This is a genomic window from Microbispora sp. NPDC046933 (assembly GCF_040644635.1).
GTDB lineage: Bacteria > Actinomycetota > Actinomycetes > Streptosporangiales > Streptosporangiaceae > Microbispora.
Genome location: NZ_JBEYWW010000009.1, coordinates 112,884 through 168,362, shown reverse-complemented (window position 1 = coordinate 168,362; position 55,479 = coordinate 112,884). Strand labels below are relative to the sequence as shown.

Annotated in this window: 54 protein-coding genes and 2 tRNA genes (2 of these 56 running past the window's edge); 28 read left to right on the top strand and 28 right to left on the bottom strand. The window is 71.8% G+C overall.

Features of this window, described 5'->3' with window-relative positions; translation table 11 throughout:
• On the top strand, window positions 1–383 hold the 3' portion of the coding sequence (locus ABZ857_RS14730; protein WP_357042967.1) for a DinB family protein. 142 nt of this gene lie to the left of the window's left edge; only the last 383 of its 525 coding nucleotides appear in the window; its start codon lies beyond the left edge, outside the window; its stop codon occupies window positions 381–383.
• A 275-nt stretch (window positions 384–658) separates the two neighbouring features.
• Here the strand turns inward: ABZ857_RS14730 and ABZ857_RS14725 are convergent, their stop codons facing one another.
• Window positions 659–2,116, bottom strand: coding sequence for a DUF2786 domain-containing protein (locus ABZ857_RS14725; RefSeq protein WP_357042965.1), 1,458 nt, complete (start codon window positions 2,114–2,116; stop codon window positions 659–661).
• Between the two features lie 126 nt (window positions 2,117–2,242).
• The gene (locus tag ABZ857_RS14720) at window positions 2,243–2,902 is read right to left on the bottom strand and encodes a 2'-5' RNA ligase family protein (RefSeq protein ID WP_357042963.1); all 660 of its coding nucleotides are present in this window, start codon (window positions 2,900–2,902) and stop codon (window positions 2,243–2,245) included.
• A 175-nt stretch (window positions 2,903–3,077) separates the two neighbouring features.
• Here ABZ857_RS14720 and ABZ857_RS14715 point away from each other — a divergent pair, with 175 nt between their 5' ends.
• Complete coding sequence (locus ABZ857_RS14715; protein ID WP_357042961.1) at window positions 3,078–3,281, top strand: hypothetical protein; 204 nt, start codon at window positions 3,078–3,080, stop codon at window positions 3,279–3,281.
• A gap of 58 nt (window positions 3,282–3,339) precedes the next feature.
• Here ABZ857_RS14715 and ABZ857_RS14710 read toward each other — a convergent pair.
• A tRNA-Lys gene (locus ABZ857_RS14710) sits at window positions 3,340–3,416 on the bottom strand.
• A gap of 153 nt (window positions 3,417–3,569) precedes the next feature.
• Between ABZ857_RS14710 and ABZ857_RS14705 the strand changes: the two genes are divergently transcribed.
• On the top strand, window positions 3,570–3,932 hold the full coding sequence (locus ABZ857_RS14705) for a PRC-barrel domain containing protein (protein WP_357042959.1): 363 nt from the start codon (window positions 3,570–3,572) through the stop codon (window positions 3,930–3,932).
• Window positions 3,933–4,059: 127 nt separating this feature from the next.
• Here the strand turns inward: ABZ857_RS14705 and ABZ857_RS14700 are convergent, their stop codons facing one another.
• Window positions 4,060–4,656, bottom strand: coding sequence for a nucleotidyltransferase family protein (locus ABZ857_RS14700; protein ID WP_357042957.1), 597 nt, complete (start codon window positions 4,654–4,656; stop codon window positions 4,060–4,062).
• A gap of 55 nt (window positions 4,657–4,711) precedes the next feature.
• On the opposite strand from ABZ857_RS14700, the gene ABZ857_RS14695 reads away from it, so the two are divergent.
• Window positions 4,712–5,215: a DUF1360 domain-containing protein gene (locus tag ABZ857_RS14695; RefSeq protein ID WP_357042955.1), complete on the top strand. Its 504-nt coding sequence runs from the start codon at window positions 4,712–4,714 to the stop codon at window positions 5,213–5,215.
• A gap of 268 nt (window positions 5,216–5,483) precedes the next feature.
• Window positions 5,484–5,975 carry a DUF6328 family protein gene (locus ABZ857_RS14690; protein ID WP_357042953.1) on the top strand — a complete coding sequence of 164 codons (492 nt, stop codon included), beginning with the start codon at window positions 5,484–5,486 and terminating at the stop codon, window positions 5,973–5,975.
• Between the two features lie 48 nt (window positions 5,976–6,023).
• On the opposite strand, the gene ABZ857_RS14685 is transcribed toward ABZ857_RS14690, so the two are convergent.
• Entirely contained in the window at window positions 6,024–6,986 is a 963-nt protein-coding gene (locus tag ABZ857_RS14685) for a TIGR03557 family F420-dependent LLM class oxidoreductase (RefSeq protein ID WP_357042951.1), read from the bottom strand.
• 120 nt (window positions 6,987–7,106) lie between these two features.
• On the opposite strand from ABZ857_RS14685, the gene ABZ857_RS14680 reads away from it, so the two are divergent.
• Window positions 7,107–7,256, top strand: a complete 150-nt coding sequence (locus ABZ857_RS14680; protein ID WP_167530303.1) for a GPGG-motif small membrane protein — start codon at window positions 7,107–7,109, stop codon at window positions 7,254–7,256.
• Window positions 7,257–7,339: 83 nt separating this feature from the next.
• Here the strand turns inward: ABZ857_RS14680 and ABZ857_RS14675 are convergent, their stop codons facing one another.
• Window positions 7,340–8,068 carry a metallophosphoesterase gene (locus ABZ857_RS14675; protein ID WP_357042949.1) on the bottom strand — a complete coding sequence of 243 codons (729 nt, stop codon included), beginning with the start codon at window positions 8,066–8,068 and terminating at the stop codon, window positions 7,340–7,342.
• Window positions 8,065–8,310: a BON domain-containing protein gene (locus ABZ857_RS14670; RefSeq protein WP_079312565.1), complete on the bottom strand. Its 246-nt coding sequence runs from the start codon at window positions 8,308–8,310 to the stop codon at window positions 8,065–8,067. The genes ABZ857_RS14675 and ABZ857_RS14670 overlap by 4 nt, the downstream gene beginning before the upstream one ends.
• A 568-nt stretch (window positions 8,311–8,878) precedes the next feature.
• Between ABZ857_RS14670 and ABZ857_RS14665 the strand changes: the two genes are divergently transcribed.
• Both ABZ857_RS14665 and ABZ857_RS14660 read left to right on the top strand, forming a co-directional pair.
• A complete protein-coding gene (locus tag ABZ857_RS14665) occupies window positions 8,879–10,087 on the top strand; it encodes a glycosyltransferase (protein WP_357042947.1) in 1,209 nt (402 codons plus the stop codon).
• A 25-nt stretch (window positions 10,088–10,112) separates the two neighbouring features.
• The gene (locus ABZ857_RS14660) at window positions 10,113–11,036 is read left to right on the top strand and encodes a glycosyltransferase family 9 protein (RefSeq protein WP_357042945.1); all 924 of its coding nucleotides are present in this window, start codon (window positions 10,113–10,115) and stop codon (window positions 11,034–11,036) included.
• Here ABZ857_RS14660 and ABZ857_RS14655 read toward each other — a convergent pair.
• Window positions 10,996–12,093, bottom strand: coding sequence for a DNA topoisomerase IB (locus ABZ857_RS14655; RefSeq protein ID WP_357042943.1), 1,098 nt, complete (start codon window positions 12,091–12,093; stop codon window positions 10,996–10,998). The two genes, ABZ857_RS14660 and ABZ857_RS14655, sit on opposite strands and share 41 nt — an antisense overlap.
• On the bottom strand, window positions 12,090–13,142 hold the full coding sequence (locus ABZ857_RS14650) for a glycosyltransferase family 9 protein (protein WP_357042941.1): 1,053 nt from the start codon (window positions 13,140–13,142) through the stop codon (window positions 12,090–12,092). Before ABZ857_RS14650 ends, ABZ857_RS14655 begins: the two co-directional genes overlap by 4 nt.
• Window positions 13,143–13,517: 375 nt before the next feature.
• On the opposite strand from ABZ857_RS14650, the gene rfaE2 reads away from it, so the two are divergent.
• The 4 genes from rfaE2 to ABZ857_RS14630 all read left to right on the top strand — a co-directional run bounded on the left by rfaE2 (window position 13,518) and on the right by ABZ857_RS14630 (window position 18,163).
• Entirely contained in the window at window positions 13,518–14,963 is a 1,446-nt protein-coding gene (rfaE2, locus tag ABZ857_RS14645; RefSeq protein ID WP_357042939.1) for a D-glycero-beta-D-manno-heptose 1-phosphate adenylyltransferase, read from the top strand.
• Window positions 14,964–14,973: 10 nt separating this feature from the next.
• Window positions 14,974–15,222 carry a hypothetical protein gene (locus ABZ857_RS14640; RefSeq protein ID WP_357042937.1) on the top strand — a complete coding sequence of 83 codons (249 nt, stop codon included), beginning with the start codon at window positions 14,974–14,976 and terminating at the stop codon, window positions 15,220–15,222.
• A 10-nt stretch (window positions 15,223–15,232) separates the two neighbouring features.
• The gene (locus ABZ857_RS14635; protein WP_357043148.1) at window positions 15,233–16,225 is read left to right on the top strand and encodes an SDR family oxidoreductase; all 993 of its coding nucleotides are present in this window, start codon (window positions 15,233–15,235) and stop codon (window positions 16,223–16,225) included.
• A gap of 69 nt (window positions 16,226–16,294) precedes the next feature.
• On the top strand, window positions 16,295–18,163 hold the full coding sequence (locus ABZ857_RS14630; protein ID WP_357042935.1) for a transketolase: 1,869 nt from the start codon (window positions 16,295–16,297) through the stop codon (window positions 18,161–18,163).
• Between the two features lie 6 nt (window positions 18,164–18,169).
• Here ABZ857_RS14630 and ABZ857_RS14625 read toward each other — a convergent pair whose 3' ends face one another.
• Window positions 18,170–20,449, bottom strand: coding sequence for an excinuclease ABC subunit UvrA (locus tag ABZ857_RS14625; protein ID WP_357042933.1), 2,280 nt, complete (start codon window positions 20,447–20,449; stop codon window positions 18,170–18,172).
• 62 nt (window positions 20,450–20,511) lie between these two features.
• On the opposite strand from ABZ857_RS14625, the gene ABZ857_RS14620 reads away from it, so the two are divergent.
• Entirely contained in the window at window positions 20,512–21,534 is a 1,023-nt protein-coding gene (locus ABZ857_RS14620; RefSeq protein ID WP_357042931.1) for a WYL domain-containing protein, read from the top strand.
• A gap of 126 nt (window positions 21,535–21,660) precedes the next feature.
• On the opposite strand, the gene ABZ857_RS14615 is transcribed toward ABZ857_RS14620, so the two are convergent.
• The 3 genes from ABZ857_RS14615 to ABZ857_RS14605 form a co-directional block, all read right to left on the bottom strand.
• Entirely contained in the window at window positions 21,661–23,478 is a 1,818-nt protein-coding gene (locus tag ABZ857_RS14615; protein ID WP_357042929.1) for a hypothetical protein, read from the bottom strand.
• Between the two features lie 141 nt (window positions 23,479–23,619).
• Window positions 23,620–24,012, bottom strand: coding sequence for a ChaB family protein (locus tag ABZ857_RS14610; protein ID WP_357042927.1), 393 nt, complete (start codon window positions 24,010–24,012; stop codon window positions 23,620–23,622).
• 44 nt (window positions 24,013–24,056) lie between these two features.
• Complete coding sequence (locus ABZ857_RS14605) at window positions 24,057–24,314, bottom strand: DUF6458 family protein (RefSeq protein WP_357042925.1); 258 nt, start codon at window positions 24,312–24,314, stop codon at window positions 24,057–24,059.
• A gap of 87 nt (window positions 24,315–24,401) precedes the next feature.
• Here ABZ857_RS14605 and ABZ857_RS14600 point away from each other — a divergent pair, with 87 nt between their 5' ends.
• Together ABZ857_RS14600 and ABZ857_RS14595 are read left to right on the top strand one after the other, a co-directional pair.
• Window positions 24,402–24,932 carry a shikimate kinase gene (locus ABZ857_RS14600; RefSeq protein ID WP_357042923.1) on the top strand — a complete coding sequence of 177 codons (531 nt, stop codon included), beginning with the start codon at window positions 24,402–24,404 and terminating at the stop codon, window positions 24,930–24,932.
• 385 nt (window positions 24,933–25,317) lie between these two features.
• A complete protein-coding gene (locus tag ABZ857_RS14595) occupies window positions 25,318–28,776 on the top strand; it encodes an NACHT domain-containing protein (RefSeq protein WP_357042921.1) in 3,459 nt (1,152 codons plus the stop codon).
• A gap of 82 nt (window positions 28,777–28,858) precedes the next feature.
• On the opposite strand, the gene ABZ857_RS14590 is transcribed toward ABZ857_RS14595, so the two are convergent.
• The 3 genes from ABZ857_RS14590 to ABZ857_RS14580 form a co-directional block, all read right to left on the bottom strand.
• Window positions 28,859–29,323, bottom strand: coding sequence for an ATP-binding protein (locus tag ABZ857_RS14590; RefSeq protein ID WP_357042919.1), 465 nt, complete (start codon window positions 29,321–29,323; stop codon window positions 28,859–28,861).
• 348 nt (window positions 29,324–29,671) lie between these two features.
• Window positions 29,672–30,610: an aldose 1-epimerase family protein gene (locus tag ABZ857_RS14585; protein WP_357042917.1), complete on the bottom strand. Its 939-nt coding sequence runs from the start codon at window positions 30,608–30,610 to the stop codon at window positions 29,672–29,674.
• 250 nt (window positions 30,611–30,860) lie between these two features.
• A complete protein-coding gene (locus ABZ857_RS14580; protein ID WP_079312593.1) occupies window positions 30,861–31,097 on the bottom strand; it encodes a hypothetical protein in 237 nt (78 codons plus the stop codon).
• A gap of 312 nt (window positions 31,098–31,409) precedes the next feature.
• On the opposite strand from ABZ857_RS14580, the gene ABZ857_RS14575 reads away from it, so the two are divergent.
• The 4 genes from ABZ857_RS14575 (at window position 31,410) to ABZ857_RS14560 (ending at window position 35,991) form a co-directional block, all read left to right on the top strand.
• Window positions 31,410–32,600 carry a glycosyltransferase gene (locus ABZ857_RS14575; RefSeq protein ID WP_357042914.1) on the top strand — a complete coding sequence of 397 codons (1,191 nt, stop codon included), beginning with the start codon at window positions 31,410–31,412 and terminating at the stop codon, window positions 32,598–32,600.
• On the top strand, window positions 32,597–33,457 hold the full coding sequence (locus ABZ857_RS14570) for an SGNH/GDSL hydrolase family protein (protein WP_357042912.1): 861 nt from the start codon (window positions 32,597–32,599) through the stop codon (window positions 33,455–33,457). The genes ABZ857_RS14575 and ABZ857_RS14570 overlap by 4 nt, the downstream gene beginning before the upstream one ends.
• A gap of 75 nt (window positions 33,458–33,532) precedes the next feature.
• Window positions 33,533–34,705 carry a glycosyltransferase family 1 protein gene (locus ABZ857_RS14565; protein ID WP_357042910.1) on the top strand — a complete coding sequence of 391 codons (1,173 nt, stop codon included), beginning with the start codon at window positions 33,533–33,535 and terminating at the stop codon, window positions 34,703–34,705.
• A 110-nt stretch (window positions 34,706–34,815) separates the two neighbouring features.
• Entirely contained in the window at window positions 34,816–35,991 is a 1,176-nt protein-coding gene (locus ABZ857_RS14560; RefSeq protein WP_357042908.1) for a cytochrome P450, read from the top strand.
• A 3-nt stretch (window positions 35,992–35,994) separates the two neighbouring features.
• Here ABZ857_RS14560 and ABZ857_RS14555 read toward each other — a convergent pair whose 3' ends face one another.
• Complete coding sequence (locus tag ABZ857_RS14555; RefSeq protein ID WP_357042905.1) at window positions 35,995–36,939, bottom strand: sensor histidine kinase; 945 nt, start codon at window positions 36,937–36,939, stop codon at window positions 35,995–35,997.
• A gap of 132 nt (window positions 36,940–37,071) precedes the next feature.
• A complete protein-coding gene (gene nhaA / locus ABZ857_RS14550) occupies window positions 37,072–38,373 on the bottom strand; it encodes a Na+/H+ antiporter NhaA (RefSeq protein ID WP_357042903.1) in 1,302 nt (433 codons plus the stop codon).
• Window positions 38,374–38,528: 155 nt separating this feature from the next.
• Between nhaA and ABZ857_RS14545 the strand changes: the two genes are divergently transcribed.
• Complete coding sequence (locus ABZ857_RS14545; protein WP_357042901.1) at window positions 38,529–39,362, top strand: amidohydrolase family protein; 834 nt, start codon at window positions 38,529–38,531, stop codon at window positions 39,360–39,362.
• A gap of 109 nt (window positions 39,363–39,471) precedes the next feature.
• Here the strand turns inward: ABZ857_RS14545 and ABZ857_RS14540 are convergent.
• From ABZ857_RS14540 to ABZ857_RS14515, 6 genes are all read right to left on the bottom strand, one after another.
• Window positions 39,472–39,545: transfer RNA gene (locus ABZ857_RS14540), tRNA-Lys, on the bottom strand.
• Between the two features lie 69 nt (window positions 39,546–39,614).
• Window positions 39,615–40,214, bottom strand: a complete 600-nt coding sequence (locus ABZ857_RS14535; RefSeq protein WP_357042899.1) for a hypothetical protein — start codon at window positions 40,212–40,214, stop codon at window positions 39,615–39,617.
• A 1,062-nt stretch (window positions 40,215–41,276) separates the two neighbouring features.
• Window positions 41,277–41,663 carry an OsmC family protein gene (locus tag ABZ857_RS14530; protein WP_357042897.1) on the bottom strand — a complete coding sequence of 129 codons (387 nt, stop codon included), beginning with the start codon at window positions 41,661–41,663 and terminating at the stop codon, window positions 41,277–41,279.
• 4 nt (window positions 41,664–41,667) lie between these two features.
• Window positions 41,668–42,750: a HAMP domain-containing sensor histidine kinase gene (locus tag ABZ857_RS14525; RefSeq protein ID WP_357042895.1), complete on the bottom strand. Its 1,083-nt coding sequence runs from the start codon at window positions 42,748–42,750 to the stop codon at window positions 41,668–41,670.
• On the bottom strand, window positions 42,747–43,451 hold the full coding sequence (locus ABZ857_RS14520; protein WP_357042893.1) for a response regulator transcription factor: 705 nt from the start codon (window positions 43,449–43,451) through the stop codon (window positions 42,747–42,749). The genes ABZ857_RS14525 and ABZ857_RS14520 overlap by 4 nt, the downstream gene beginning before the upstream one ends.
• 53 nt (window positions 43,452–43,504) lie before the next feature.
• Entirely contained in the window at window positions 43,505–43,780 is a 276-nt protein-coding gene (locus tag ABZ857_RS14515) for a hypothetical protein (protein ID WP_357042891.1), read from the bottom strand.
• A 182-nt stretch (window positions 43,781–43,962) separates the two neighbouring features.
• Here ABZ857_RS14515 and ABZ857_RS14510 point away from each other — a divergent pair, with 182 nt between their 5' ends.
• From ABZ857_RS14510 to ABZ857_RS14495, 4 genes are all read left to right on the top strand, one after another.
• On the top strand, window positions 43,963–44,334 hold the full coding sequence (locus ABZ857_RS14510; protein WP_357042889.1) for a phage holin family protein: 372 nt from the start codon (window positions 43,963–43,965) through the stop codon (window positions 44,332–44,334).
• Window positions 44,335–44,432: 98 nt separating this feature from the next.
• Window positions 44,433–45,332 carry an amidohydrolase gene (locus tag ABZ857_RS14505; protein ID WP_357042887.1) on the top strand — a complete coding sequence of 300 codons (900 nt, stop codon included), beginning with the start codon at window positions 44,433–44,435 and terminating at the stop codon, window positions 45,330–45,332.
• The gene (locus tag ABZ857_RS14500) at window positions 45,329–45,886 is read left to right on the top strand and encodes a cysteine dioxygenase family protein (protein ID WP_357042885.1); all 558 of its coding nucleotides are present in this window, start codon (window positions 45,329–45,331) and stop codon (window positions 45,884–45,886) included. The genes ABZ857_RS14505 and ABZ857_RS14500 overlap by 4 nt, the downstream gene beginning before the upstream one ends.
• Before the next feature lie 50 nt (window positions 45,887–45,936).
• Window positions 45,937–46,530, top strand: coding sequence for a Uma2 family endonuclease (locus tag ABZ857_RS14495; protein ID WP_357042883.1), 594 nt, complete (start codon window positions 45,937–45,939; stop codon window positions 46,528–46,530).
• Here the strand turns inward: ABZ857_RS14495 and ABZ857_RS14490 are convergent, their stop codons facing one another.
• Window positions 46,531–48,624, bottom strand: coding sequence for a BTAD domain-containing putative transcriptional regulator (locus ABZ857_RS14490; RefSeq protein WP_357042881.1), 2,094 nt, complete (start codon window positions 48,622–48,624; stop codon window positions 46,531–46,533).
• 89 nt (window positions 48,625–48,713) lie between these two features.
• Complete coding sequence (locus tag ABZ857_RS14485) at window positions 48,714–49,175, bottom strand: cupin domain-containing protein (protein ID WP_357042878.1); 462 nt, start codon at window positions 49,173–49,175, stop codon at window positions 48,714–48,716.
• A gap of 177 nt (window positions 49,176–49,352) precedes the next feature.
• Here ABZ857_RS14485 and ABZ857_RS14480 point away from each other — a divergent pair, with 177 nt between their 5' ends.
• Complete coding sequence (locus ABZ857_RS14480) at window positions 49,353–50,411, top strand: LuxR C-terminal-related transcriptional regulator (RefSeq protein WP_357042875.1); 1,059 nt, start codon at window positions 49,353–49,355, stop codon at window positions 50,409–50,411.
• A 48-nt stretch (window positions 50,412–50,459) separates the two neighbouring features.
• Here the strand turns inward: ABZ857_RS14480 and ABZ857_RS14475 are convergent, their stop codons facing one another.
• Complete coding sequence (locus ABZ857_RS14475) at window positions 50,460–51,896, bottom strand: MFS transporter (protein WP_357042872.1); 1,437 nt, start codon at window positions 51,894–51,896, stop codon at window positions 50,460–50,462.
• Window positions 51,897–52,008: 112 nt separating this feature from the next.
• Between ABZ857_RS14475 and ABZ857_RS14470 the strand changes: the two genes are divergently transcribed.
• Both ABZ857_RS14470 and ABZ857_RS14465 read left to right on the top strand, forming a co-directional pair.
• The gene (locus ABZ857_RS14470; protein WP_357042869.1) at window positions 52,009–52,815 is read left to right on the top strand and encodes an IclR family transcriptional regulator; all 807 of its coding nucleotides are present in this window, start codon (window positions 52,009–52,011) and stop codon (window positions 52,813–52,815) included.
• Between the two features lie 76 nt (window positions 52,816–52,891).
• Window positions 52,892–53,968: a LacI family DNA-binding transcriptional regulator gene (locus ABZ857_RS14465; protein WP_357042866.1), complete on the top strand. Its 1,077-nt coding sequence runs from the start codon at window positions 52,892–52,894 to the stop codon at window positions 53,966–53,968.
• Here ABZ857_RS14465 and ABZ857_RS14460 read toward each other — a convergent pair.
• A complete protein-coding gene (locus ABZ857_RS14460; protein WP_357042863.1) occupies window positions 53,898–55,205 on the bottom strand; it encodes an MFS transporter in 1,308 nt (435 codons plus the stop codon). The two genes, ABZ857_RS14465 and ABZ857_RS14460, sit on opposite strands and share 71 nt — an antisense overlap.
• Before the next feature lie 79 nt (window positions 55,206–55,284).
• On the opposite strand from ABZ857_RS14460, the gene ABZ857_RS14455 reads away from it, so the two are divergent.
• Window positions 55,285–55,479: the 5' portion of a winged helix-turn-helix domain-containing protein gene (locus ABZ857_RS14455; RefSeq protein WP_357042860.1), read on the top strand. It continues 801 nt past the right edge of the window; 195 of the gene's 996 nt are visible here — the first part of the coding sequence; its start codon is at window positions 55,285–55,287; the stop codon falls past the right edge of the window.

Genomic DNA, 55,479 nt, shown 5'->3' with positions numbered 1-55,479 from the left:
TACGCCGGCGTCACGTGCCGTCGGCGACGACGCTGGCCGGGCTGATCAGGCACCTGACCATTGTGGAGCGGAACTGGTTCGGACGGGTGCTGGCCCAGGACCCGGCCATGTCGCCTCCTTCGGAGAAGGACGCCGACATGAGCTTCGCGGTCGGTGACGACGACACCATCGAGTCCCTGATCGCGGCGTACGAGCAGGCCTGCGCCGGCTCGCGGCGCATCGCCGCCCGGTTCCCGCTCGACCACGAGGTGCCGCACGAACAGGTCGGCCTGATCTCGTTGCGCTGGATCTACGTCCACATGATCGAGGAGACCGCGCGGCACGCCGGGCACGCGGACATCCTCCGGGAGCTCACCGACGGCGCCACCGGATCCGTCGTCTGAGCGCCCCGCCTCGTCGAAGCAGCCGGCCACGCGGGTTCGGGGCGGCGAGTTCGCCCCGCCCGTACGGCACGGCGTCCACGTGTCCAGGGCCGCCCGGACCGCGCCGAGCGCCACTCCCTGCCGCCGGCACAGGTACGCCCTCGGCTCGTCCGAGATCTCGCGGGGGCCCGGTGCGTGCCATGCCTCCCGGCGGATCGGTGAAGCCGGATGTGGACGGCCGTCCGCGTCGCGCCATCGGGCCGGCCGCCACCGGGCCGGCCGCCACCGGGGCCGGTTCAAGGGCCTCCCTCTGCGATCTTGCCGCGTACGTCGAGGACGGCCCGGTCGGCGGCGGCCCGGCCGGAGATCCAGCCCTCCCGGTTGCTGACCGCGCCCGCGCCCACCAGGGTCAGCGTGGGGAAGATCTCCTCCACTCTCGCCTCGACCGCGGCCTCCCGGGCCGCCAGCACCGGCAGCAGGTCGCGCCCGGCATCGGCGGCGGCCTCCCGCACCGCCTCCCCCGCCGCCGCTTCCAGCCGCTCACCGATCCGCTGCGCGTACGCCGCGAGGAACGACTGCCGGAACGACCGCGTACGGGAACGGCCGTAGCCGTCCCGACGGGATCCGGCCAGCCTCATCGCGGTCGTGGCCTGCACCAGCAGGGAGGTGAACAGCACCTCCACCGCGGCCAGGTCCGCCGGGAACCCGAGCACGGTGGCGAACCCGAAGTGCCGGCTCCACACGGAGCGGCAGTGGTTGGCCGAGGCGATGACGTCCAGCAGCATCGCCTTCGGGCCCTCGTAGGGCGCGTCGACTCCAAGCCGGCGTCCCTCCGGCCGGCCGGGTCCTCCTGGGCCGGCCTCCCGGCAAGCCAGCAGTGCGGCGTCGATGCTGTGCCGGGCCATCAGCGCCTGGGCCGCGGCGGTGAACGTCTCGGCCTCCGCCTCGAACTCGGTCGACTCGGCCTTGGCCAGCAGGGCCCGCACCCGGGCGAGCATCCGTTCGTCGACGGCGCCGCCGCGGGAGCCCGGCGTACGGCGGGCCGTACCCGGCAGGGGGCACAGCCGCTCCAGCGGCGGCAGCGTGGCCAGCAGATGGACCACCCGAAGCGCGCAGGCGACCATCGCGGTCCGGTCGCCGTCCTCGCGGAGGTACTCCTCGTCGCGGCGCCACCACACCGTCGCGCCGATGGCCGCGAGCTGGTCCAGCCAGCGGTCGTCCACGGTCGCCGCGGCGTAGGCGCGCATCTCGGCCGCGACCGCGTCGGTCACGAGGCGGACGTGCCGGGCCTCCAGCCGCCGCCCCGCAAGCCGGACGACGTCGGCGGGCTGCCAGCCGCCGTGCCAGGCGAGCCTCACATGCCGGTTCAGGGCGTCCAGCAAAGCGCGGTCCACGACGTGACCCAGCCCCTGGCCGTGCGCGAGGACCTGCACGCATCGCCGGAACTCGGTCTCGTCATAGCGGCGCCGCGCCTCCAGCGCCGCCGACAGCAGTCCGGCCACCAGTTCCTCGGCCGCCTGCCCCGGCCCGCCGGACGACCAGGGGAAGCTCCAGGCGGCTCCGCCCGGCGGCCCGAGGCTCCGCCGCCGCGCGCCCTCCCGCTCGCCGCCGCCACGCGGCCGGGGCTCCTCCGGCCGGCGCCACGCCTCTCCGGCCCGATCACCCTCCGCGCCTCCCGCGCCTTCCTCTCGCGCGCCTCCGGCGCGACCCTCCTGCGCGCCTCCGGCGCGACCGCGCCGGTTCGCCCAGTTCATCCGCTCGCCCTCCCCCGATGGACGCCGCCGGGGGCCTCGACAGCCGCCCGGTCGGTCGTGCGAGCGATTCTGTCAGCCCCGGCCGTCGGCGCCGTGACGTTATCCACAGGCGGGCCGAGGCGGTGATCAGAGGAGACCGCGCAGGCGGAAGCGTTCGGCCACGATCAGCGTGTCGTCGTCGATCACCGGTGGTCCCCTCAGGGCGGCGGACATCTCCGGGCCGGTCCAGAAGCGCTCGTGCGCGGCCCGCCACTGGGCGACGGTGTCGAACCCCTCCGCGCGCCGGTTCTCGCCGCCGAAGACCCGCAGCGTCACGCCGCTGACGAGCGTCGTAATGGGAAGCCCGGCCGCCAGGTCCGCCGCGACCCCGGCGACGGCCTCGCCGCTGACCTCACCGCCGGGGCCCTCCGCGACCGTGAGATGCGGCACGACGTCCCCGAACCGGCCTCCGTACGGCGGGGCCTCCGGCCAGCGGCCCACCGCCGCCTCGGTGAGCTTCCGCAGCGGGTCGTCCGGTTCCGGTGCGAGGTGGAGCACGCCCGGGAAGCGGCCGACGCCCCCGAACGCGACCTGGAACGGCCGACGCGCCGCGAACAGGTCCCGCAGTGCGGCAAGCACGCCGTCGTCGAGGCGTTCTCGTGGGAGGAACGGATACAGGACGGTGACGTGCGCGGGCATGCCGTACGCCGCAGAGGAGTCGTAACGTTCCCGCAGACCCCGGACCAGGGGTTCGGCCGAGGGGACCTCCACCACCAGGGCGGTCTCACCGATCTCGAAGGGTGCCATGCCCGACATCCTCCCGTCCGGAGGTAACGCGTTCGACCGGACGCGACTGCGGCGGGTCACGTACCTCTCTGGCCATTTACATGGCGGATTCGGCCAGATTAAATCTTTATCTCCAGATACAGGGTGATCTGGGCCACATTGGTGCCGTGCCTGATCGCGCGAGGAGTGGTGCCCGATGCTGTTCTCGCTGGCGAAGCGAATGGTCTTCGCCTTCGGACGGGGATTCGTACGGCTCGGGCGGTACTGGGCCGCCCAGTTCGGCCTCGCCTACGCGTTGACCTGGTCTCCCGACCCGGCTCCCCTCGCGCCCGAGCAGGAGGAGGAGACCGAGCACTGGGACTGGTCGATCCCCTACCACTGGTACGAGACCTCCCGCTGACGCCTGGCCCGCAGAATGCGGAAGACCCAGGTCAGCCGTGCCGACCTGGGCCTTCTCGTGGTGCGCCGCCAGGGACTCGAACCCCGGACCCGCTGATTAAGAGTCAGCTGCTCTAACCAACTGAGCTAGCGGCGCCCGCACCACAAGAGTAGCGGCATCCGGAGGTGCTCCGCGCCACCGGCGCGGCTCGTCGCGCCGGAAACCAGATGATGCCCTGCCCTTACGTGTCCGGGATGTTCCCCTTCTCGCCTTCGGGTAGGTGGAGTGACGACGAAGGGAGTGAGCACCATGACACCGGATCTCTGGTCGTATTCCGACACCGTGTCCGGCACGGGACAGCAGATGGACATCGCCGGATACGACGTGCAGGCCGTGGACGGGAAGATCGGTTCTGTGGACGAGGCCACCTACGAGGCCGGCCAGAGCTACATCGTCGTGGACACGGGCCCGTGGATCTTCGGTAAGAAGGTCATGCTCCCCGCGAGTGTGGTGACGAGGATCGACTTCCAGGATCGCAAGGTCTTCGTCAGCCGCACCAAGCAGGAGATCAAAAACGCGCCGGAGTTCGACGAGTCGGCGATGGGCGACCCCGGCTACCGGGACCGTGTCGGGGAGTACTACGGGCGTTTCCCTCGCACTTCGTCCATGTGAGAGTGATGTCGGAAGGGGCCGCACCGTCACGGCGCGGCCCCTCCTCTATCACCGGCGAGCCGGCGAACCGGCCTCCGCCCGGCCCCTCCTCCGCATGGACCGGGGACGGCGGGCCGGAGCGCGACCTTCAGGGCCAGGTGCTGTCGGGCCGCGGTGTCGCAGGGGCGATGATGCGCAGCCGCTCCAGCAGCGTGACGAACGTCGAGGCGTACGGCGACGGCGCGGCGACCGAGGCGACCCGGTCCCAGTCCACCTGCTCCCGCATGGCGCGGACCATGGGCAGCAGCGAGCCGTAGTCGCAGGCATGCTCGGACAGCGGCAGTATCCAGGAGATCACAAGGTCGGTGGCTTCGAGGACGGGCAGGCTCAGCGCGGCGGTGTTGATCGGCTCGGCCCGGCCGATCATCGCCTCGGTCACGGGCCTGTCGGCCAGCGAGAAGATCAGGTCGACGAGGATCCCTTCCTCGTCGAACGCCTTGACCAGCCAGTCCTCCGGTGGTTTCGCGGTCCGGAAACCCAGGCTCTCCAGGGTTTTCAGCGCGAGTGGGACGTCTTCCTCGACCAGGGCGAAGTCGACGTCGTGCAGTGATGGCGCGGCGCCCCTCGCGTAGCCGGCGCAGCCTCCGGCCAGAGCGAAGCGCACCCCGGCCTCCTTGAGGCCAGCCCCGGCGCGCTTGAGCGTTTCAAGGATCGCGTCGGTGACTTCGTGACTGTGACTACCCACTCACGTCGCTTGCCCAGCCATGTTCGCCGCAAACAATCCCGGGTAGAGCGCGCTCATGACCGAGACCCTGCAGGAGATCAAGCGCGAGTACGAGGGGGAGGACAACCGTCCGCTGGCCTCGTACACACGGGTTCTCGCGGTGTACGGCGGGGCCGTCACGGCGCTGCTCGCCGCGGCGAAGCTGACGGGTCGCAAGGCCCCCGAGAAGATCAAAGTGATGGACCTCATGCTCATGGGGCTGTTCACGCACCGGCTGTCGCGGACGCTCGCGAAGGACCCGGTCACCAGCCCCATTCGCGCCGCCTTCACCCGGTACGAGGGAGTCTCCGGCCCGGCGGAGCTCAATGAGAAGGTCCGCGGTCACGGGCTGCAGCACGCCGTGGGCGAGCTGCTGACCTGCCCGTTCTGCCTGTCCCAGTGGGTCGCGACGGGATACGCGGCGGGCACCGTGTTCTTCCCGAGGGTGACCCGGCTGGCCGGGGCCACCATGGCGGCCGTGGCGATCTCCGACTGGCTCCAGCTCGCCTACGCACGCCTCATGAGGAAGGCAGAGGAATGAGCGAGCGGAGCGAGCGAACCAACAACCAGCACAGTGCGATTCGCGAGGTGCTGTGCTGCGCGCCTTCGGCACGACCCCTACCTTGCGCGCCTTCGGCACGACCCCTGCCTTGCGCGCCTTCGGCACGACCCCTGCCTTGCGCGCCTTCGGCACGACCCCTGCCTTGCGCGCCTTCGGCACGACCCCTACCTTGCGCGCCTTCGGCACGACCCCTGCCTTGCGCGCCTTCGGCGCGACGCAACCCCGAGGCGTCGGGCGAGGGGGTGGCATGAGTGAGGTGCTCGAGCCTCTGGAGAACGCCGACGAGAGCCCGAAAGAACGCGTCGACCGCGAGCTCGGCGAGCTGCTGCAGGGTCTCCGGGTGGCCGCGACGGGCGTGCAGGTGCTGTTCGCGTTCCTGCTGACGCTGCCGTTCTCCTCCGGCTTCGGCAAGATCGACACGACCGGGAACTGGTTGTTCTACCTGGCGGTCGTCAGCGCGGCGGTCGCGTCGATCTGCACGATCGCCCCGGCGACCCAGCACCGGATCCTGTTCCGTTCCGGGCTCAAGGAGCTGCTGCTGCGCCGGGCCAACCGGCTGGGCGTGGCGGGCGGGCTGGCCCTGGCCGTGTCGATGACCTGCTCCACCGCCCTGGTTCTGGACGCGCTGACCAGCGCAGGGCCCGCCGCACTGGTAGGCGCCGGCGTGGCGCTGCTGTGCGCCTGGCTGTGGTTCGTCCAACCGCTCCTGTCGCTGCGCCTGGTCAGGAACGAGGACTAGACATCCGCAAGCGCGACCGTGATGCCCGCGGTCGCGCTCTTTCCGCGATCAGCCCGCCTCCCGCAGGCGCGGCAGGATCCGCGTCGCGTAGAACTCGAAGAACCCCTCCTGCTCCTTGCCGATCTGGGAGATGTAGACCTCGTCGAAGCCGGCGTCCACGTACGCGCGGATCGCGCTCAGGTGCGCCTCGGGAGAGGGTCCGCAGGGCGTCGACTGGGTGGCGTCCTCCTCCGTGACGAGCTGCGAGAGCTGCTCGAAGTGCCGCGGCAGCGGCAGGAGCTGGGCGGCCTCACCCGGGATCCCCTGGTTGGGCCAGAGCCGGTGGACGGTCCTGCGCGCCTCGGCCTCGTCGTGTGCCCAGCACACCTTCAGCCCGGCCGCGCACGGCTTGCCCTCGCCGCCCGCCTTGTGGAACGCCTCGACCATGTCGGCGGCGGGCGCGGTGTGGATGTAGCCGTCCCCGAGCCGTCCCGCGAGCTCGACGGACTTGGGTCCGAAGCCCGAGATGTAGATCGGCGGGGGCCGGCCGGGCAGCGAGTACAGCCGGGCCGTGTCCACCTCGTAGAACTCGCCGCGGTACGTCACCAGCTCGCCGGTCCACAGCTCCCTGATGACGTCCAGGGCCTCCTCCAGCATGCGCTGGCGCTCCTCGGCCGGGGGCCACTGGTCGCCCAGGATGTGCTCGTTCAGCGCCTCTCCGGTGCCGACGCCCAGGCGGAACCGGCCGTCCAGCAGGATCTGGGCGGTCGCCGCCGCCTGGGCGATGATCGCCGGGTGGATGCGGATGATGGGGCAGGTGACCGCGGTGGTCACGGGCAGCGACGTGGCCTGCGAGACGGCCCCGATGACGGACCACACGAACGAGCTCTCGCCCTGCTCGTCCAGCCACGGGTGATAGTGGTCGGAGATCCACAACGCCTCGAAGCCGGCTTCCTCGGCGAGTTTCGCCTGACGTACCAGCTCCTTGGGGTCATGCTCCTCGCTGGAGAGAAAATATCCGAAAGTGGTCATGTATCACCACATGCCCGAATAGCGTCTAGCAAACGTAACAGTGGGCGCTTGAGGGGCAAATTCAATCGGCCCCTGGGCTGAATGATGTTACGAGACCCTTCGCAGGGGCAGTGGAGGGCCATGGCTACTCTGCTTTGGATCATCGCCGTGGTACTGGTAATCGCCGGGATCTACGTCATCCTGGCCCGTCGGGACATCCTCTGGGGGATCGTCCTCATCGTCCTCGGATTCCTCGTCGGCCCCGGGGGCGTCAGCATCTTCAATCCATAGACGAGCCTCACCCACACTGCTCGCGGACACCGGGACGGCGGCCGGCCGAAGAGGCCGGTCGCCGTCTCGCGGAACACGGCGAATCAGCAATGGTCGCCGTTCAGGCAGTAAACGGTGTAGGCGTGCTTGATGACCGGAAGGGCCACATTCCGCACCCGGATGCCTCCAGGAGTGACGCCCTTTTCTGTGCCCGCGTGCGCGTGACCGTGAACGAAGAGATCCGCGCCCTCGGCGTCGGCCGCCTCCGCCAGCATGTAGCTGCCGAGGAACGGATAGATTTCGGGCGGCTCGCCCATCAGCGTGTCCTTCACGGGCGAGTAATGGCTGAGCACGATCTTGTGATCGGCGTCCAACTCCTTGAGCGCCCGCCGCCATCGCTCGGCGATCTCCTTGGTGTGCCGGACGAACGCCTTGGTCTCCGGCTCCCCGAACTCGCTGGCGCACTTCCCGGCGAAGCCGCCGCCGAAGCCCTTGCCGCCCGCGACTCCGAGCCGTACGCCGTCGATGGGGACGACCGTGCCCTCGTCGTCGAGGACGGTGATGCCGGCGTCACGGAGGAGATCGACGATCTCCTCGTTGTGGTCGGAGTGGTAGTCGTGGTTGCCCAGCACGGCGACGACGGGGATGGGCAGGCCGCTCAGCTCCTCGGCGACCACCCGGGCCTCGGGGATCGTGCCGTGCCTGGTCAGATCGCCCCCCACCAGCAGCACGTCCGCACGGCGCTCGATGCCCTCGATCTTCTTGCGATAGTGGCCGCGCAGGTCCTCGCCCAGATGGATGTCCGCGACGGCGGCGATCCGCAACTCCCTCACAGATGCTCCTCCTCTCCCGGCTCCCGCACCTCCACCAAGGTGATCTCGTTGTGCAGACGCAGGCCCGGAGCCGCCTCCCGGGCGACGTTCTCGATCTGGTGCCGCCGCTCGTCACAGGAGACCTGCCCGCGCAGGTAGACCTCCTCTCCTCGCACATCCACCCGAATGCCCAGTTCGGTGGTCCGTTCGTCCTCCGCGAGAGCCCGCTGCACGCGGGCCGCGACATAGTGCGGCGTCTCCATCTCTTCCCCTCGTGTCCCCCTCGGTTCCGTATGGCTAGCGCTGCCCGGCCCTTTCCGGGCGAAACCACTGGTTTGACGGGCGCGAAGGTGGATATGGTTGTTGGTATTCCTGGTGCCTAAGACGCAGGTACCTCCTTGGCGTGAGCATGCCGTGACGGAGGAGCGTCTTGGGAATGTGTGACCGGCCTACACCCGGCCCTGACCGAAGCGCCGCGGGCATCGGCAGCACCGCTTTCCCCACCTCTTCCACGGGCACTCCCTCCACCGGCCCCCACGTCGCCGCCCGTCCCGTACGGGCCGCTTCGGGCACCGCCCACCGGCTGCGCGCCGCCGTCCTCGCGGGCCGCGCGTCCGCCCTCCACCGTCCGCCCGTCACGGCCCGCCATGCGTGCGCCGCCGTCGTCGCGGGCCTTTCCACCCCCGGGAACCGTCGTGGCCGCGTCCGCGCCGGCGGCTCCCGCACGCCGCGACCGGCCGCCGCCCCCGTTCCGGTCGCCGGGCCTGCACACCTGGACTCCCTGACCCCCGAGCCGGGTATTCGCCACTGCCGCTCTTGGAGGAACCCCCAGTGAAGATCGCCATGGTCTCGGAGCACGCCAGCCCGCTCGCCACCCTCGGCGGTGTCGACGCCGGCGGCCAGAACGTGCACGTCGCCGCCCTCGCCCGGGAGCTCGCCCGCGCCGGGCACGAGGTCACCGTCTACACCCGCAAGGACCGCGAGGACCTGCCGGAAACCGTCGCCTTCGGCCCGGGTGTGGACGTCGTCCACGTCCCCGCGGGCCCCGCCTCCGAGATCCCCAAGGACGAGATCCTTCCCTGGATCCCCCACTTCGGGAAGTGGCTGCACGACCGGTGGCTGTTCGACCGGCCGGACATCGTGCACAGCCACTTCTGGATGAGCGGGCTGGCCGCGCTCGCCGCGGCGGAGAAGCTGCGCATCCCGGTCGTCCACACCTACCACGCGCTCGGCAGCGTCAAGCGGCGTCACCAGGGCCCGGCGGACACCAGCCCGCGCGAGCGCATCGAGGCCGAGGCCCACATCGGCCGTCGCGTCGACGGCATCATCGCGACCTGCAACGACGAGGTCGACGAGCTGATCCGCATGCGGGTGCCGCGCCGCGCGACCCGGGTTGTCCCCTGCGGGGTGGACGTCACCACCTTCCACCCCCACGTCGAGCCGCTGGAGCGGCCGGAGCGCCAGCGCCTGCTGTCGGTCGGCCGGCTCGTGCCGCGCAAGGGCCTGGAGACCACCATCAGGGCGCTGCAGTACCTGCGGGACGCCGAACTGGTCATCGCGGGCGGTCCCCCGGCGGCCGAGCTGCACCACGACCCCGAGGTCACCCGGCTGCGCTGGCTCGCGACCCAGGCGGGCGTCTCCGACCGGGTCCGCTTCCTCGGCCGGGTCGGGCGCGACACGCTGCCCTCGCTGATGCGCTCGGCCGCCGCCGTCGTGTCCGTGCCCTGGTACGAGCCGTTCGGGATGGTGGCGCTCGAGGCGATGGCCTGCGGCGTCCCGGTCGTCGCCTCGGCCGTCGGCGGCCAGAAGGAGACGGTGGTCAACAACGTGACCGGCCTTCTCGTGCCGCCCCGCAAGCCCGCCGTACTGGCCAAGGCCCTGCGCAAGCTGCTCGACGACCGGGTGCGGCGCACGGCGTACGGCATCGCGGGGGCCGACCGGGCCCGCGCGAGGTACGCCTGGAGCCGCATCGCCACCGAGACCCTGGCCGCCTACGACCGGGCCCTGTCCACCCGGGAGCTGGAAAGGAGCGCCTCTTGATCCTGCCGACTTCTGAGGTGAGCCCGTGACGTCGACGGCCCTCGTGCTGCGCTCGGACGGCATCGGGGGCCTGCTCACCGTGGTGCCCGCATTGCGCGCCCTGCGCCGCCACGGGCTGCGCGTCGTCCTGGCCTGCCCGCCCGAGCTGAGCGAACTCGCCGCACTGACCGGCGCGGTGGACCGGATCCTGCCCGCGTACGGGCTCGCGCCGCTGTCGTGGCCCGGGCCCGGCGAGGAGGACGCCGACCACCCGCCGCTCCTGCCGGACCTCGCCGTCAACCTGCACGGCCGCGGGCCGCGCAGCCACCGCATCCTGCTGGATCTCCGCTACCGGGGCGAGGGGACCACGCGCCTGTGGGCGTACGCCAACCCTGACGTCCCGTGGATCAGAGGGCCGTGGTGGGACCCGGGCGAGCACGAGGTGCTGCGGTGGTGCCGGCTGCTCCAGTGGCACGGCGTGCCGGCCGACCCCGAGGACTCGGCGCTGCCCACTCCCCTGACCGCGAGCCCGGCGCCGGGGGCCGTCGTGATCCACCCCGGCGCGGGCGGCACGTCGCTGCGCTGGCCCGCCGACCGGTTCGCCGAGGTGGCCCGCACGCTGACGGACGAGGGCCTCCCCGTCGTGATCACCGGCAGCTCGCGGGAGCGGCCGATGGCCCTGCTCGTGGCGACCCGGGCGGTGCTGCCGCCGCAGATCGTGCTCGCGGGCCGCACCTCGCTCCGGGAGCTGTGCGCGCTGGTCGCCGGGGCCCGGCTGGTCATCAGCGGCGACGTCGCGATGACACGGCTCGCCGCCTCCTACCGGACGCCCTCCGTGCTCGTGTCCACCGCGGACCGGCGGCACCCGATCCTGCACGAGGTGGACGGCGGCGACCACCTGGACGCCGCGGTCCCGGCCGCCCAGGTGGTCAGCGCCGCCGTACGGGCGCTCGGCGCAGGAGTTCGATGACGGCCTCCTCGACCGGCCCGTGGGTGGCGAGCCGGCCCTCGCCGGTGTCCTCACCCAGCCGTTCGAGGGGGATCGTCCGTCCCTTCTCGTACAGCGCGACGATGCGCGGGTCCACGTAGGAGGCGCGGCACACCGACGGCGTGTTGCCCAGGTATTCCGACACCTCCTTCATCACCCGGGAGACCGCCCGCTTGCGCCCCGCGCCGCTGCGTACGGGGCGGGAGACGGCGAGCCCGACCGCCGCCAGGACCGTGGCGTGCCAGGTGCGGAAGTCCTTGGCCGAGACGTCGGTGCCGAACGTCTCCTTCAGGTAGGCGTTGATGTCGGCGCTCCGCACGTCCATCCAGCCCTCGTCCGTGCGGTAGCGCAGCAGTTCGCCCCGGTGCCCCTTCGACAGCGCCGTCAGCACCTCGCACACCTCGGCGTCGGCCAGCACCTGTTCCCGCTCCTTGCGGCCCTTGGCCAGGTAGCGGCACACGACCTTGCCATCGCCGCACTTCACGTGCGACGTCTTCAGCGTGGCCAGGCCGTAGGAGTCGGTGTACTCCTCCCCGCCGACGCGGAAGAAGCCGATGTCGAGCATGCGCGCGGCGGTGGCCAGCACGCGCTCGCGGCTCAGCTCGTCGCCGCGCAGGTCGCGCGCGACCCGCTCGCGGAAGGCGGGGAGCCGCTGGGCGATCTCCAGCACGTGGTCGAACTTGACCTCGTCCTGCTGCCTGCGCCACTCGTCGTGGTAGCGGTACTGCCGCCGGCCCGCCGAGTCGGTGCCCACGGCCTGGAGGTGGCCGTTCGGATGGGCGCAGATCCACACGTCGGTCCAGGCCGGCGGGATCGCGAGGGACTTGATCCGGCGCAGGGTAGCGCGGTCCTTCACGGGCCGGCCGGAGGCCCAGGTGTAGCTGAACCCGCGCCCGCGGCGCCGGCGCCGGATGCCGGGCTCGCCCGGGTCGCTCGGCCGCAGCTCGACGGGCGGCGTCTCGAAGACCTTCGCCTTCTCCGCGAGGGTCTTCTCCGCGACCGCCTTCTCCGCGGCGCCCTTTTCGGCGACGGCGCTCATCGCAGCAGGTCCCACGCCTGTTCGAGCACGTCGTCCACGCTCACGTCACCCACCCACGAGACGTCGCGGTGGCCGCACTCCCGCATGCCCAGCTTGGGGTCGGCGGGTGTCCCGCACGCCGGGCAACCGGTCGTCCAGGAGATCAGCGGCCGCTGGTGACCCCTGCTCAGCGGACCCCAGTTGATCATGTTGCCGCACCAGTAGACGCCCACGGTGGGCGTGCCGGTCGCCGCCGCCAGGTGGCGCGGCCCGGTGTCGTTGGAGACGAGCAGGTCGCAGGCGGCGTACAGCGCGGTGAGCCCGCCGAGGGACAGCTCTCCGACGACGGCCCTCGCCGGGGTCTGCATCTGCGCGACGACCTTCTCGACGACCTCCCGCTCCTCCTCGACGCCGGTCACCACCACCGGCCGTCCGATGCGGTCGGCGACCTCGGCGAAGCGTTCCGGCGGCCATCTCCTGCGCCGGTCCCCCGCACCCGGGTGGATCGCCACCAGTCCCCGGGGCACCTTGCCAAGCGTGCGGTTCAGCTCGGCCCAGTCCTCCCTGACGACCGCGATCCTCGGTTCGATCTCACCGGCGGCCGCGCCGAGCAGCCCAGCCACCTCCAGGTAGCGCAGGGTCTCGTGCTGGTAGTGGACGTACGGCACCCAGCGGTCGAGCGGTGCGGCGTCGGGGGTGCGCAGGCCGGCCGTCACCCGCGCGCCGAGGCGGCGGATGAACGGATTGGAGTTACGCCCGCCGCCGTGCATCTGGACGGCCAGGTCGAACATGCGCTGCCGCAGGTCCTCGTACAGCTCCTCGGGGGCGGCGGGCCCGTCGGGCGGGGAGGAGACTCCGGAGATGGGCGGCAACGCCACCACCTCGTCCACCGGGCCCGGGCGGCCCCGCAGGAACCGCGCGTGCCACTCGCGGCCGAGCAGGGTGATCCTGGCGGCGGGATACGCCCGCCTGAGCGCCTCGATGGCGGGCAGCGCGAGCAGCAGGTCGCCGAGGGCGTTCGCCCTCAGCACGGCGATACGCTCGACTCCTTCGACGAGCAACGCGCTCATGCCACCCCCTCGCCTGGCGGCTCGGGGCCGCATTCGCGAATCGCACCGTGCTTACCGATTCGCTCGCTCCGCTCGCTCATGCCACCCCCTCGCCTGGCGGCTCGGGGCCGCATTCGCGAAACGCACCGTGCTTACCGATTCGCTCGCTCCGCTCGCTCATGGGCACAAGTCGGCCCGCGGACGGACGGCCACCCGCTTCGTCCCCTCGTCCATCGGACACCCCCCATTCGTCCGGTCCGCCGGTTAACCCCCGGCGGAGCGCTCGTGTGGAGCGACGTCTGATCCCGGTTACCCCGGTGCGGCGGCCCCAAACCGGGCCGCCGGGTCTGCCGTGCCTGTTGTTTCCCCTGCGTCTGCGGGGGTAGCCGCCGTTGTATGACGGAAGAGACGCTCAACCGTTTCGGTGAAGTCACAGCCGTCGTCGTCGGGGACGTGATGCTCGACTCGTGGCTGCGGGGCCGCACGAAGCGCATGGCACAGGAGGCCCCGGTGCCGGTGGTGACCGTCGAGCAGATCGAGGACCAGCCGGGCGGCGCCGCCAACACGGCCGTGAACCTGGCCGCCCTCGGCGCACGGGTCCACATGGTGGGAGTCACCGGCGCCGACCCCGCCGGGGCGACGCTCAACGCGACCCTGGGACGGCTCGACATCGAGGGCCTGGTCATCGTGCGGAGCTGGCGGACCTCGGTCAAGCGCCGGGTGCTGACCGACGGCCAGATCGTGGCGCGGTACGACGAGGAGGACGAGGCGCCGCTGCCGGAGGCGGCCGAGCGCGAGCTCATCGAGCAGATCACCCGGCTCTCGGCGGACGCCGACGTCATCATCGCCTGCGACTACGGCGGCGGGGTGTGCACCCCGAACGTCCGCCGGGTGCTGTGCGACCTGAGCATCGACCGGAGCGAGGGATCGCGTGGCGCGCCGATCCTCGTGGTGGACGCCCACGACGTGGCCGCCTGGCGGGACTGCCGGCCGACGGCCGTGCTGCCCAACTACGCCGAGGTGCGGCGGCTGCTGGGCGAGGGGGGCGACCACGACCGGGTGGCGTTCCTGTCCGCGCGCTCGGAGGACCTCATCGAGGCCACCGGCGCCCACCTCGTGGTCACCACGCTGGACGGCGAGGGCACCTTGCTGCACCGGCGCGGCAGGGAGCCGCACCGCACGTACGCGACCCCCGCGCCCGACACGATGAGCATCGGCGCGGGCGACACCTTCACCGCGGCGTTCGCGCTCGCCCTGGCGGCCGGCGCGGAGCCCGAGTGTGCCGCCGACATCGGCCAGGCGGCGGCGAGCGTGGTGGTGCGGCGGCAGGGAACGGCCGCCTGCTCCCACGAGGACCTGCTGCAGGCGCTGCGCCCCGACACCGCGCTGCCGCCCGAACGGCTGGCCGCGTGCCTGGAGCGCGACCGCGCCGAGGGCAGGCGGATCGTCTTCACCAACGGCTGCTTCGACGTGCTGCACCGCGGGCACGTCGCCTGCCTGGAGGAGGCCGCCCGGCTCGGCGACGTACTGGTCGTCGCGGTCAACAGCGACGACGGCGTGGCCCGGCTGAAGGGGCCGCAGCGCCCGATCAACCGGTGCGAGGACCGGGTGGCGGTGCTCGCGGCGCTGGGCTGCGTGGACTACATCACCGTCTTCGACGAGGACAGCCCGACCGAGCTGCTGCGGCTCGTCCGGCCCGACGTGTACGTCAAGGGCGGCGACTACCACCCCGACCTGCTGCCCGAGGCGGAGCTGGTCAGAGAGCTGGGCGGGGAGGTGCGGGTGCTCGGTTACGTCCCGGACCGCTCCACCACGGCGATAGTGAACCGGATTCGAGGGTAGAGGGGCCTCCATGACCGAAGAACAACGCTCGCCGACGGGCAAGCCCATGGTGGAGGCGACCCCGATGGATGTGATCCGCATCCGCATCGGGTCGTTCGCACTGGTCTTCTGCGTCGCCGTACTGGTGCTTTCCTTCGTCGGGCGCATCTGGGTGCTGACCGGGATCGTCGTGGCGCTCATGGCGATCATCGCGATCTACATGGCCTTCGCCGTGCGCAAGCAGAAGAGACTTGGCGGCGGGCCGCAATCGAGAGGATGACGAGGTGAGCCTGAAGGACAAGGTCGTCGTGGTGACCGGCGCGAGCGGCGGAGTGGGCCGCGCGGTGGTCCGGCGGCTCGGAGCGGAGGGCGCGAAGGTCGCGCTCATCGCACGTGGAGAGGCGGGCCTCGCTGGCGCCGCCGTGGACGTCGGGGCCGAGGGCGGCACCGGGAAGACCTTCGCCGCCGACGTCTCCGACTACGACCAGGTCCGCCAGGCCGCCCAGCGGGCCGAGGCCGAGCTGGGCCCGATCGACGTGTGGATCAACATCGCGTTCACGACGGTGTTCGCGCCGTTCCTGGAGATCACACCCGAGGAGTACGAGCGCGAGACCAAGGTGACCTATCTCGGCTACGTCTGGGGCACCCGGGTGGCCCTGGAGATGATGAAGCCGCGCGACAAGGGCGTCATCGTGCAGGCGGGCTCGGCCCTGGCCTACCGGTCGATCCCGCTGCAGTCGGCGTACTGCGGCGCCAAGCACGCGATCGTCGGGTTCACCGAGTCGGTGCGGACGGAGCTGCTCGCCGAGGACTCGGGCGTGAAGATCACGGTGGTGCAACTCCCCGCGCTCAACACCCCGCAGTTCGACTGGGGGCTGAACCGGATGCGGCGGCACGCGCAGCCGGTGCCGCCGATCTACCAGCCGGAGGTGGCCGCCGACGCGCTCGTCTACGCCGCCGAGCACCCGGAGCGCAAGGAGTACTGGGTCGGCGGGATGACCGCGGCCACGATCATGGGCCAGCGGACGGTGCCCGCCCTGCTCGACCGCTACCTCGCCAGGACCGGGGTGAAGTCGCAGCTCACCGGCGAGAAGGCGCCGACCGGGGTGTCCAACCTGTGGGAGCCCGCGGACGAGGACAAGGACTACGGAGCGCACGGCAGCTTCGACCGGCGGTCGCACGGCCGCAGCGTGCAGTTGTGGATGTCACAGCACCGTCGCCTGGTCACCGCCGCCGCTCTCGGGGCCGCCGCCGTCGCCGGTCTCGGCCTGCGCCGCCGCTGACGGCCACAAAATTCCGCGTACGCACCTTTTGCGGCGATACGAAGGGGCGTACCGGGGTAGTCGGGGGCGATGGACGAGCTTGACTACCGCTTCCTGTGCGAACTCGCGGCCCAGCTCCGGGTGGACTCGGTCCGAGCCGCCGCGGCCGCCGGCTCGGGACATCCGACGTCCTCGATGTCGGCGGCCGAGCTGATGGCCGTGCTGCTCGCGCGTCACCTGCGCGTGGACGTCGCGGATCCGGCCAACCCGGCCAACGACCACCTCGTCTTCTCGAAGGGCCACGCCTCCCCCCTCCTGTACGCGATGCTCAAGGCCGCCGGGGTCGTCACCGACGAGGAGCTGCTGACCTTCCGCAGGCGCGGCGGCCGTCTGGAGGGCCATCCCACCCCGCGGGTGCCGTTCGTCGACGTGGCCACCGGCTCGCTGGGCTTCGGCCTGCCCGTGGGCGTGGGGCTGGCGCTGACCGCGCGCAGGCTGGACCGCCTGCCCTACCACGTCTGGGTGTTGTGCGGCGACAGCGAGCTCGCCGAGGGATCGATGTGGGAGGCGTTCGAGCACGCCGGGCACGAGGGGCTGAACAACCTCACGGCGATCATCGACGTGAACCGGCTCGGCCAGCGCGGTCCCACCCGGCACGGCTGGGACCTCGGCGCGTACGCCGCCAGGCTCGGCGCCTTCGGCTGGCACACCATCGAGATCGACGGCCACGACCCCGGCCAGATCGACTACGCGCTCGCCGACGCCCGGGCCACGCGGCGCCGCCCGACCGCGATCATCGCCAGGACCTGCAAGGGCCGCGGCGTGTCGGCCGTGGAGAACCGCGAGGGCAAGCACGGCAAGCCGCTTGAGGACGCGGAACAGGCGCTCGACGAGCTCGGCGGGCCCCGCTCCCTCACCGTCGAGGTCACCGCGCCCGACGCCCCCGCCACGCCCTACCGGTACGCCTGCGGCGCGCTCGACCTGCCCAGGTACGAGGTGGGCGAGCGGGTGGCCACGCGGACGGCCTTCGGCGAGGCGCTGGCCGCGCTCGGCACGGCGCGGGGCGACGTCGTCGCGCTCGACGGCGAGGTGGCCGACTCGACCAAGCTGGAGGCGTTCGCCAAGGCGCACCCGGAGCGCTTCTTCGAGTGCTACATCGCCGAGCAGCAGATGGTCGCCGCCGCCATCGGCATGGCCGCCCGCGGCTGGACCCCCTACGCCGCGACGTTCGCCGCCTTCCTCACCAGGGCGTACGACTTCGTCCGGATGGCGGCGGTGAGCCGGGCCGGGATCTGCCTGGTGGGGTCGCACGGCGGGGTGTCGATCGGCGAGGACGGGCCCTCCCAGATGGGCCTGGAGGACCTCGCGGCGTTCCGGGCGGTGCACGGCAGCACAGTGCTGTATCCCTGCGACGCCAACCAGACGGCCCGGCTGGTCGCGGACATGGCCGGCCTGGAGGGCGTCCGCTATCTGCGGACGACGCGGGGCGAGACGCCGGTGATCTACGGCCCGGACGAGGAGTTCCCGGTGGGCGGCTGCAAGATCCTGCGCACCGGCGGCCAGGCGACCGTGGTGGCCGCGGGCGTCACCGTGCACGAGGCCCTCGCCGCCGCCGACCTGCTCGCCGAGGACGGCGTCTCCGTCACGGTGATCGACGCGTACTCGATCAAGCCGCTCGACTCGGCCGAACTGGTCGAGATGGCCAGGGCGACCGGGAAGGTCGTCACGGTGGAGGACCACTGGCCGGAGGGCGGGCTCGGCGACGCCGTGCTCTCGACGCTCGCGGACGCGCCAGTGCCGGTGCCGGTGTCGGTGTCGGTGCCAGTGTCGGTGTCGGTGTCGGTGCGCAAGCTGGGCGTGTCGCGGATGCCCGGCAGCGCGACCTCCCAGGAGCAGTTGGAGGACGCCGGCATCGACAGGGGCGCCATCCGCGAGGCCGTCCTGTCCCTGCTCCGATGACTACCGCTACCGGCGGGCGGCGAGGGCGCGGGCCGTCGGCGTCCCCGCGTCCGGCGGGTAGTCCGCGACATGCCCCTCGTAGAGGACGTTCCCGCCGTGCCTGCCGGGGCCGGGCCCGAGATCGATCAGCCAGTCGGCCTGCCGGATGACGTCCAGGTTGTGCTCGATGACCACGACGGTGTGGCCCCTGTCGACCAGCGCGTCCAGGACCCGGAGCAGGCCGTCGATGTCGCTCATGTGCAGGCCCGTGGTGGGTTCGTCCAGCACGTACGTCGTGGGCCGCTCGGCGTCGCGCAGCTCCTTGGCGATCTTGAGTCGCTGGCACTCCCCTCCCGACAACGTGGTGAGCGGCTGGCCCAGCCGGAGATAGCCGAGACCGGCCTGCGACAGGTGCCGCAGCGCCCGGTCGACGGCCTTGTCGGGCAGCCGGTGCCTGGCCTGGTCGACGGACAGGGCGTCGACGTCGGCGATGGACAGGCCGTCGACGGTGTAGGCGAGCACCTCGGGGGTGAAGCGCCGCCCTTCGCACGCCTCGCAGACGACCTCCTGGCCGTCCAAGAAGGCCAGATCGGTGTAGACGATCCCGAGCCCGTCGCACTTCGGGCAGGCGCCTTCGGAGTTCGCGCTGAACAGCGCGGCGGGCACGCCGTTGCGCCGGGCGAACAACCTGCGGACGGCCGGCGCGATGCCGGTGTAGGTGATCGGCGTGGACCGGCGGTTGACGCCGACCGGCCTCTGGTCGATCACGACCGCGCCGTGCTGCTCGACGAGTTCGGCGGCCAGGCTGGACTTCCCCGAGCCGGCGACGCCGGTGAGCACGGTCATCACACCGGCTGGGATGTCCACGGTGACGCGCCGCAGGTTGTTGCGTGTCGCCTCGGCGACGGTGATCGCCGCCCTTGTCGTCGGCGGGGCCGTACGCGGGGCCGTCTTGAGCGGTGCGGGCCGGGAGAGCGCGCGTCCCGTGGGGGTGCCGGCCCGCCGGAGCTCGGGAAACGTGCCCTGGAAGACGAGCCGGCCACCGTCGGCGCCGGCGCCGGGGCCGATCTCGACGACCTGATCGGCGACGGCCATGACGGCGGGGTCGTGCTCGACGACCAGGATGGTGTTGCCCCTGTCGCGCAGCCGCTCCAGCAGCCTCGTCATGGACTCGACGTCGGTGGGGTGGAGCCCTGCCGTGGGCTCGTCGAACACGTAGAGCATCTCGGTGAGGCTCGACCCCAGATGCTTCACGATCTTGATGCGCTGGGACTCGCCGCCCGACAGCGTCGTCGTCGCGCGTGCCACGTTGAGATATCCCAGCCCGATGGCGTCCATGGCGTCGAGCCTGGCGGCCAGCGCGGCGACGACCGGGGCGACACCCGGTGCGTCGATGCCCCGCACGAGCCCGGCGAGCTCGGCGACCTCCAGCCGGGACAGCTCGCCGATGGTGTGCCCGAGGACGGTGGCGGTGCGGGACGCCTCGTTGAGCCGGTCTCCCCCGCAGTCCGGGCAGATCCGCGACCGGGTGAACCGGCGAATCGTCTCCTGCTTGCGCTCGGACAGGTCCCCTGAGGTGTGCAGGTAGATCCGCTCGAACCGCTCGACGACCCCCTCGTAGTCCTTCGGCAGCCCGCGCCCCAGCCGCCGACGCAGCCGCCGCCCCAGCCGCGCCGCCGCCTCGCCGCCGTGGAGCAGGGCGTCGCGCTCGTCCCGGCTCCAGTCGCGCAGCGGCGTGTCCGGGTCGAACACGCCGATGTCGGCGTACTGGGAGTACCAGTAGTTGCCGTCGCCGAACCCGGGAAGCCGGATCGCGCCCTGCCGCAGCGACCTGTCGGGGTCGAGGATGCGGTCCACGGCCGTGACGACGACGTCGCCGAGCCCCGAGCACGTGGGGCACATTCCCGCCGGATCGTTGAACGAGAAGTGGTTCGACTCGCCCACGTGCGGCTCACTCAGACGGGAGAACAGCAGCCGCAGGTAGGTCCAGGTGTCGGTGATCGTGCCGACCGTGGAGCGCGCGTTGCCGCCGAGGCGCCGTTGGTCGATCACCACCACCGGCGAGAGCCCGTCGATGTGCTCCACGTCGGGACGCGTCCACTTCGGCAGCCGGTTCCTCGCGAACGGGGGGAAGGTCTCGTTCAACTGGTAGCCGGCCTCCGCCGCGATCGTGTCGAAGACCAGCGACGACTTGCCGGACCCCGAGACGCCCGCGAAGACCACGAGGCGGTCACGCGGAATGTCCACGTCCACGCCGCGGAGGTTGTTCGTGCGGGCCCCTCTGATGGAGATGTGCGGTGAAGCCATGCTCACGACCGTACGAGCAATCGCGGCCGGAACCTGACCGCGATTGCGGGCATGATGGTCGGGTGGCCGACGTGACCCGACGCATGCTGGCCCTGCTGTCGATCCTGCAGACGGGGCGGCCGTTCAGCGGGGACGAACTCGCCTCGCGGCTGGACGTCAGCCCCCGGACCGTACGCCGCGACGTGGACCGGCTCCGGGAGTACGGCTATCCCGTCGAGACACAACCCGGACCGGGCGGCCACTACCGGCTCGTGGCGGGCCGGACGATGCCCCCGCTCGTCCTGGACGACGACGAGGCGATCGCCGCGTTGCTCGGTCTCGCCACTCTCGCCTCCTCCGGTTCCGGCGAGGACGGGACCCTCGACGACGCGGCCACCCGCGCGTACGGCAAGCTCGACCAGTTCCTGCCCGCGCGGCTGCGTCCGCGCGTGGCCGCGCTGCGGGCGAGCCTGGAGACCGACCGGCAACTCGCGCCCGCCGTGAGCGCGGCGCTGCTGGCCGGTCTCGCCGAAGCGATCAGCGACCGGGAGGTCGTGAGGTTCGGCTACAGCGACAGGCACGGCGAACAGAGCCGCCGGCGGGTGGAACCTCACCGGCAGATGCATCTGCTTCAGCGCTGGTATCTGCTGGGCTGGGACCTGGACAGGGACGACTGGCGGGTGTTCCGCCTCGACCGCGTCCGCGACCTCGTGCGCACCGGCGTCCGGCACTCTCCCCGCGCTCTGCCGGCCGACGCGGCCCTCTCGTATCTCCGTCAGGGCCTCAACGCGGACCGCCGGCGCGTACGGCTCGTCGTGCGGGCACGGCCCGACCAGGTCGCCGACGCGCTGAAGTTCGAGGACGCCGAGATACACCGGGGACCCGGTGACCTGGAGACCCAGGTCACGGTCTGGCTCGACTCCTGGGAATGGCTCATCCTCGGCCTCGCCCACCTCGACGCCGATTTCTCCATCATCGAGCCCGCGGACTTCCGGAACGCCTTTGCCGCGTTCGGCCGCCGTCTCCTCGCCGCCTCCGGCCCGCGGACGGCCGGGACGGTCGAGACAGCGGGGACGGAGGCGGCGGGGACGGCCGAGGCCGGGTAGACGGCGGACCCGCCCCCAACGCCCTGAGTCACACGCCCGGAGTCACACGCCCTGAGTCACACGCCCTGAGCCGCGCGGCCGGAGAGGCCGGGACGGCGGGCGGCGCCGGGGGCGGTATACCGTCCGTCACTTCTGGCAGGTCGTCTTGATGGTGTACTCCGCACTCGGCTTGTTGTGGGAGAGGACTTCCAGCCGGACAGGCCCGCTGGGCTTCTTGTCCCAGGCCCACCACAGCCCCAGGTGCTTCACGCCGTCGTTCTCGATAGTGGTCTTGGCCTCTCCTATGATGGGCTTTCCCTCCACCAGCCAGCGGTAGGTCACCTCTGTCCCAGCAGCCGCGGCCAGGGTGAAGCTGACCGACATGTCCGACTTCTCGACGCAGTCACCGTAGTAGGCGAGGTTGTAGACGTCTCTGAAGCGGACGGCGGCGGACGTGTCCTCCTCGAAACAGGCCACAGTGTAGGGCGCGGTCCTGACCGGCTGGTTGTGGTTGAGCACCTCAAGCCGGATGGTGCCGGTTTTGTTGCTCGGCGCCTTCTCGTCCCACACCTCGCTGAGCACCTGGTTCGTCCCGGGCTTGAGCGACTGCTTCTGGAGCGGGCCGGGCTTGCCGTCCACCGAGAAGCGGTACTGCATCTCGGTCTCGACGTCCGTCGTCACCAGCGCCGCGGCGTGGAGGGTGATGCCCGTCGTGCATCTCCCCTTGTAATCGGGCGTCAGGAGGTAGTGGGCGGTCAGGGTGGGAGTCTCCGGCTGCGCCTTGCAGGCGAAGGTGAACGAGCGCTCCGATGACGCGGTCGCGCCCTCGGCCTTCAGCACGAGCGTGTGGGAGCCGGCGTCCTTGGACGTGAACTGCCAGGTGACAGTGACGTCCTGGACCCGGGGCTGGGCGGCCGCGGGAAAGTCGATGTCGTACTTCCACTGGGCGTCACCCAGCGTCCACCGGTAGGTGACCTTCTGCGCGGGCCCGGCCGGCAGCGTGACCCGGCCCGCCGCCTGGTAGTCGACCGGCTCGGTGCACGTGCCCGTGTAGTCGCCGGGGGTCAGACTCGTGATCTCCGTCGCGGGCTTCTGGGCCGGCGGCTGGCTGGGCGGGGGTGACGACGGCGGAGGTGACGACGGCGGAGGTGACGACGGCGGAGTCTTACAGGTCACCTGATACCGGGCCCGCCCGGAGTCGTGGCCGTTCTGGCCGACGATGTGGACGGCCTTCCAACCCTTGGTGGAGTCGCCCACGCCCATCGGCAGGATCACCTGCCGGATGCGGGGCCCGCCCGCGGGGAAGGAGATCGACTCCAGCCGACCCTCCCCGGTGGCGCTGTCGATCCACCGGTAGCCGACCTTCGCCGGAGTGCGCGACACCTGGATCGTGGCCCTGAACGTCACGGTCGTGGGGCAGACTCCGTCGTAGACCGGCGGGGCGACCACCACATGCGCGGCGGCGACCAACGGCTCGTCCTGCGCGGCCGGCAACGGGTGGGCGGTGTCCCAGATGACGACGGGGCCCGTGCAGGCCACGCCGAAGCGCGCCTTGCCGGACAGGCCACGCTTGCCGACGATCTCGACGGCCTGCCACCCGGAGGTCGTGCGGTCGAAGGTCTGGCGGTCCTTCACCACGACCTTGCGCGCGCCGTTGACGCGGATGCTCCTGATGGCGCTCTTGCCGCCGTCGCCCCGCACCCAGCGGTAGCGGACGGTCCCCTTGCCCTTGGCGGCGACGACCGCGGAGAAGCCGACGGTGGTGGGGCAGGCGCCGGAATGCCTGGCAGGGCTCGCCTTCACGCGGCCGACGGCCGCGGTAGGGGCAGCCGCACCTGAGGCGCGGGCGGCGGCTGACGGCGCGGCGGCGAACGGCGCGACGGCGGAGGTCGCCGCTGATACGGGAGTGGCGGTCAGCAGGCCGCCGAGCAGTAGGCCGCTCAGCAGCAAGGCTGTCCTTCTCATGAGATTTCCTTTCTCACACGAAGGCACAGGATGATGCTGAACACTCCTTGTGATCCGCTTGAGAAACCTTGAGGGCGCCGCGCATGCGAAAGCGCCGCCGACGGCCCTTTCCGGGGCGGTCGGCGGCGCACGGGAGACGCCTCAGCGGGCCTTGGCGGTCGCCTTGCGGTTGGCCTTCTTGATGGCGTCCACGAGCTCGTCCTTGGTCATCTTGGACCGGCCCGGGATGCCGAGGCGGCCGGCCACTTCATAGAGGTGCTGCTTCGAGGCGTTCGCGTCGACGCCCTCGGCCGTCTTGCCCTGCTTCGGCGTGCCCTTCTTCGCCTGCTCGTCCGACGGTCCGCGCCCCTCCTTCTTCTCCCAGTGGTCGCCCACCTTCTCGAAGGAGTGCTTGAGCGCGGCGAACGCCGTACGGTGGGCGCGCTGGCCCTCGCCGTACGTCTCGACAGCGGAGTCGTGCGCCTTGATCCACGTCTCCTGGGCCTCCTTGGGCGAGCGCTCCAGGGTCGAGGGCAGTTCCTCACGTCCTGGCATGGTCCATGCCTCCCTTCAGACTGTCGGAAGTCCGTTGGAGGGGGTCAGATCGGGTCGTCGTAGCGCCGCTCCTCGTACACGTGGCGGCGGGTGGCGGTGGCGTCCACGGGGGCGGCGGCGGTGACGGTGGTCCGGCGGCGGACCGTCGTCAGACGCCAGATGCCGAAGAGCAGCCCGGCCAGACCGCCCACCATGAGGATCACCCCGATCACCTGGATGTCGAGGCCCGCGATGGTGAAGTCGACCGCCCAGGTGAGGATGGCCCCCAGCATGATGAGGATGATGCTTCCGGCGATGGTCATGGCTTTTCCTCCTTCGCCTTCTGCTCTATCCCCTCCACGGATTCCAAACGTCGCATGCCGGTCCCCGCATAGGGCAGCATGCGAACCATGACCGATACCCCCATTGTGGTGATGGGACTCATGGGCGCGGGGAAGAGCACCGTCGCCCGGCTGCTCGCCGACGCGCTCGGCCGTCCCATGCGCGACAGCGACGCCGATCTGGAAGCCAGGTACGGCACGACCGCCGCCGCGATGGCCGCCGGTCTGGGCGCCGACGAGCTGCACGCCCGCGAGGCGCTGGTGCTGCGGGACGCGCTGGCGGCCCGTCCTGCCCCGGTCATCGCGGCCGCCGCCAGCACGGTCGAGGACCCCGGGACGCGCCGCGCGCTGGCCCCCGCCTTCGTGGTGTTCCTCGACGGCCCGCCCGAGGTGCTGGCCGAGCGGATGAAGTCGAGCCCCCACCGCCCGCACTTCAAGCCCGACCTGGTACGCATGCTGACCGAGCAGCGCGATCTGCGGCTGCCGGGGTTCCGCGAGGTGGCGGACCTGACCGTGGACCCCTCCACGCACAGGCCCGAGGAGATCGCGGCCACGGTGCTCGCGCACCTTGACGGTGCCGCGGCCCGGTCCGATGGCTGAGGATCGTCGAAGCACAGCTCGAACCGGCCCGGGCATGCCCGCCGCTTCTCGCCCGGGTACAACGCGTCACCGACGGAGGCGTCCCTCACCACACGCCCTCACCACCGCCTCCCGGTGCCGGGACTTCGTGTTCCGTACGGCCAACTCGACTCTGCGAGTATGCGCGTTTTCGCGATGCACGTCGGCCAGGTAGCTCAACCACTGACCCGTGATGACGCAGACGATCCCGCACAGCAACACGCCGACGGGAGCCGAGGCAAGTGCTTCCACGGTTCTCTTCCGACCCTTCTCTCGGGGGTTGTCGAGGGAAACGCTGCCTGGCAGCCGTGATTTCCTTCTAGCGTGAGGAAGTACGCGGGAAATTCAGGCGTGCCGGGAGGGAACTGTGCCGGGCGGCAGACGGACCAAACACCAACGCAAAGCACGCCCTGAACTCCAGGAAATCGTCCGCTGGTTCAAGCTGCGTCTGCAAGCGGAGGATCTGTCGATCCACTCATTCATCTCCCAGGCGGGCAGGGCCGGATACCCACTCCCGAAGAATGCGGTCTACGAGTTCTTTCGGGGTGAACGGCTCCTCAACTGGCGGACGACAGCGTCGATGGCCGTGGCGCTGAGGCAGAACCCCGAGGCGATACGGCCGATGTGGCGGCGGGCGAAGCGCGTGGACGCCGGGCAGGTTCGTCCGCGCGTTCAGGTCGTGGGATGGGACGAGTTGCCCATCCCCGACGAGAGACTCAGGGAGTTGCTGACGGATCAGCTCAAGGCGGCTGACCCGTTTCCCTACAGTCTGCTCAGCGTATCCAGGCCCGCGCTCTCCGAAATTCACGTGGAGCAGGATGTGCGGCCCGCGGTCTCGCGCTCCTCACAGGTGCCGGATGAGGAACGCCGGCGGATTGCCGAACCCCCTGCCGGAGTTCCATTGCGCCAGGCTCTGGCAGATCACGATCATCTGTTTATCACCGGCGGCCCGGGGTCGGGTAAGACCACCATGGGAAGACTCCTGGTGCGACAGGTCGCGCACGCGTGGCTGTCCGTCGACGACGACGCGGTGCTCTGGTGCCCCGAACCGGTGATCGGGCTTCGTATTCACGCGGCCGGCCTCCTCACGGCCAGGAGCTGGGCTGAGGTGCTGGCCGACGCCACTCGGACGGCCACTCTGACGGCGCCTCTGGACCCGCATGTCTTCACGCAGCTCACCTACGGGGTCCGATGGCTGGTGGTGGTCGACGGACTGGACGAAATTCCTTCAGCGGAGAAGCGAAAGGAAGTTCTCCGCAGCCTGGCCGTCCGGTCCGATCGCGGAATGCCGTACCGGCTGATCATCACCTCCCGGCCGCTGCCGCAGGAGGAACTGGAGCCACTGCACGACCGAGCCGTCGGCTTCTACACTCTGAGCGGATTCGACGGCTCTCGGCAGAGGGACTTCGCGCGCCGCTGGTTCACCGCGCAGGGAGTGGCCGACGCCGCCGCAGCATCTTCGACTTTTCTGGAGCAGACAGAAGCGGCGGGAGTATCCGAATTACTCAAAGTGCCGCTACTCGCGACCGTCACCGCTTCGTTCTACACCCGCAACCCGGGGAAATCGCTGCCCCGCGGCCGGATCGAGCTCTACGAGAAGTTCCTCGACGATCTGGCCAATGCACGAAGGCATCATGTCGACATCCGTGACCGAATCCGCACCAGGTGGGATGAACTGGGCTGTGTCGCTGCTGCGGACTGGATCCTGGCTCAGCAAGACCGGCTGATCACCTACCTCGCCCAGGTGGAGATCACACGTCAGAGTCCGCTATCGCTGTCGGCCGCAGCGGCCTCCTGGGTGCGCGGGAACCTGCCTGATGGTCTGCGACTGCGAGAGGGAATGGAGGGAGACCTCGAACGTCTGCTCGCGGAGACCGGCGTGCTGGTGTCCGACGAGGCGGGCCTGTCCTTCCTGCACCGCTCTTTCGCGGAGTTCATCGCAGCCAAGCAGGAGGCCGCGGAGATTCCGGCCGAATTCCCGGGGCTGGCTGATTGGAAAGAGCGAATCGCGAACGAAGCGTCACGCAACTATGTGCTCTTCACCTTCGCTCACTGGGCTCGCCGGGAAGGCAACGCGGTCGCCACCATCGTGAGAATGCTTTTGGCCGAGGACCTGCAGCACAGGATCATGGCACTTCGTCTGGTGACCGCGGGCGTTCCGATGGGCGCCGAACTGGAGCAGGCCGTCATCGACCGCCTTCTCGGTGAACCCTTGGAACGCTCGTGGACGAGCTCCGAGAACAAGGTCTTCACCGCTCTGACCGAACTGCGGGGGAACGAGCGGCTGGCCGAGCGCTTGCGCCAGATGACGCGGACGGAAGGATTGCCCACCTCGCTTCGGGCCGCCGCCGCAGCCGCCTACGCCCGTGTCGCCGACCTCCCTGGTGGGGTGCACCTGCTTCACGACCTGGCGGAGCGGGTCGACCACCCAGCAGACATGATCGGCATCGCCGCGCATCTGGCGGTGCTGGACGCCCCTGCGACCGAGGTGAGAGCCGTATTACTCAAGCGGGCACTGGCAGGCGCCCACGGCTGGCAGCGCGTACAGGCGATGTCAGAGCTGGTCGAACTGGGCGAGGTCGAGGGGATCGCCGATCTCGCCCGATCCATGCTGAGCAGCGATGAGCAGAACGGTGACCTTCTGCGTTTCGCGGGAGAAGCGTGGCTGGCCGCAGCGGGTGATTCCGCTGTCCCGCAGATGGCGGAGGCAATCGAGAAGCGGTCACACACCAACGAATGGGCGCATGCCGGGCTGGCGCAACTGTTTCTCGACGCCGGCAACCCCTCATTGGCCGAACCTCACGCTCGTGAAACCCTGCTCAACAGCACCAGCGATGAGGACATCCGAAATGTGGTCGAGGCGTATGTGGAAACATGCGGAGCGGAAGGAGCGGCGCGCACGCTCACTATCCTGCGCGATTACGTCCCTTGGAACGGCGACGAGCGCTCGAATGTGGCGGAGCAGCTCGTTCAGCTCGGACATCCCGAGCAGGCCGTGGAACTGGCCCGCATCGTCCTTCGAACCCCCGGATCGGGCGATCCGTTCGCACTTGCCAGGGCGGCGGAGGTGCTGTTCTCGGTGCTGGGCGCCGCCGCTACCGAGGAGGCGCTCTACTGGCTGAGGCAGCACCGTATCAGGCCGCACTATCTCTCAGGAGCCATGCACGACCGGGTACGACGCGACGACAAGGACACCGCATGCTTGATCGCACACTGGATAATTCAGGACGCGGGAGCCCCGAACAGCGATTTCCTGCAGGCCGCTGACGTGCTGTTGCGGCACGGAGGGTCAGGAGCCCTCAATGAGGTCACCCGCATGATGCGCGCCCGCCCCGCCGGCTCCACCGCTCTCGCCGCCGGCCTCCTGCCCCTCCTGGTGAAGCACGAGCATGAGGAAGCCGCCGTAGCGCTGAGCAGGGAAGTGCTGGTCGACCCAGGCCGGACGATCGGCGAACTCCAGGCAGCGGTACGGGCCTGGATCCGGGTGGCGGGCCGAGGGCGGATTCCGCAGATCGTGGCGCTCGTCCAGGCGGCGTCGGGTCTGACGGGCGATGAGCGCGCCCAGTTGGCGGTGCTTCTCGAAGAGATGGGCGACGCGAACGCGGCGGTGGAGCTCTGGTGTGCGGTCAGCGTGGAACCGTCACTGTCGACCGAGCTCCGCTGGCGGGCCGCCGAACACCTGCTGCGTCTGGGAGCGGCCGAGCGAGCGGTGACGGCGCTGACGGCGTCCCTGGCGGTGGCAACCGACGCCGCGGAAGCGCGACGGCTTCGGCAACTGATCGGCTGGGTGGCGCCGACCGGTCACGCTGCCCTGTACAACCCCTGAGGAGGGCGGTATGAACCGGCGCCGTCAGTGCGTACCCGTCCACGACCAGCTAGGCCCGGCCTCGGCGGCGCCACAGGAGTGGTCAGCAGACGGCGATGCGCATCTGGTGGGGGACGACGGGCAGGGGCGACGGGCTGCCCGCTCCGGCGAGGAACCAGACGGTCTTTCCCCGGCTCGAACTGGCGACTCCCCAGTCGTCGGCGAGTTCGTCCACGATGAGCAGGCCACGCCCGCCGATGGAGTCGATGTCCGCCTCGCGCTGGTGCGGCACCCCCTCGCCCTGGTCGAAGACCTCGCCGTACACCCAGGTGCCGTTGCTGCCGAGCCGGAGGGTGAAGACGTTGCCGCCGTGCCGTACGACGTTGGAGGCGAGTTCGCTCACGATGAGGGAGCAGTCGTCGACGAGCTCGTCCAGGCCCCACCGGCCGAGTTCGCGGCGCACGAGGGCGCGCGCCTCCGCGACACTCGCGCCGACGGCGGGCAGGAGGCATTCTGCGGTCCAGACGGGGGCCGGGTCGACCGGCGCCGTACCGAAGGGGAGAGTCACGCGCGCCTCCTTAGGCTCATGGGAGCGCTCCCACGGCTCAAGATACGGCACGCAACGCATCCATGTGAATTCAAAGAAACAAGATTGTTTCTGGTCAATGCCCGATCCGTGATACGCGCCGAAGGGAAAACGCCGGCGGTCTTCTCTTCCGCTCTGCGTGTGCCCACGTCAGCGCCACCGTGTCCGGCACCTCCGGCCCCCGCCCCGCGACCGCGGGACGCGTCCACGCGGCCGGCGCCGACGTGAAAATAACTGAAATCAGCCCATCCGGGCTTTCGGATGTGCGCAGACCGGAATCTCCAACCATGACCGGCGACGGCCCTTTCACCGGCGGATACGGCGTGCCTTTCACCCGAGCGCGGTGATCCCCCAGCGGTGGGCGACCCGCTCCCCCGGGGCCAGGCGCACCAGGCACTCGCCGGTCGCGAAGGCGTTCGGCGGGCAGCTCATCGGCTCGACCGCCACTCCGGCCCGCCGGTACGGCTCGGCGAGCGTGTCCCCGGTGAAAACCTGGAGCCATTCGACGCCGGGCGCGGCCCACAGCTCCACGCCCCGGGAACCGTCGGACGTCCGGAGCCGGGCCCGCACCAGCCCGTCCTCGTCGCGCCGCAGAGCCGTGTAGGGGGTGTCGAGCACCGTGCCGCCGATGCGGCGTCCGTCGCGGAAGTCGTACTCCGTGCCCTCGACCTGGCGGCGGCCGACCGGGATCTTCTGCTCGTCCACCGGGGTCCACTCGGCCGCGGGCACCTCCAGCACGGCCTCGTCCACCGTCTCCTCGCCGAGGGTGAGGTAGGGGTGGGCGCCCATGCCGTACGGCGCGACGCCGTCTCCCACGTTCACGGCCGACACCTCGACCTCCAGGCCCGCCTCGCCCAGGGCGTACGACGCCGTCAGGTCGAGCACGTGGGGGTAGCCGAGCTGGGGGAACAGCCGCAGCCCGAGCCGGATCGAGGCGTCGTCCCGGTCGAGCACCGTCCAGGGCATCAGGCGCGCGAAGCCGTGCGCGGCGTTGCCGGTCCTGGGCTCGGTGATGGCGAGCTGCCTGGTCTCGCCGTCGAAGTCGTACCTGCCGTCGCGCACCCGGTTGGGCCAGGGGAGCAGCAACTGCCCGGCGCCGCCCACCGGCTGCGCGTCCGCGGGGTAGGACATGACCAGCGGCCGCTCGCGGTGCGTCAGGGTGCGCAGCCCTCCGCCCACCTCGGTGACGGTCGCCGCGTATCCGTGCGCGGCGATCGTGTGCTGCGTGCCGGTCGGGGGAACGGGTTCGCGAACCGCTGGTTCTGTCATGAGAGGGATTTTCCCATCCGTTCCGCCACCCTCTCAGGGGGCCCGGCGGGGACGTCTCAGGGCGGCGTCCCGGCGGGCGTCCCGGCGGCGTCCCGGCGGCGGCCTCCGGACGGCGGGGGTTCGCGCCGGGCTCGGCGTGAGACGTGGGCCCCCGGTGGGCTCCTGGGCGGAGCCCCGGCGGGGTTTCGGGGCCGAACCCCGGCCGGGCTCTCGGGCCGTGAGCCCGGCGGGCCGGGCCCACGTCCGGGCGTCACGAGGAGAGCGTCTGGCCCGCCAGGCCCTCCTGCGCGGTGAGCAGCGCGCGCAGTTCCTCAGCGCTCTCGCCGCATGCGGTCATGATCAGGCCCCGGTCCATCTCGATCCGGGAGAGCGACCGGGTCAGCCGGGTCGCGTACCAGCGGCCGGCGTCGCTCCTCCAGATCGACCAGCGACCGGCGTACTCGCTGCTCAGTTGTCTCCAGGCAGCGTCCTCGGCTGAGAACCGCACTCGTCACCACCTCCAGGCTCTGTGCCGGGAGACAACGATGTGCTCATCCGGACACGATTGGTAGTGAGAAGCGGTCTCCCCCTTCCGGCGGGCCCGCCACCCCGGCCCTGGTGAAGATCTTCCGCCGGTTGCGGTGACTTCACCGCGACTTGATCCCCGTTCCTCCCGCACCACCCGTGTCATGCCGGAGCGCTGTATGACACTGGTATTCGGAAAAGGTTAGGGATCAGGCCATAGGGAGTTATCTGTCCTGGTCTCTCCGCCGCGGACCATCGGCTCGTACCCGCTCCGACGTTCGACGCCAGGTGGACCATGCGGATCGTACGGCTGGCCAACTTCGTCGCCCCCCGCTCCGGGGGGCTGCGCACCGCCCTGCGGGAGCTGGGCGCGGGATACGCGGCGGCGGGGCACGAGGTCGTGCTTGTCGTCCCCGGTCCCCGCCACGCGCGGTCGAGCACGCCCTCCGGCCTGGTCGTCACCGTGCCGGGGCCGGTGGTCCCCGGCACCGGCGGCTACCGCGTCATCACGGCGCGGCGCGCGCTGTCCCGCCTGCTCGACGAGCTCGAGCCGGACCGGCTGGAGGTGTCGGACCGCACCACGCTGCGGTGGACCGGCCGCTGGGCCCGCTCCCGGGGTGTCCGCTCGATGATGGTCTCGCACGAGAGCCTGGACGGACTGCTGCGCCTGTTCTGGCCCGGCTTCCACGCCGGGAGACGTGCCTCGCACGCCCTCTCCGACCGGCTGAACCGTGCCCTCTCCGACCGGCTGAACGCCACCGCCGACCGGCTGAACCGTGCCACCGCCGCCGATTTCGACGTGGTCGTGTGCACGACGGAATGGGCCGCGGCCGAGTTCAGGCGGCTCGGGACGGCCAACCTGCTGCGGGTCCCGCTGGGAGTCGACCTCGCCAGGTTCTCCCCCGGCCGCCGGGACGCCGGGCTGCGGCACACACTGGCCGCGCCCGGCGAGTGGCTCCTGGTTCACTGCGGCAGGCTCTCACCGGAGAAGCGGCCGGAACGCTCGGTCGCCGCGCTGCGCGAGCTGCGCCGCCGAGGCGTGCCCGCGGTGCTGGTGGTCGCCGGGGACGGCCCCCGCCGGGCGGCGTTGGAACGGGCCGCACGCGGGCTTCCCGTGCGGTTCACCGGGCACCTCGCCGACCGGGACCTGCTGGCCCGGCTGCTGGCCACGGCCGACGTCGCCCTCGCCCCCGGGCCGGTCGAGACGTTCGGCCTCGCCGCGCTCGAGGCGCTGGCCTCGGGCACGCCCGCCGTCGTCTCCGCCTCCGGCGCGCTGCCCGAGGTCGTCGGCGACGCCGGCCTCGCGGCGGCCGACGACCCCGGTGCGTACGCGGAGGCGGTCGAGCGGCTGCTCTCCCGCGACGAGCGGCGGCGTCGCGCCGCCGCACGCCAACGGGCGGAGCGTTACGGCTGGCGGAACTCGGTGGACGGCTTCCTCGCGGCGCACGGGCTGCCGGCGGCGGTGACGGACGGGGGACGGCGATGACGCGACCGACGGCGCTGCGGCTCGTGACACTGGGCGACTCGGTGACCGCGGGGCTGGGCGACCCGCTGCCGGGCGGCGGCCGGCGCGGGTACGCGCGGCTGCTCGCGGACTCCCTCGGCGGCCCGGGGGAGGTGCTCTTCCGCAACCTCGGCCGCAGCGGGGCCACCGCGCGGGACGTGGCCGCCGAGCAGCTGCCCCTCGCCCTGTCCTTCCGGCCCACCGTCGCCACCGTGCTGGCCGGCGTCAACGACACCCTGCGCGGCAGCTTCGCGGTCCCGGCGATCGCGGCCGACGTCGAGACCACGGTGGCCGGGCTGTGTCGCGCGGGCGCGACCGTCCTCACCGCGCGGCTGCCCGATCCCGGCCTGATGCTCGGTGTCCCCGACGTGGTCCGCCGCCCGCTCACCCGCCGCGTCCATGTGGTCAACGAGATCCTCGACCACCTCGCGGAGCGGTACGGCACCGTCCACGTCGACCTCGCGTCCCATCCCGCTCTGTACGAGCGGAGGATGTGGGGAGTCGACCGGCTGCATCCGAGCGAGCGCGGCCACCGGCTGCTGGCGCTCCTGTTCGCCGGGGCGCTGGCCGCGCGCGGGATCCCCGTACGCGCCCTGCCGGACGAGGAGCCGACCGGGTCCGCGCCGTCCGCGTGGGCGAGCGCGCGCTGGATGGCCGTCGAGGGCACCGGCTGGCTCGTGCGCCGGTCCACGGATCTCCTGCCCCGCCTCTGCGCCCTCGTCCTCAGCGAGGTGTGGCACGCCGTCCGCGGCCGGACGGCCGTGCTCGACGCGCGTGCGTCGGCGGAGCTCGAACCCGTCCTGGGCGTGATCGGCGCCCGTGCCGGGACCACCACCTGACACCCTCGGCGCCCGGCAGCGGGCCGGACCTCCTGGAGGGCCCCCACATGAGAGCCGCCTTATGAGAGTCGCCTTATGAGAGTCGCCGTCGTCTCCGAGTCCTTCGTCCCGCAGGTGAACGGAGTCACCGCCTCGGTCTGCCGGATACTGGAGCATCTGGCGGAGGGCGGGCACCAGGCGACGGTGATCGCGCCCGGCGCCGGCCCCGCCTCGTACGCCGGGTTCCCCGTGCACGGCACGCCCGCGTTCCGGCTGCCCTTCTACCGGTCGTTCCACACCGGCCTGCCGAGCGGCCGGGTCGCCTCCCTGCTCGCGGAGTTCAAGCCCGACATCGTCCACCTGGCCTCTCCCGCCACCGTCGGCGCGGCGGGCATGTCGGCCGCGGTCCGGCTCGGCGTGCCCGCGGTCGCCGTCTTCCAGACCGACCTCGCCGGCTTCGCCCGGCGGTACGGCCTGCGCGGCGCGGACGGGTTGATCTGGTCGTGGCTGCGCCACATCCACAGCCGTGCGGCCCGCACGCTCGCCCCGTCCACGGCCACGATGGCGGAGCTGAGGGAGCGCCGGTTCCCCCGGCTGGAGCTGTGGGGGCGCGGGGTGGATCTCCACCGCTTCGACCCGGGACGGCGGTGCGAGCGGCTGCGGCGCGAGCTCGCGCCGAACGGCGAGGTCATCGTGGGGTACGTGGGGCGCCTGGCCGCCGACAAACGGGTTCATCTGCTCGCCGAGCTGACCCGGCTGCCGGGAATCCGCCTGGTGGTCGTCGGCGACGGCCCTGCCGCGCGGAGCCTGCGCCGCCACCTGCCCACGGCCGTGTTCTGCGGCCTGCGCGTGGGCGACGAACTCGGCCGGATCGTCGCCTCGTTCGACGTGTTCGTCCACACCGGCGTGAACGAGACCTACTGCCAGGCCGTGCAGGAGGCGCTGGCCGCCGGGGTCCCCGTGGTCGCGGCCGCCGCGGGCGGCCCGCTCGACCTGGTCCAGCCGGGGCGTAACGGACTGCTCTATCCGCCCGACGCCCCCGCCCTCATGCGGGAGGCGGTGGCCCGGCTGGCCGCCGACGAGGCGGCCCGCGGGCGCATGGGCGAGGAGGCGCGGCGTTCCGTACTCGGCCGTACGTGGGCGGCGGTGTGCGGCGGGCTGGTCGAGCACTACCGGGCGGTGCTGGAGGAGGGCGACGCGTGGCGGGCCGGTGCCCCCCGCTCGCCGGGGAGCGGGGCAGGCATGGCCGGGCGCCGGGCTGCGGCGTGAGGCAAACGTCCCCTCTCCGGTCACACCGGACATGGTTTTACTACCTTGCCGGACAGGAAGTCAGGGGAGAGATTCGAGAGGGTCGACATCGAGCGAAGGGAAGGTCACCCATGCCCGGACTCCCGCGGCTGCCGTTCGACCGGCCGGACGTCCTGGGGATATCCCCCGGCTTCGGCGAACTACGGGCCAGGGCGCCGATCACCAGGGTCACGACCGCGATGGGCGACGAGGCGTGGCTGGTCACGGGCTACGAGGAGATACGGCAGGTGTTCGCCGACGACAGGTTCGGCCGCTCCCACCCCGACCCCGAGACCGCGGCCCGCCTGTCGAACAACGCCCTGCTCGGCGGCCCGACCGGCGAGTACGCCACGGAGCGGTCCGTCCACAAGGAGATGCGGCGTCTGCTCGCCCCCGCGTTCTCGGCCCGGCGGATACGGCGCCTGTCGGACCGGATCGGGTCGCTGGTCGGGAACCTGCTCGACGGGCTCGCCGAGCAGGGCCCGCCCGCGGATCTGCACGCCGGCCTGTCGCTCCCGCTGCCGATCCAGGTGATCTGCGAGCTTCTCGGCGTGCCGTACGAGGACAGGGACAGGTTCCGGGCCATGGCCGAGGCGATGACCGACCTCACCCACCCCGAGCGGTCCGCCGACGCCCAGATGGAGATGAACACGTACACCTACGAGATCGTGAAGGCGAAGCGGGACGACCCGGGCGAGGACGTCTACTCCGACCTGGCGAACGCCTCGCTGCCGGAGGACGACGTCGCCAGAATCGCGGGCGGCCTGCTGTTCGCCGGCCACGAGACCACGGTCAACCAGATCGACTACGGCGTGCTGCTGTTCCTGCGCAACCCCGCCCAGCGTGACGCGCTGCTGAACGACCCCTCCCTCCTGGACGGCGCGGTCGAGGAGATCATGCGGGTCGCCTCGCCGAGCGAACACGGGCTGGTGCGCTACGCGCACGAGGACGTCGAGGTCGGCGGGGTGCTGATCCGGGCGGGCGAGCTGGTCATGCTGTCCACCCCGGCGGCCAACAGGGACGAACGCGTCTACCCCGACGCCGACAGCTTCGACATCCGGCGGAGCGATCCCCAGCCCCACGTCGGGTTCGGCCACGGGCCGCACCACTGTCTCGGCTCGTCGCTGGCGCGGGTCGAACTGCGCGCGGTCTTCGGCTCCCTCTTCACCCGCTTCCCCACGATGGCGCTCGCGGTGCCGTACGAGGAGCTGAAGGCGCACACCGACAGGCTGGCCGGCGGGTTCGAGGCGCTGCCCGTCACGTGGTGAGCGTCAGGAGGCGGACGCGGCCCGCTTCCCTGGCAGGTCGAAGTGGATCCGGATGCTCGTGCCCCGCTCGTGCCGGTGGATCCGCACCAGGTCGGCGAACTCGTTCACGACGAGCAGGCCGCGTCCGTGGGTCGCGTGGTCGGGCGGCGGCACCCGCCCGGCCAGCGGGTCGAGACGGCCGCCGTCGTCGAGCTGACACACCAGCGTGCCGTGGTCGGCCCACAGCGTCAGCGTGCCGTGCCCGTCGCCGTGCTCGCCCGTGTTGGTGGCCAGCTCGTTGACCGCGATGAGCATCTCGGCGAGACGGCGCCGGTCGAGCCCCGCCGTGTCGCCCTGCGCCGAGGCGAACGCGCGCAGCGCCGGAAGCGCGCGGAGCCCGGTGAACCGGAAGACGGCCGCGTGCGGCGGAGGCGCGGGCAACGGCGGGTCGAAGGCGGCGGCGGTCTCGAGCGGGGCGGCATAGGCGGTGCTCGTCCGGACGCCGTTCCTGTCCTGCATGACCGGATGGGTCCGGTGCGCGTCGCGGATCGCCTCCGCCCCGAGCCCCACCGTGTCGTACGGGCACAGGATGGCGGCGTCGGCCTTCGCGAAGACCTCGTTGATGAGGGCCTCGTGCTGCACGCAGGCGGGATACTCGATCTCGCCGCGGCCGTTCCAGATCGGCTCGCCGATGATGTGGACCCGCCGGCCCTCGTGGGCGTGCAGGAAGGCGAGCAGGACGCTGGGAATGATCCGCCCCGGGTTGCGGCCGGCGACGCTCATGTCCCGGAAGGTCACCCTCCCTGCGTCGGGTCCGAGCCCCGCCCGGACCAGCTCGCCGTTGCCGCCGGGAACCGCGACGAGCGCGGGCTCCTCCGCCTCCAGGGCCGGCCGGAGAAAGGCAACGCACTGCGCGGCGTACTCGTCCTGGTCCCGGTACAGCAGGCCGATGTGCTCGAACCCGGTCATGCTGCCGCCACCCGGTCCGGGCCCGGCCGGTCGAGCCGGGAGGGACTCATACGCTCCACCTCGTCACACTGCCACCGGGGGGTGCGCATACTCCCAGGCTATCCGCACTCCGGCAGTCCCCTATCGACGTGATCACGGCGTCCCGCGATCACCGCTGGACACGCTCGGCACCCCGGCCTCCGCGGTTTCCTCGTCGGCGAGCCGCCGGTACGCGCGGTCGCGCAGCCGCAGCACCACCGCCGCCAGCAGCGCCGCGACCAGCGAGCCGGTCAGGACCGCCACCTTGACCTGGGCGTCGCGGGCCGTGCCCAGGCCGAACGCCAGCTCCCCGATGAGCAGGGACACCGTGAACCCGATGCCGGACAGGACCGCCAGCCCACCGACGTCCACCCACGCCAGCCCCTCGTCGAGATCGGCACGGGTGAAGCGGGCGGTGAGCCAGGTGGCCGCCATGATCCCCAGCGGCTTGCCCACGACGAGCCCGACGACGACGCCCAGCGGCACCGGGTCGGCGAGCAGGTTCGTCACGCCGCCCAGCCCGCCGAGCGGCACACCCGCCGACAGGAACGCGAACAGCGGCACTGCCACCCCGGCCGAGATCGGGCGGAACCGGTGCTCGAAGTGCTCGGCGAGCCCGGGCCCCGCCTCCGGGCCGCCCGCCTTCTCACTTCGCAGGACGGGTACGGCGAAGCCGAGCAGCACCCCGGCCACCGTGGCGTGCACACCCGAGGCGTGGACCAGCCCCCAGGTCACTCCGGCCAGCGGGAGCAGCAGCCACCACGAGCGCACCCGCCGCTGCACCAGCACGGTGAAGACGCCCAGCGGCACCACCGCCGCCAGCAGCGGCAGCACCGACAGGTGCGACGTGTAGGACACCGCGATGATCACGATGGCCAGCAGGTCGTCCACGACGGCCAGCGTGAGCAGGAACGTACGCAGCGCGGCGGGCAGCCGCCGCCCCACCACGGCGAGCACCGCCAGCGCGAACGCGATGTCGGTGGCGGTCGGGGTCGCCCATCCCCGCACCTCGCCGTCCAGCAGCACGTTGACCAGCAGGTACAGCAGAGCCGGAACGATCACGCCGCCGGCCGCCGCCACGACGGGCACGACGGCCCGCCGGGGATCGCGCAGGTCCCCCGCCACGAACTCACGCTTGAGTTCCAGGCCGGCGACGAAGAAGAAGATCGCCAGCAGCCCGTCCGAGGCCCACGCGGCGAGGCTGAGGTCCAGATGCCACCCGGCCGGCCCGACCGTGGCCGAGCGCAGCCCGGCGTACGCCTCCGACCAGGGCGAGTTGGCCCAGACGAGGCCCGCGACGGCGGCGATCAGCAGCAGCGCGCCGCCGATCGTCTCCTTGCGGAGGATGTCGGCGATACGCCGGGCCTCGGCCCAGGAGGCGGGACCGAGGAGGAACAGTCGGCGGGGAGAGGCCATGGGCGCTCCGTTTCCGGGTTCGGTTCGACGACAGCCGACCAGACTTCCCGGCACCCCGCTGACATGCTACCAGCCATTACCCTCCAACCAACTGGGTGGTTGCTCTAGGCTGGGCGCGCACCATCCCCGTCTGTCGTCCGGATTGGAGCAACACTGTGAAGTTCGTCGACGCGCACGCCCACTTCTGGCAGGTGAGTACGCACGACTGGTACTCGGCACTGCGCACCACCCGGCCCGCGCTCTACCGGGACCACCTCCCGGCCGACTACCGTGCGAACGCCGCCCCCGCGGGAGTGCACGTCGCCGGCCTGGTCCACGTGTCGGCCACCTCGGCGCCCGGCGCGTTCCTGGACGAGACGCGATGGCTCGACCGGCTGCATGCGGACTCCCCCGCCTGGCCGTCGGTCATCGTCGGCGCCGTCGACCCGCAGGCCGGCCCAGCCGCGCTGGATGAGCAGCTGCGCGTCCAGGAGACCAGCCCGGCTTTCCGGGGCGTGCGGGTGTTCTCCGGGCTGGACCCGCGCAGCGAGACGACCGCGGCCCTGCTGCGGCTGCTGGCCGAGCGAGGCCTGCTGCTGGATCAGATCATCCGCGCCACCGAGGCCGACGCCTACGCCACGGCGCTCGCCGGCTCTCCCGGCACCGCCGTGGTGCTGGAACACGCCGGATGGCCCGAGCGGGACTTCCGCCGGTGGCGCGAGGGCGTCGCCCGCCTCGCCGCACTGCCGCAGGTCGAGTGCAAGCTTTCCGGTTTCGGGGCCGCACTGGGCACCCTGGACGCCACGACCCTGCGCCCCTACGTCGAGACCTGCCTGGAGCTGTTCGGCGTCGAGCGCTGCTTCTTCGGCAGCAACTTCCCCGTGGACGGCGCGGCGGGCACCTTCACCCAGCTCATGGACACCTACCAAGCCCTCACCGCGGGACTCGGCCCGGCCGAGCGCCGCGCGCTGTTCAGCGACAACGCCGTCCACCGCTACAAGATCAGTTGAGTCGGGCGGCCAGGGAAGCCGCAGAGACGATCGGCCAATGACGAAAGCCCAGTTCGGCTGTGCCGACCTGGGCTTTCGCTCTGCGCCTTTGTTCTGTGTCTTCGTTCTGTGCGCCGCCAGGGACTCGAACCCCGGACCCGCTGATTAAGAGTCAGCTGCTCTAACCAACTGAGCTAGCGGCGCCTGCGATGTCCGTAACCTTAGCAGTCCCGCGGAGGTCACGCACATCGCTCGTTGATCCGAATTTCGGGGTCAGCTCCGCCAGGCGCCGCTGGAGAACGGCACCGGCTCGCCGCGCAGGCCCGGCCCGTCACCCCACTTGGTGACGACGTACTGGATCGGGATGTGGCCGAGGTCTCCGCTGACGGTGAGGGAGTCCTCGTTCCATGTGGTGCCGGTGAGCTCGGCGAAGGTCTTGCCGTCGATGTCCAGCATGACGCCGCTGTTCGACGGGATGCCCGGGCCGCGGTCGCCGATGAAGAACTTGGCCTTCCTGCCCTTGTAGAAGACGTAGCCCTCGGTGCCGAGCGGCCAGCTCGGGCTGGCGAACAGCCCCTTCTGCATGGGCTTGCCGATCGCCGGCAGGCCCGTGTCGCCCTGGCGGCCCGAGGCGTCGTCCCAGAAGTACGAGCCGGTGGTGCTGCCCTGGAGCAGGACCTCCTCGTGCGCCGGAATGGCGAGGGAAGGCTCGCGCGCCGGGATGGCGACGGAAACGTTGACGGCCTCGTTGACCGACTGCTCGACGGGCGCGGGCACGGCGGCCACAAGGGACGCGGTGACGGCCGCCGCGCCGACGAGCGTGGCCGCGGCGGTGAGGCGTCGGTTGCCACGCAGGTCAAACAGAGTCTTCATCAGGGCTGGGGATCTTTCGTGAGACGACAGAGAATGGCCATGCGTCATCAGAGGGCCTGCGCGTGCGGCAGGCCGCGGAGACGGGCCACGTGTCCGGGCGAGAAGGAGAAGTCGTCACCCGGAGGCGTGTGCGCTGAAGCTATGGCGATCGGCCGGAAGGCCGTCGTGAGTCAGACGTGTGATCCGAAGTACCTTGGCTCAGAGGTCGATGTGGGGTCACCCACGGTGATCTCCTCTCCAAGTCCAATCCAGCCACCGGTCGGCGGCAAACAGGACACTACAGGACGAGTCAGGACGGAGCAAAGTAAAAGCCGCATACCGCCCAGAAGATCTACCTGCGGCCCTGTTTACGCCAAGGCGGACCCCTCCCCGGTCCCCCCGCCTTCGCGATGTTGACGGTGCGTGACGGGCACCCGATCCGCGCACGGCAAAGCGCGGAGGCCGTACGGCAAGAGACCACAAAGAAAATCACCGGGGACGGCGTGAGAAAGCAACCCGCCGCAAAAGCAGGGCCGCCCCGGCGAGACGAAGACCGCCGATTTACAAACGCAAAGGCCCTTTCCCCGCAGCAGAGCCCCACGGCCGCTCATCGGCACGGGAGGGACCGGCGGCCCCGGCAGGAAGCGGTCGGCTCGCAGACGGGTCAAGGCCCCCAGATGGGTCAAGGCGGCCAGGCGGGTCAGCGCCTCGCCGGGCGGCAGGGGGCGGACGGACCGCGCGAAGCGCCCTGGCCCCGTACGGGAGGCAGAACGGCCGGGGAGGACAAGGGATCAGGGAGAAGAAGGTCGGGAGAACGGGTACAGGACCCTGAAAATGCCGGAGCCGGGCAGTCCCCCAACTGCCCGGCTCCGGATCAAAGCGGTTCCGCCAGGAATGCCCTCCCCAAAGGCACCGGCGGGTCCCCCGCTTTCCGGACGCGGTTCCCCCATCCGCGTCCTTTATCAAGAAAGTCTGTCGCCCTCTCCTGAGGACCTGCTTCAACACTACAAGGGGCCCTGTCATGAAGTCGTCATAGGCAGGTTGATTTCCGGCCTACATCCGAACGGGCCCCGTCCGCCCGTGCTACCGCCCGAGGTCCAGCCTGACCTCGGTGCCCTTCTGGAGCGAGCGGCTCACCGTGCAGTGACGCTCGTGGACCCGCTCGGCGACGGCCTCGAAGACCTCGCCCGAGTCCTCCGGGGGCAACTCCACGTCGTAGGTCACCGTGACCGAGCGCAGCAGGGTCGGGCTCTCCTTCTCGGCGGAGACCTCGACGGCCAGCCGTACGAGCCGGTGGCCGCGTTTGGCGGTGAGCGGCTCGACCGTCATGACGTTGCAGCCGCCGACGGCGGCCAGCAGCAGCTCCACCGGGCTGAACAGCCCGTCTCCGGCGCCCATCGTGATCTCGGCGCCGCGCTCGTTGCGGGCGACGAAGCCGTCCTCGGTCCGCTCGACGCGTACAGAGCCCATGACGTCACCCTACTGGCAGCGCCAGCCGCACGAGCGTGCCTCCGCCGGGGGCGGGACTGGCCGACACGCTGCCGCCGTGGCTGTCCACGACCTGACCCACGATGGCCAGGCCCAGCCCCGACCCGGGCAGCTGCCGCGCCGAGGGCGCGCGGTAGAAGCGGTCGAAGACGTGCGGCAGGTCGTCCGCGGAGATGCCGGGGCCGTGGTCGCGCACCGTCAGCACGCCGCCCCGCAGCGACACCTCGACCAGGCCGCCGGCCGGGCTGTACTTGGCCGCGTTGTCGAGCAGGTTGGCGACGGCCCGGGCGAGCCGGTCGGGCACGCCCCGCACCACCGTCGGCTCGGCCGACATGGAGTAGGCGGTCGACGGCCAGTGCCTGGCCGCCCTGGCGACCTCCCGCTCCACCAGCTCGTCGAGGCGGACGCTCTCCACGAGCACGGCGGGCTCCTCGTCGCGGGCCAGCTCGACCACGTCGGAGACGAGCGCCGTGAGCTCCTCCAGGCCGCTCGTCACGGCCCGGCTCACCTCCTCGTGGACCTCCTGCGGCAGGTCGCCCCTCATCAGCAGCTCGACGTTGGTCCGCAGGGCGGTGAGCGGAGTGCGCAGCTCGTGGGAGGCGTCGGCGACGAGGCGCTTCTGCGACTTGGCGGAGCGTTCCAGCGCGTCGAGCATGGCGTTGAAGCTGCGTGCCAGGCTGCTCAGCTCGTCGTCTCCCGCCACGTCGATCCGGGTGGTCAGGTCCCGGGTGGTGGCCACCCGCCCGGCGGCGTCCTTGAGCGCGTTGACCGGCCGCAGCGCCGCCCGGGCGGCCAGCCAGCCGAGCGCGCCCGACAGCACCAGGCCGCCGAGCGCCACGGCGACGAAGGGCCAGCCCAGGTCGTCCACGTCGGCGAGGGCGGCCAGCACGCCGTTGGGGGGCCGGTCGCCGTAGCCGCCGTAGCTCTCGTAGCTCTCGTACGTCCCGTAGTGGTCCATCGCCCACTCCACCCGGCGGCAGGTGATGAAGTAGGCGGCCACGATCACGACGATCACGCTCACCGCGCCGGCCAGCGCGGAGGCCATCGCGAGCCGCCAGCGGAGCTTCACCGCTCCTCCCCGGCGGCAGGTGAAGCGGTGGGCTCCCTGAGCGCGTACCCGAGGCCGTGGACGGTGTGGATCAGCCGGGGCTCGCCCCCCGCCTCGGTCTTCTTGCGCAGGTAGCCGATGTAGACCTCCAGCGGGTTCGACCCGGGCCGGAAGCCGTAGCCCCAGATGCGTTCGAGGATGAGCTGCCGGGTCAGCACCTGGCCGCCGTTGCGGATCAGCAGGTCGAGCAGGGCGTACTCGGTGCGGGTCAGGTCGATGAGCCGCCGGCCGCGCCGGGCCTGCCTGCTGTCGGGCAGCAGGACCAGGTCGGCGAAGCCGGCCTCCGGTGGCGGCGCGGCGCGGCGCAGCAGGGCGCGCACCCGCGCGAACAGCTCCTCCAGCGCGAACGGCTTCACCAGGTAGTCGTCGGCGCCCGCGTCGAGGCCGGCCACCTTGTCGCCGATGCCGTCCAGGGCGGTCAGCATGAGCACCGGCAGCCGGTTGCCGTCGCCGCGCAGCGCGCGGCAGACCTCGATGCCGTCCATGCCCGGCATGAGCACGTCGAGCACCACGAGGTCGGGCGCCGAGCCGTCGATGGCGTCGAGGGCGTCCATTCCGTCCCCGGCGGTCGCCACGCCGTACCCCTCAACGCGCAGCGCCCGCGCGATCGCGTCGCGGACCTCGGGTTCGTCGTCGACGACGAGCACCTGTGTCTTGACCACGCCGCAATTGTGACGTGCGGAGATGAGAGGTTGCTGAGCGCCCGGCCCCGCGCTCAGGCGTCGGGGTGTTTGGACAGGTACTCAACGTAGACCGGCCGGAGCGCGTCGCCGAGCTCGCCCTCCCCCGCCCCGATCGCGTCGCTGAGCAGCGCCGAGACCCTGCTGAGATCGTTCGCGGTCTCACCGGTGTTGCCGCTGGCGGCCTCGGCCGCCGGGATGACCTTCAGCAGGTCCCACAGGAATCCCAGGTCGCCGTGCCGTACGGCGTAGCGTACGGCGCGGTCGTGCAGCTCCTTCGCGGGGAGCGACTCGAGCTCTTCCACGTCCATTCGATCTCACCCCCAACTCGTCGGTTTCCCCCAGGTTTGCCGCTTATACCCCCGAGGCGGGAGAAAGACCGCCGGAAACGGGCGGGCTTTTTGCCGCTCCTCTCGGCCTCCGGTGCGGGACCGCCCATTCCGGCCACACGCGAACCGCGCACTCTTTGCCGTGCCATGGAAGGATTCTTGAGGTGAAGGTCATACTCAAGATCATCGTGGTGGCCGCGGCCCTGTGGGCGTCCACCAAGCTGGTGGACGGCATCACCGTCAGCGCCGGCTCCACCGCCAAGCAGATCGGCACCCTCCTCGCGGTCGCGCTGATCTTCGGCCTCGTGAACGCCGTCATCAAGCCGATCATCAAGACGATCGGCTGCGCGTTCTACGTGCTCACGCTCGGACTGTTCGCCCTGGTGGTGAACGCCGCCCTGCTGCTGCTCACGAGCTGGCTCGCCGAGCAGATCGACCTCCCCTTCCATGTCGACGGCTTCGTGGCCGCCTTCTGGGGCGCCATCGTCGTCGGCGTGATCAGCTGGCTCCTCAACCTGATCCTCGGCGACGACTGACCGGCCCGGGGCGGATCCACCATCCGCCCCCGGGTCACACCTGCGTGAAAAGCATGTATTCTAAGTAGGGAATTAGGACTTCTCGGAGAGGCCGGCCGATGAGCGTGGACGTGCACCAGCACCTGTGGACGCCGTCCCTCGTCGACGCGCTACGCCGCCGCACCCGCCCGCCCTACCTGGACGGATGGACACTCGTCCTCGACGGCGAGCCGCCGTACGAGGCGGATCCGGCCGACCACGATGTGGAGATCCGGCGCAAGCGCAACGCGCACCTCGACCTCGCCCTCGTCTCCCTGTCGAGCCCGCTCGGGATCGAGCACCTCCCGCCGGATGAGGCGTGGCCGCTCATCGACGCCTATCACGCCGACGCCCGCGCGCTGCCCGCGCCGTTCGGCGCCTGGGCCGCCGCCCCGGTGACCGATCCCGATCCCGTACGGCTCGCCCGCGCCCTCGATCAGGGCCTGGCCGGGCTGCAGCTTCCGGCGACCGCGCTCGGGGACGCCCGGGGGCTGGCCCTGGCCGCCCCGCTGCTCGACGTGCTGGAGGATCGCGGCCTGCCGCTGTTCGTCCACCCGGGCCCGGCCGCGGCGTCCGGCCCGGCGTGGTGGGCCGCCGTCGTGCCGTACGTGCAGCAGATGCACGCCGCCTGGTACGCGTTCGAGGCGTTCGGCCGGCCCCGGCATTCCCGGCTGAAGGTGTGCTTCGCGCTGCTGGCCGGGCTGGCCCCGTTACACCGGGAACGCCAGCTGAGCCGGGGCGCCGCGGGACGCGGCCTGGTGGACCCCGATCTGTTCCTGGAGACGTCGTCCTACGGCCCCCGGGCCGCCGACGCGGTGATCCGCGAACTCGGGATCGACGTCCTCGTCGCCGGAAGCGACCAGCCGTACGCCGAGTCGGCGTGGCCGGACCCCGGCGACCCCGCACAACGAGCCATCGATCACGCCGTCCGCGTGGCCAATCCCGGCCGCCTGCTGTCCCGGAAGGAGTCGCACCAATGAGCACGCCCACGATCCAGGAAGGCGCGCTCTGTGCCTCCTTGGCCGACCTGGCCCCCGTCGGCGACCTGCCCGCTCGCGCGCTCGACCGCCGCGAGCTGCTCGCCCTGGTGGAGGACCTGGCCGCGCGGCCCGAGCTGTGGCGTCACCACCTCAACTTCGAGGGCGCGCAGGACGGGGGACGCCACTACGTCTCGCTGCACCGCGACTCGTACGTGGACGTGTGGCTGCTGTGCTGGCGGCCCGGGGACGACACCGGCTGGCACGACCACGACGTCTCCTCCGGCGCGGTCCGGGTGGTGGCCGGCGAGCTGAAGGAGTGCAACCCGCGCATCGGCGGCGTCCATCTGGAGACGCCGGTCGTGGCGGGCGAGGCCTTCTCGTTCGGGCCCGACCACATCCACCGGCTGACCGGCGAGGCGCCCGGCTCGGTCTCCATCCACGCGTACTCGCCGCCGCTGTGGCGGATGGGGCAGTACTCCATCACCGAGGACGGGACCATGCGCCGCCTTTCGGTCGGGTACGCGGACGAATTGCGCCCGCTCGACCCGGCTTAGGGTCGCACGAGTAATTCGATCATCACAAACGGTGACGCTACCCTGCTGCCATGACCAGCGTGCTCGATGACTGGCTCCAGCCCCGTCCGGGAGACGGGGCCGGGCGCCTCCCCGATCGGCTCTCCCGGCTCCGTCCCGCCGCCGGCGAGCGGCGGGACGGCGAGGAGGACGCAAACGCCGGCCTTATCCCCATGGGCCCCCAGACGCGGTTCCACGAGCGTGTGACCTACGGCCTGCGCACCGCCCTGAACGCGCAGGTGCCGGGCGACCTGGTGGCGGTCAGCCGGATGGACGTCCTGCTGGGGCCGGAGCGGCGCGCCCGTCCCGACGTGTCCCTGGTGGACGACCTCGCCGCCTCCGACGACCGGAGGACCTGCTACCTCGCCGAGGAGGTGCGCCTGGTCATCGAGGTCGTCGGCCCCGACTCGGCCGCCCCGGACCGCGAGGTGCGGCCGCGGCACTACGCGGCGGCCGGCATCCCCCACTTCTGGCGGGTCGAGAGCACCGACTGCCGGCCCTTCGTCTACTCCTTCGAACTCGACGCCGACGGCGCCGGATACCAGGTGACCGGCGTCCACCACACCCGCCTCGCGGTGGACACCCCCTTCCCCATCGACATCGACCTCGAACGGCTGCCGCGCTGACTATCCGGGCGCCGGGCGGGCGGCGGGCACGCCCGACGCCGACCGGAGGGCGCAGGTTCCGGCCCGGCGAGCCGGGGCACGGTCTGGCGGCCGATCACCTCGTACCGCGGACAACTGCGGAGGCCCGGTTCGGGCGGCGAGCACCGAGTGACGTGCCGGCGCGGGCAGCCGGGCGTCTCCGTCGCCCGGTGCGGGACTTTCCACGACCTCCACGGCCCTGCCGTGCAGCCGGGCCCGTTCCAGCCGGCTCAACCCCGAACACAGTGCCTCCTGCACCAAGACGTGGGAGAACCGGTAGTCCCAGCCGCCGTCCACCTCCACCAGCAGACCGGTGGCGACCGCCGGCTCCAACAGGGTCATCAACCGTTCACCCCCGACCCCGGTAGCGCTTGCCAGCACGCCGACGTCCACGTCCCTGCCGATCGCCGCGGCGACCCGCAGCAGCCGTTGGCAGTCCTCCGGCAGCCGTGAGACCCGCTGGTTGACCACGTCACGCACACCGTCGGGCACCGCGGCGGCGATCACGTCCGACCCGCCGACCCGGCCGGTGGACCGGACGCCGGACAGCAGGCACAGCAGCTCGCGCAGGAAGAAGGGGTTGCCTCCGGTCCGGTCGTGCAGCGCGCGGGCCAGACCGGGCCCGGCGGCCGCCCATCCGGCCTCGGCCAGGTAGTCCGGGATCTGCTCGGCGGTCAGCGGGCCGACGCTCATCCGCTCGGTGCCGCGCTGGCGGGTCAGCTCGGCCAGGGCCTCGGTCAGGGCCTCGGGCGGTTCCCACCGCGGCGCCACCGGTTCCGGCCGCACCGTCGCCAGCACGAGCACCGGTGAACGATGCAGGCCCGCGGCGACGAACGTGAGCAGTTTCAGGGACGCGGCGTCGGCCCGGTGGATGTCCTCCATCACGATCAGTATCGGGGTGCCGGGCCGGTGCAGCACCCGCGCCACGGCGTGGCACAGCTGGAACCGCGCGGTGCCGGGATCGGTCATGTCCGCCTGGCCGCCGTCCCGCAACCGCTGCGCGAGCCGGGGAAGCTCGCCGGGCAACCCCTGCAGGGCCTGGATCCACGGCCAGAACGCCGGAGCGCCGCTGTCTTCCACGCACCGGCTCCACGCCGCCGTCACACCGCGGACGGCCGCCAGGTCAGCCGCCGCGTCGGCCAGGCGGGTCTTGCCGGTGCCCGGCTCACCGCCAATGATCAGGACGCCTCCCCTGGCTCTCCTGAGATCGTCGAGCCGTTCCCCTATCCGCTGGAGGTGCGCCTCCCGCCCGATCAGCCGGGGTGTCGGTGCCGGCGGAGACGACGATATGTGCCGCGTCTGAGGCACCTCCAGCCATGCGGCCTGCTCGAACACGGCTTGTTCGAGCCGCCGCAGCTCCGGGCCGGGTTCCAGGCCGAGTTCGCCCGCCAGCACCGCTCGCACGCGACGCAGCGCCCCGAGCGCCTCCGCCTGTCTGCCTGCGCGGTACAGGGCAAGCACCAGCAGCCCCCACAACCGCTCACGATAGGGGTGGGCATCGACGAGCTGTTCCAGATCCGGCACACACGAGCCGCTGTCCCCCAGAGCGAGCCGAGCCTCGAAGATGTCCTCGGTGGCCCTGTGGCGGAGCTCGCGCAGGCGGGCGGCGACCGGTTGAGCGAACGGATAATCCGCGAACTCGGCCAGCGGATCGCCCCGCCACAGCGACAACGCGTCCGTGAGCCTCTCCAGGGCGGCAGGGTGGTCGCCTGCCGCGAGGATCCGCCGGCCTTCGTCAACGGAGCAGGCGAAACGGGTCAGATCCACCTGCTCCGGGACGACCGTCAGCTGGTAGCCGCGTGCCCTGGTTACCAGGACCCGGGGCGGGGTGCGCGGGAGGCGGCCGGGTTCGAGCGCCTTGCGCAGGTTGGAGATGTAGGCCTGCAGGGTTCCCATCGGCTTGGCAGGAGGCCCCTCCGGCCACAGCTCATCGGCGAGCCGGTCCATGGTCGTGATCTCGCCGGGGTTCAGCGCCAGCAGCGCGAGAACCGCCCGCTGCTTGGTCGGACCGAGATCCAGCGGCGCCTCGCCCTCGCCCGTGACCACCTCGATCAAGCCGAACAGCCGGAAGTCCATCGTTCCTCCTGGATGAGTGGGATCGCGGCGGGACCCCCGGGGTCTGCCTGGACGGGCCGGTTCGCGAAGGCTCGGAAGAGTTCGGGGAGTTACTGCGCCGGGCGGCCGATGAAGGAGGTCCGGTTCCGCTCGGCGATCTCGGTGACGAGCGGGGCCAGCTCCTCCATCGGGCGCCCGGGCGGGACGTTCGCGTCGAGGTCGGCGAAGAGCTTGCCCGTGCCGTCGGTCAGGCTGAAGGCCAGGAACTTCACGGCCTTGCTGCGCACCTCGATCGTGTGCACGGCCCCGGTCGGGACCGTGATCGACTCGCCGGGGCCCATCTCGTACCGCTTGGAGCCCACCTGGACCGACATCCTGCCGTGCAGCACGTAGTACGACTCGGGCCAGGGGTGCCGGTGCGGCGGCACGAAGGCGCCTCGCTCGCCGTCGATCTCGAACAACTCGTACTCGCCGTCGGTGTGCTCCGCGCCGACCTTGACGGTCGCGGTGCTGTCGACCGTGAACAGTTCCCTGCCCTCACCGGCGAGGCTGTGGTGGATCTGCTGGGGCATGCCCGTCTCCTTGGTGTGTTGCGCTGAGGTCGCGGTCCCGGTGGGCACCGCATCGCACTTTCACGTTAGGAACGGGTGCCGTGAGGCTCCATCCCGCGAGAAGGGTGATCACGGCGGGCAGGCACCCCCAGGAATCTGGGATGGTGTCCGGCGGAGCGCTCTTCGATACTGGGGGGCATGGTGACCCAGGCACGGGCCGCGGAGGCCAGGCGCCTCCTGTCCACCCTCGCGACGGCCGGTCTGAGCCCCGCCGACGTCCAGCAGGAGGCGATCGAGGTGGTCGGCCGGGTCGTGCCGTACGACGCCACCTGCTGGGCGGCCGTGGACCCGCAGACGATGCTGCCCACCGGTTCCGTGACGGTCGATCTCAACCCCTCGGCGCAGCAGGAGGCGCTGTTCGCCGAGATCGAGTACGGGTACGGCCCACCGGACGGCAACAGCTTCGCCGACCTGGCCCGCAGGGAGGTCCCCGTCGGCCGGCTTACCGAACCGCCGTACGGGGAGGTCGTGCGGAGCCGTCGCGTCAACGAGCTCTACACCTCCATGGGCGTGGCTTTCGACCTCCGCGCGTCCTTCGTCAGCGGCGGCGCCTGCTGGGGAGTCGCCGGCCTGATGCGCGGATCCGGCGGTCCCGACTTCTCCGCCGCCGAAGCCGGCTTCCTCGCCTCGGTGGCTCCGTTGATCGGCACGGCGTTGCGTACGGCGAGCCGAAACGTGCTGCCTGGCGCCGGCGGCGGTTCCGGCGGTCCTGTCGTGATCGTGCTCGGCGCCGGCGGCGATTTCACCGGCGTCACGCCGGCCGCGCGCGACTGGCTGGAGGCCTGGCAGGCCGCACGTCCCGGCTGGCTCGGCGTCGCACTGCGCGGTGTGGCCGCCACGCTGTCCGGTTCCGCCACGGGCGCGGCGCACGCCCGCATGCGTGACGTCACGGGCGCCTGGGTCGCGCTGCGCGCCGCGCCGCTGATGGACCTGGACGGCTCATCGGCCGAGAGGGTGCTCATCACCGTCGAACCGGTGCCCGCGGACGAGGTGATCGCGATCATGATGAGTTCCTACGCCCTGACCCCCCGGGAGCGGCAGATCTGTGCGGAGGTGCTCACCGGCCGGTCCACCTCCGAGATCGCCGACCTGCTGCATCTGTCGGCCTACACCGTCCAGGACTACCTGAAGTCAATCTTCGCGAAGGTCGGCGTGCGCAGCCGCAACGAACTCGTCAGCCGCCTCCGCGGTTCCTGATCGAGGGACACGACCTCGTGATCCGACTGCTCATCCGAGTGTCTCTGACTACCCCGCCGCGGGGCGGGCGGCGAGCACACCGGACGCCAGTTGGAGGGCGCACGCCCCCAGCCCGGCGAGCAGGGGCACGGTCCAGCCGCCGGACAGCTCGTGGAGCAGGCCGAACGCGAGCGGCCCGATCGCGGCCAACACGTAACCGCTCGACTGGGCGACCGCCGACAGCGCGGTCACCGAGGCGGGATCGGGCGCCCGCAGCGTGATGATCAGCAGGGCGAGCGCGATCGAGGCTCCCTGACCGAGCCCGAGGACGACCATCCACAGCCACGGCGTGGTGGTGGGCGCGAGCAGCACGCCCAGATAGCCGCCGACGGTCAGCAGCACGGCCACGACCACGTGCGGTGCCTGGGAGCGGGCCCGGCCCGCGTGCAGGGGGACGACCAGCGCCGCGGCGATCTGCACGAGGTTCGTCAGGCCCAGCAGATATCCGGCCTGGTCGGCGGGCAGACCGGCGGCCTGGAACACGGTCGGCAGCCACGCCAGCACAACGTAGAAGGTCAGCGACTGCAGGCCCATGAACGCCATGACCGCCCACGTCGCCGGCGTGCGGAGCAGGGTCGCGTACGGCCGCCGTCCCGGATCACCACCAGGCCGCCCGACGATCGGTTTAGGGGGTGCCGGCCGCTCCGGGCCCGCCGCCGAACCGGCCACCGAGCCGGCCGCCGAGCCCGCCACCGAGCCCGCCACCGGGCCCGCCACCGGGGCCGCTCCGAGCTGTGCCGGCGGCGAGGAGGCCGGCTCCGGCCGCGCCGCGCCCGATGCCGTGCTCGATGCCGTGCCCGATGCCGTGCCCGATGTCGTGCCCGATGCCGTGCCCGATGCCGGGGCCTCCGACGGTGCCGCCTTCGCTCCGGCCGGCGGCGTGGGGAGCGAGCCCCGCCTCGCGAGCGTCACCCACCACAGGACCGCCGCCAGCAGCGCGAGCAGGGTCGCCGACCCCGCCGCCGCCCGCCAGCCGACCTGCCCGGCCAGCGGGACCATCGCCGCCGAGGCCGCGGCGGCCCCGCCCACCATGACCGAGACGTACAGGCCGGTGAAGACCCCGATCCTGCCGGGGAAATGCTGCTTGACGAGGCCCGGCATGACGACGTTCATGACGGCGATGGCCGTGCCGGCCAGGGCCGCGCCGCAGTACAACGCGGACACGCCGTCCGAGCTGCGCAGGGCGACCCCGGCGGCCAGGACGAGCAGCCCGGCCAGCAGCGTGCGGTCCAGCCCGATCCGGCCGGCCAGCACCGGCGCGACCGGGGCGAGCAGGCCGAGGCACGCCACCATCACGGTGGTGATGGCGCCGCCCCCGGCGGGGCTGAGGCCGAGGTCCCGCATGATGGCCGGGAGGAGCGGCGACACTCCCGCGAGGGCGGGCCTCAGGTTGAGCGCCGCCAGGACAAACCCGGCAATGAGCAGCGCATTCCCGCGATGAACCACAATCCCCCTCATCACCCGCCAAACCCTACCGGCCGATCTCCCGCGCCCGGCCCGTCCCCCGGCCGTCCCCCGGCCGCCTTGGCGCTAGGGTTCGGTCGGGAGGTGGGCGGCCATGGCTGAAGAGCACGTCCAGTCGCTGGCCCGGGGTCTGGCCGTGATCCGGGCGTTCGACGCGGCGAGCCCGGAGCTGACGCTCAGCGAGGTGGCCCGCAAGACCGGTCTCACCCGCGCCGCGGCGCGCAGGTTCCTGCTGACGCTCGCCGACCTGGGTTACGTGCGGACCGACGGACGGTTGTTCTCCCTGTCGCCTCGGGTGCTTGAGCTGGGCTACGCCTACCTGTCGAGCCTGTCCCTGCCCGAGGTCGCGCTGCCGCACCTGGAACGACTCGTCGCCGAGGTGCACGAGTCGGCGTCGGTCTCCGTGCTGGACGACACCGACATCGTCTACGTGGCCCGCGTGCCGACGGCCCGGATCATGCGCGTGACGATCGCGATCGGCACCCGCTTCCCGGCGTACTGCACCTCGATGGGCCGGGTGCTGCTCGCGTGGCTGCCCCCGGAGAATCTCGACGCCTACCTCGCCCGCGCCGATCTGGAGCGGCTGACCCCGCACACCACCACCTCGCCGGTCGCCCTGCGCACCGCGCTCGACGACGTACGTGCCCGGGGCTGGGCGATGGTGGACCAGGAGCTGGAGGAAGGGCTGCGGTCTATCGCCGCGCCGATCAGGGACCGCGACGGGCGGGTGGTGGCGGCGGTCAACGTCTCCTCGCACGCCAGCCGCACCACCCTGGAGTCGGCCCGTCGCGACCTGCTGCCCCCGCTGCTCGCCACCGCCGCCGGGATCGAGGCCGACCTGCGCGCCACCGCGGGCGCGAGCCGCGCGCTGCCTGCCACCAGAGGCGCGGGCCACTCCTGACGGGAGGCACCCCCACGTCCCCACAAAACCGACCATCTCTCACCATGGAACTGACAACGTTGTCTAGGGCCGTGAAATGGGAGATGATCCCTGCGTGGGAGAGACGAGACGCGGCCGTCCGACCATGAACGACGTGGCCGCCGCGGCCGGTGTGGCGCTCAAGACCGTCTCCCGCGTCGTGAACAACGAGCCCGGTGTCAACGCCGCCACCGCGAGCCGGGTGCAGGCGGCCATCGAGCGGCTCGGCTACCGCCGCAACGACAGCGCGCGCATCCTGCGCCGGGGCCGTACGGCGAGCATCGGCCTGGTCATCGAGGACGTCGCCGACGCCTTCTACTCCAGCCTCAGCCGTGCCGTGGAGGACGCCGCGCTGCACCACGGCTATCTGCTGTTCACCGGGTCGTCCCGGGAGGACTCGGCCCGCGAGCGCGACCTCGTGCTCGCCTTCTGCGCCCGCCGTGTCGACGGGCTGATCATCGTGCCGGCCGGGAGCGACCACGGCTACCTCGCGCCCGAGTTCGAGGCCGGGATCAAGGCGGTCTTCGCCGACCGGCCGCCCGGCGCGGGATGCGAGGCGGACACCGTCCTGTGCGGCAACGCCGGCGGGGCCCGCGCGGGCACGGCCCACCTGATCGCGCACGGCCACCGCCGCATCGCCTTCCTCGGCGACGCCCCCTGGATCTTCACGGCCGCGGAACGGCTGCGCGGTTACCGGCAGGCGCTGGCCGCCGCCGGCCTGCCGTACGACGAGGGCCTGGTGGCCATGGGGCCGCCCGACCCGGCGCGGATGCGGGCCGACCTGACCCGGCTGCTCACGGCGTCCGACCCCCCGACCGCGTTGCTGACCGGCAACGGCCGCACCACGGTGGAGACCCTGCGGGCGCTGGCCTCGCTCACGCACGCCGCCGACGCGGGCGCCGCGGGCGGCCTCGCCCTGGTGGGGTTCGACGACTTCGAACTGGCCGACCTGCTGGGCGTCACCGTGGTGGCACAGGATCCCGCCCGGCTCGGCCGTACGGCCGCCGACCTGCTGTTCATGCGCCTGTCCGGGGACGAGGGGCCGACCAGCAGGATCGAGCTGCCTACGCGGCTGGTTCCGCGGGGCTCGGGCGAACGTCCTCCCCTGCCCCGCCAGGACCGTACGGCGGGCTGACGCGCCTCAGCGGGTCGCCGCGCAGATCACCCCGCAGATCACCCCGCAGCGCGAGCACGAGGGCGATCGCGCCGCAGCCCGACAGCGCGATGGCGAGATGGGCGGGCACGAGTTCGGCGAGGGCGCCCGCCGCGGCGGCGCCCAGCGCCTGGGCCGTCATCAGGCCGGACGTCTGCAGGCCGAACGCCTGCCCGCGCGCGGCCTCGGGAACCGCGTCGAGGAACCGCTGCTGGAGCCCCAGGTTGTAGGCGAGCCCGGCCGCCGCCAGGGCGGCCAGCACCGCCGCCCCGGCCGCCCCCGGCCGGATGGCGAACCCGAGCAGCGGCACGCCCAGCAGGAGCGCCAGCGGGAAGGTCAGCCGTTCGCGTACGGCGGGCGGGGCGAACCTGCCGACGGCGAACTCCCCCACACCCATGCCCGCCGCCGCGGCGGCCAGCACGACCCCCGCGCCCCACGCCGCTCCCTCACCCGTGAGGTACGGCACGTAGACGGCCTCCGCGCCGACCGCGAGCATCGGCGGGAGCCACCCGGCCAGCAGCAGTCCCCGGACGGCGCGGTCGGCCAGCAGCGTCCGGTTGACCCGCAGCGTCGTCCGTACGGCCCCGGCCTGGCGCGAGGCACGCGCCGCGCGGTCGCGCAGCCCGAACCGGGTCAGCGCCGCGCTGCCCAGCGAGAGCGCGGCGGTGATCAGCAGCGCCCTGTGCGGGCCCGTCACGGCGAGCAGGCCCCCGCCGACGGCCAGCCCGGCGACCTGCGCGCCCGCCGAGGTCGTGGTGAACACGGCGCGGCCGAGCACGTACGCGTCTCCCGCCAGCACGTCCGGCAGCACGGCGGCACGCGCGGCCGAGAACAGGGACGTGGGCACGCCCGCCGCGAACACCAGCGCGAGCATGATCCCGATCGGCAGGTCGCCGAGGCCCAGGGCTCCGAGACCGAGAACGAGGCACGTGGCCACGCGCAGGAGGTCGCCCGCGACCATCAGGGCCCGCGGACGCCACCGGTCGGCCAGCGACAGCAGGAGCATCCCGCCCGCCATCTGCGGCAGAAACCCGATCATGTACGCCAGCGCGGCCAGGCCGGGCGACCTCGTCCGCGCGTAGACCAGCACGGAGAACGCGAGCATCTTCACCGTGTCGCCCAGGACCAGCAGAAGCTGGCTCCCGAACAGCACGCGGAACTCCGCGACGGCGAAGCACGCCCGGAACGTCGATCTGTCGTGGTTCGCGGCCACGGTCACGGCCCACCTCCCGGCGTCCATGCTCGGCGCGCCGCCTCCGGCCGCGCTAACGTTTCGGAAATGGCCGAAGGGTGAGCGTGTGTACCGGATCGAGGTGAGCCCGCAGGACATCGCCGCCAGCCGTTTCGCGATCTCCCCGCTCAACGAGACCATGCACGCGATGTGGGTGCTGTCGGGGCGGGCGCAGGCGGGCACGCACGCGTCCTGGGCCGCGACGGCGCGCCCCCGGTTCGCCCGGCTGCTGGCCGGCAGCCCGGGAGCGCGGGCGCTGGTC

Excerpts from the sequence above, each read along its gene's own strand:
- ABZ857_RS14725 (WP_357042965.1), bottom strand. The coding sequence starts at position 2,116 with ATGAACTGGGCGAACCGGCGCGGTCGCGCCGGAGGCGCGCAGGAGGGT.
- ABZ857_RS14720 (WP_357042963.1), bottom strand. The coding sequence starts at position 2,902 with ATGGCACCCTTCGAGATCGGTGAGACCGCCCTGGTGGTGGAGGTCCCC.
- ABZ857_RS14715 (WP_357042961.1), top strand. The coding sequence starts at position 3,078 with ATGCTGTTCTCGCTGGCGAAGCGAATGGTCTTCGCCTTCGGACGGGGA.
- ABZ857_RS14705 (WP_357042959.1), top strand. The coding sequence starts at position 3,570 with ATGACACCGGATCTCTGGTCGTATTCCGACACCGTGTCCGGCACGGGA.
- ABZ857_RS14695 (WP_357042955.1), top strand. The coding sequence starts at position 4,712 with ATGACCGAGACCCTGCAGGAGATCAAGCGCGAGTACGAGGGGGAGGAC.
- ABZ857_RS14690 (WP_357042953.1), top strand. The coding sequence starts at position 5,484 with ATGAGTGAGGTGCTCGAGCCTCTGGAGAACGCCGACGAGAGCCCGAAA.
- ABZ857_RS14685 (WP_357042951.1), bottom strand. The coding sequence starts at position 6,986 with ATGACCACTTTCGGATATTTTCTCTCCAGCGAGGAGCATGACCCCAAG.
- ABZ857_RS14680 (WP_167530303.1), top strand. The coding sequence starts at position 7,107 with ATGGCTACTCTGCTTTGGATCATCGCCGTGGTACTGGTAATCGCCGGG.
- ABZ857_RS14670 (WP_079312565.1), bottom strand. The coding sequence starts at position 8,310 with ATGGAGACGCCGCACTATGTCGCGGCCCGCGTGCAGCGGGCTCTCGCG.
- ABZ857_RS14655 (WP_357042943.1), bottom strand. The coding sequence starts at position 12,093 with ATGAGCGCCGTCGCCGAAAAGGGCGCCGCGGAGAAGGCGGTCGCGGAG.
- ABZ857_RS14650 (WP_357042941.1), bottom strand. The coding sequence starts at position 13,142 with ATGAGCGCGTTGCTCGTCGAAGGAGTCGAGCGTATCGCCGTGCTGAGG.
- rfaE2 (WP_357042939.1), top strand. The coding sequence starts at position 13,518 with ATGACGGAAGAGACGCTCAACCGTTTCGGTGAAGTCACAGCCGTCGTC.
- ABZ857_RS14640 (WP_357042937.1), top strand. The coding sequence starts at position 14,974 with ATGACCGAAGAACAACGCTCGCCGACGGGCAAGCCCATGGTGGAGGCG.
- ABZ857_RS14630 (WP_357042935.1), top strand. The coding sequence starts at position 16,295 with ATGGACGAGCTTGACTACCGCTTCCTGTGCGAACTCGCGGCCCAGCTC.
- ABZ857_RS14625 (WP_357042933.1), bottom strand. The coding sequence starts at position 20,449 with ATGGCTTCACCGCACATCTCCATCAGAGGGGCCCGCACGAACAACCTC.
- ABZ857_RS14615 (WP_357042929.1), bottom strand. The coding sequence starts at position 23,478 with ATGAGAAGGACAGCCTTGCTGCTGAGCGGCCTACTGCTCGGCGGCCTG.
- ABZ857_RS14610 (WP_357042927.1), bottom strand. The coding sequence starts at position 24,012 with ATGCCAGGACGTGAGGAACTGCCCTCGACCCTGGAGCGCTCGCCCAAG.
- ABZ857_RS14605 (WP_357042925.1), bottom strand. The coding sequence starts at position 24,314 with ATGACCATCGCCGGAAGCATCATCCTCATCATGCTGGGGGCCATCCTC.
- ABZ857_RS14600 (WP_357042923.1), top strand. The coding sequence starts at position 24,402 with ATGACCGATACCCCCATTGTGGTGATGGGACTCATGGGCGCGGGGAAG.
- ABZ857_RS14585 (WP_357042917.1), bottom strand. The coding sequence starts at position 30,610 with ATGACAGAACCAGCGGTTCGCGAACCCGTTCCCCCGACCGGCACGCAG.
- ABZ857_RS14575 (WP_357042914.1), top strand. The coding sequence starts at position 31,410 with ATGCGGATCGTACGGCTGGCCAACTTCGTCGCCCCCCGCTCCGGGGGG.
- ABZ857_RS14570 (WP_357042912.1), top strand. The coding sequence starts at position 32,597 with ATGACGCGACCGACGGCGCTGCGGCTCGTGACACTGGGCGACTCGGTG.
- ABZ857_RS14565 (WP_357042910.1), top strand. The coding sequence starts at position 33,533 with ATGAGAGTCGCCGTCGTCTCCGAGTCCTTCGTCCCGCAGGTGAACGGA.
- ABZ857_RS14560 (WP_357042908.1), top strand. The coding sequence starts at position 34,816 with ATGCCCGGACTCCCGCGGCTGCCGTTCGACCGGCCGGACGTCCTGGGG.
- ABZ857_RS14555 (WP_357042905.1), bottom strand. The coding sequence starts at position 36,939 with ATGACCGGGTTCGAGCACATCGGCCTGCTGTACCGGGACCAGGACGAG.
- nhaA (WP_357042903.1), bottom strand. The coding sequence starts at position 38,373 with ATGGCCTCTCCCCGCCGACTGTTCCTCCTCGGTCCCGCCTCCTGGGCC.
- ABZ857_RS14535 (WP_357042899.1), bottom strand. The coding sequence starts at position 40,214 with ATGAAGACTCTGTTTGACCTGCGTGGCAACCGACGCCTCACCGCCGCG.
- ABZ857_RS14530 (WP_357042897.1), bottom strand. The coding sequence starts at position 41,663 with ATGGGCTCTGTACGCGTCGAGCGGACCGAGGACGGCTTCGTCGCCCGC.
- ABZ857_RS14515 (WP_357042891.1), bottom strand. The coding sequence starts at position 43,780 with ATGGACGTGGAAGAGCTCGAGTCGCTCCCCGCGAAGGAGCTGCACGAC.
- ABZ857_RS14505 (WP_357042887.1), top strand. The coding sequence starts at position 44,433 with ATGAGCGTGGACGTGCACCAGCACCTGTGGACGCCGTCCCTCGTCGAC.
- ABZ857_RS14500 (WP_357042885.1), top strand. The coding sequence starts at position 45,329 with ATGAGCACGCCCACGATCCAGGAAGGCGCGCTCTGTGCCTCCTTGGCC.
- ABZ857_RS14495 (WP_357042883.1), top strand. The coding sequence starts at position 45,937 with ATGACCAGCGTGCTCGATGACTGGCTCCAGCCCCGTCCGGGAGACGGG.
- ABZ857_RS14490 (WP_357042881.1), bottom strand. The coding sequence starts at position 48,624 with ATGGACTTCCGGCTGTTCGGCTTGATCGAGGTGGTCACGGGCGAGGGC.
- ABZ857_RS14485 (WP_357042878.1), bottom strand. The coding sequence starts at position 49,175 with ATGCCCCAGCAGATCCACCACAGCCTCGCCGGTGAGGGCAGGGAACTG.
- ABZ857_RS14480 (WP_357042875.1), top strand. The coding sequence starts at position 49,353 with ATGGTGACCCAGGCACGGGCCGCGGAGGCCAGGCGCCTCCTGTCCACC.
- ABZ857_RS14470 (WP_357042869.1), top strand. The coding sequence starts at position 52,009 with ATGGCTGAAGAGCACGTCCAGTCGCTGGCCCGGGGTCTGGCCGTGATC.
- ABZ857_RS14465 (WP_357042866.1), top strand. The coding sequence starts at position 52,892 with ATGGGAGATGATCCCTGCGTGGGAGAGACGAGACGCGGCCGTCCGACC.